The organism is Sporosarcina soli (assembly GCF_042655805.1).
GTDB lineage: Bacteria > Bacillota > Bacilli > Bacillales_A > Planococcaceae > Sporosarcina > Sporosarcina soli.
The window spans coordinates 57,672-115,342 of record NZ_JBHSNO010000007.1; the positions used below are offsets into that span (position 1 = coordinate 57,672).

Sequence of the window (57,671 nt, forward strand, 5' to 3'; positions counted from 1 at the left end):
AATGAAGACCACCTAGAACGTTGATAAGATAACGATTTAGGTGGTTTAGTCTTTTGTATTATGTAAATTATCAAATCAAGTTGAACAAAAGAGTAAAATTCACAGTTTTTTAAAAATATAACTGGAAATGTCGGATTTTGTCGGATTTAGTAAGTCTCCCTTAAAATGAAAAGATAACATTGTTTACTAGTCATGAAAGCGTTTACTAAGATATATCGAATTTTTACCGTGTCGATACTAGGCTTTATTGTTGGAGTATGAGAATAGTTTCCTTGTGCACCGTTATTATTTTAAGGTGAGCCAAGATCTTGATGAAAAAAGGTTGAACGGTTCGTCTGAGGGGAACTTCATTAATGAAGTGGTAAAGGTTTTTTAGAAAGGTGAAGATATATGATTGAACTCAACCAGATTACAACTTTGTTCCTTGCAGTAGCTCTCTATCTGCTGGGAATGGCATTAGTAAACCGGATCGGATTCCTTAACCGGTTCCTGATACCGGCGCCTGTCGTCGGCGGTTTGATATTTGCCATTTTAGCGCTCGTGTTGAAAACGACGGGGATTGTCGAGATTACATTGGATACATCTTTGCAGTCGCTGTTCATGATCGCCTTCTTTACGACGGTTGGCCTAGGGGCAAGCTTCAAGCTCATCAAACTGGGTGGGAAGCTCTTAGTCATCTACTTGCTTTTGTGTGGCGTCACGGTGTTCTTACAGAACGTCATTGGCGTTTCGTTTGCTCAATTGTTTGGAATTGACCCACTGTTGGGTGTCATGGCCGGAGCAGTTTCGATGAACGGAGGACATGGCGGTGCTGCAGCATATGGACAGACGATTGAAGGCTTGGGCGTTTCCTCAGCTTTGACGATAGGCATGGCTGCTGCCACACTTGGTCTAATTTGCGGTAGCCTTACGGGCGGCCCAGTTGCGCGGTATCTGATTAAGAAACACGACTTAAAGCCGGCATCGGGTGAAATAGAGGAGTATGTAGAGAAAGATGAGAAGCCGATTCAAGAGCGTTCGTTCATGATCCAGGTCGCCCTCATCACGTTCTCCATGGCAGTGGGAACGTATCTTGGTGATTTGTTTACGAATGTGACCGGCTTCGTCCTGCCGTCCTATATCGGGGCGATGTTCGTGGCGGTCATTGTCCGGAATCTTGCCGACCGATTTATAAAGGGCACGGTGAACATGAAGGAAATTAACTTAATCGGTGACGTTTCCCTTGCGATCTTTCTCTCGATGGCACTGATGAGCATCAAGCTGTGGGAAGTCGCAGATCTCGCCCTACCGCTCATCGGCATTATACTCATTCAAGTGATTGTCATCGTCTTGTATGCCATCTTTGTGATGTTCAGAATGCTTGGCAAGGACTACGATGCGGCTGTCATGATCTCCGGATTCTTAGGTCATGGGCTGGGTGCAACACCGAACGCAATGGCGAACATGTCAGCAACGGTGAGCAAGTATGGTCCTTCCCGCACGGCGTTCTTGGTCGTGCCAATTGTCGGTGCATTTCTGATTGACGTTGTATTTAGCGCGCCAATCATTATCGCGACCATCAACTTGTTTAAGTGAGTTACTGGAATGACTGTTTCCAGAAGAACAATCTACGATATAATACAAAAAAGCTTCTAGCCCTTGTCTATCGGCTGGAAGCTTTTTGTATAGGAAAGGATGAGGGTGTGGGGGTGGAATTGACTCGGGCTGCTCTTTAATAGCCGTTTTACACGACCAATTCCATAGATTTTTATGGTTACTTTTTGTTGTAAATACAACAAAAAGGTTTATAATAATCAATAAGTATTTGTGAATATAGAAAATGGGTGGAGATGCGCTTATGAAGGAAATACTACGTGAAATTGGAATGATAGCGAGGGCATTGGATTCGATCAGTAATATAGAATTTCAAGAATATGATCTGACAAAAGGGCAGTATTTATACCTTGTGCGAATATGTGAAAACCCAGGCATCATTCAAGGAAAGTTAGCTGAGATGATCAAAGTAGATCGGACAACAACAGCTCATGCGATTAAAAAACTTGAAAGGAATGGGTTGATTGAAAAGAGAGAGGATGAACACAATAAAAAAATTAAGAAACTCTTTGCAACAGAGAAAGGGGAAAATATTTATCCCTATATCAAGAGAGAAAATGATTATTCCAATAGCGTGGCATTAGAAGGGTTTTCTGAAAGTGAAATCGAAACCGTTTTTCATCTGCTGCAAAGAGTCAGAAAGAATGTTGAAAAAGACTGGGAACACGTGAAAAAGGGGAACAAGCGAGATTATTGAACGGTTGAAGGAGCGGTGTATAACATGACGATAACGATAAAAAAGTGTACTCTCGAAGATTTGCCAGACCTACAGAAAATTAGTTATGAAACTTTCGATGAGACATTTAAGCATCAAAATTCACCCGAAAATATGAAGGCTTATTTGGAAAGGGCATTTGACTTCAAACAATTAGAAAAGGAATTATTAACGACTGCTTCGCAATTCTTTTTTGTTTATGTTAATAATGAATTGGCCGGTTACTTAAAGGTTAATATGGAGGATGCGCAGTCCGAAGAAATGGGCGATGAGTCATTTGAAATCGAAAGAATTTATATAAAGAGCGCGTTTCAAAAACATGGGCTTGGCAAATATCTACTCCATAAAGTACTGGAAATTGCGGTGGAAAGTAATAAGAAAAAGATATGGTTAGGCGTGTGGGAAAAAAATGAAAATGCCATTGCGTTTTATGAGAAAATGGGGTTTGTTCAAACGGGAGCGCACTCTTTTTATATGGGGGATGAAGAACAAATAGATTTTATAATGACTAAAGAACTCATATAATTTGTTTGAATGGTGAAGCCTGTAATGCAACGCCAGTTTGATGAGGAGGAAAAGCAGTATGAAAATCATTGTGACGAGTCTATTCGTAGACGATCAGGACAAGGCATTGGAATTTTATTCGAAAACGTTACGCTTCGTTAAAAAGCATGACATTCCTATGGGAGAATTTAGATGGATCACGCTTGTATCTCCAGATGATCCGGATGGGACTGAGCTATTGCTTGAACCGAATCAACACCCAGCCGCCAAGGAGTATCAACAGAAGATATTTTCCGAAGGCATCCCCGCAACGATGTTTGGCGTGGCGGATATTCAAGCAGAGTATAAACGATTACGGGAACTCGGTGTGAAGTTTACAATGGAGCCAACAACAATGGGCGAAATGACACTGGCAATCTTCGACGATACATGTGGCAACCTGATTCAAATCGCGCAACAGTAACCGATCAATAAAGCCATCACGCGTGGACGTGATGGCTTATGTTTTGGTTGAGGGATTGGAATGCCTTCGTATTCGGAAAAGATTTGAACCGACTTCATTAAAGGCAATCGCCGCAAGTATAATGGCGGTGCCGAACCACTGCAGAGGCGTTACCGTTTCCGACAAAATGATGCTAGCCGAAACGATAGCGATCGGTAATTCAATGGATGTTAATATGTTGGCGATTCCACCCGAAATTAAAGGTGCACCTGCTGCGAAAAATAAGGGAGGAAGCACTGCCCCAAATAGCGATACCCCCATCGCAGTCGTTAACAACGTATTCTCTAAAGGAAGTACAGACGGGATATCGCGTATGAATAGGATCAGCACTAAAATGGTCGACCCCGTTGCCATGAACGAACTTCGAATCCATGGATTCACGTTGACAGCGACTTTTCCACTAAAAAAAATAAATCCTGCATACGTGAATGCGGATAAAATCCCAAAAATGATTCCTTTCAGAGGCAGACCTTGGATTTCTCCATTTAAAATATTTGAAGAAAAAAAGACCCCCACTAATATGAGTAGGATGGACAATACGGTGATCGGCGCAGGTTTAATTTTATTAAAAATCCATTCCAACAGAATGCCGATCCACACAAATTGGAACAATAAAATAATGGCCAATGAAGCAGGTAAATATTGTAGCGAACCATAATAAAAAATACTGGTTAAACCGACAAAACAACCGGTCATCATAATTTGAAGTACATTTTTCTTCGTTAGCCCATCGAAACGGGAGCGCTTAATGAGCGCTAAAGACCATAATAAAACAAACGAGATGATCATTTGAACGATATTGATTTGTCCAAGTGAATAGCCGTAGCTAAAGCCTAATTTTGCAAATATCGGTGTAAAGCCAAAAAAAGAAGCGCCTATTAATACAAGTAAAATACCTTTATTTAATTTCATTAAAAAGACCTCCGTGCTACCAATTCCTGACGAGATAATTATAGGATGAGTTCGTAACGTTGGATAAATAATTTCACATATCGTCAGATTGGTTATTATTTGGACGCCTGCCTTCATCTTTTTAAAAGTTGAGCCGTGCTGATTGCATCGATTTCAATATGTATGTAAATTTTTTTCATTAGGGATTTGGACAGGACTATCAAACTTCATTATAAGGAACTTTTTCATGCGTGAATAGTCTTGAAATTTTAATTTAAATAAAAAACACCAGCCCCTCAAACGGCTGGTGTTTTTAGCTTACTTCATTCTGAAGTTCCTTGTATAAAGCATAGGCCTTTTTTTCAGCTAAGTGCTCATCCTTGTCATAAATGGTGATCAGTTTTTTGCCGATAATAAAGTTCCATTGTCTTGTCATTTGGTTACCTCCTTTGAAAATTACTTTCTATGTATACCACTTCTCAGTTGTTTCTAAACATTTGACGGCAAATGGACGGCAGTCTGCGCATACTTTCAGGATATTTTACAATACTAAGCTCGCCGTAACTTATCTTATTTACAGAAAGGGAAGAGGCATACATGGCGAAGCGTTCAGAAACGAGTTGGAAAAAGGATAGTCCGAACACTTTTTTAAGTAACTCTGTCGAAAAGGCAAACCGTTCAGTAAAGCAAGCAATGTCACATCCGGAAGAGATGGCGGTCGAGCATGCGTTCAACTCCATCGCACGTGCGGAAAAGGCATTTTTGAATGCAGAACAACACGGTGAGCAAGTGGAGAATATTCAACTAAACAAGGAACAGTTAGACTCAATGCGGCAACAATTGAACGAAGTCAATCGAATTGTGGAGGAGCAATAAGCGAGAACAGTCCCCAGCAGTACCGCCACTCAATCAAAAAAAACAGGAGAACGCCTTATAGACTCGGCGTTCTCCTGTTTTCGTTTTCACGCATTCAAAGCCAATTGAATCATAAGTTCAATGCCGGCTGGGATGGCTTTTTCATCCAGATCAAACTTTGGATGATGGTGAGGGTATGCGCTTATTTCACTTTGCATACCGACGTTGATGAATGCCCCTGTTTTTTCTTTTAAATAATAGGCATAGTCTTCTGCACCCATGACTGGATTTAACGGCATGAATACATCTTCACCGAAAGTTTGCTGGATGATCCCTTTGGCAAATTCGCATGCTTCAGGGTGATTGTAGAGCGGCGGTGTGCCTTCGATAAAGTGATAATGACCTTTTGCCCCAAAGCTTGCACAAATGGATTCGGTGAGTTGTGCTGTTTTTTCGTTCATGAGTTCGGCTCCTTCGAACGTCAATGCACGAATGGTTCCTTGCATCGTCACTGAATGAGGAATGACGTTATAGGAATTGCCGGCTTGCATGCCTCCAAAAGAAATGACGCCTGCATGTAAAGGATTTAAATTACGGCTGACAATGGATTGGAATGCCTGGATTAGATGAGTTGCGATATAGATCGGGTCAACGGAATCATGTGGATAGCCTGCGTGCCCGCCTTTGCCTTCAATCGTGATGTCAAAGTCATCACTGGAGGCCATGGCGTAGCCTGTTGCAAACCCGATTTTGCCAAGCGGGACATCCGACATATAATGGATGCCATAGATGGCGTCGACCCCGTCTAAAATCCCTTCTTTGACCAACTGTTTAGCCCCGCTAGGTGATGCTTCTTCAGAACTTTGGAAGATAAAAACGATATTGTTTTTGACGGCTTGTGGATGCATGCTCATCCATTTGGCCACCGCCAGTAAAGTCGCAGTGTGCCCGTCATGGCCGCAACCGTGCATGACGCCTGGAACGGTTGACAGATAAGGCTTGTCTCCTTCTTCATGGAGGGGAAGGGCATCCATATCTGCTCTAAGTGCGATGGTTTTATTTCCTTCAGTGCCTTTAAAATTAGCAATAACATTTGGCGCGGAATATTTTTGATCTACAGGGATACCGAATTCGGCTAGTTTTTCTTTTACGTAAGCAGCCGTTTCATATTCTTGTCCTGACAGTTCAGGATGCATATGGAAATGCCTGCGCTGCTCAATTGTCCAGGCGATTAAATCTGTATCTACAAGTTTTGTTTGAAACATCGTAAAGCCTCCGAAAAACATTTTTTAAAAAGGACCATATTGAATGGCTTGGGCAACAATTAGGAAAACAATACTGATCGCGATTTGAATGAATATAAAAGGGAGCACCCATTTAATCCATTTTGTAAAAGGAATACCTGCAACTGCAAGTCCGGCAAGCAATACACCGGACGTCGGGAAAAGGGAATTGGATATGCCGTCCCCGAGTTGGAATGCGAGTACTGCAGTCTGTCTTGTCACGCCAACGAGATCGGCCAAAGGTGCCATGATCGGCATCGTGAGCGCAGCTTGCCCACTTCCTGATGGGACAAGAAAATTCAGGAAAAGCTGTAAGAAAAACATGCCAATTGCGTTCAGTATTGGTGAAAGCTGACTGAGAAAAGAGGAAGAGAAATATAAAATAGAATCAACCAGTTTTCCATCCTGAAACACAATTAGAATGGCCTGCGCAAAACCAATGATGAGCGCACCGCTGATGACTTCTTTTGTTCCATCGATGAAGCGATCTGCAATTTCATTCGGTTTTAGTTTACCCACAATCCCGATCAGAATGCCAAAGAGTAGGAACAAGGCCGCAATTTCGGTGATATACCATCCAAATTTAACGACACCAATAATCAAAAAGACAAAGTTGAATAAAAAAGTAATCAGCACCCACTTATGGCGAGTGGATAGCTTTGTATGGGTTTGGAATTCAACTTGTGTTCCTTCTTGATAATTTCCTAAAAACTTAAGCTCAGGGTTAGCTTTCACTTTTTTAGCATAGCGGTAAACGTACAGAACGCCGGCAATGTAAAGCGTAACGAATAGAATCAATCTGAGCCCCATGCCTGAAAATGTAGGCAATTCGGCTATACTTTGTGCAACCCCTACATTAAATGGATTCAGCACGGCACTCATAAATCCTATCGTTGCACCAAGTGACACAATGGCATACCCAACAATGGCATCTAATCCTAATGCAATCGCCAATGGGGTAATGATGGCAATATAAACAATGGTTTCTTCGGCCAATCCCATCAATGTACCAGCTACCGCAAAAAATAGCATAATCGCAGGGATGAGCAATAATTCTTTATTGGCAAGCTTACTTGTTATACTTCCAATCAATGCATCCAAGGCACCTGTTGCTTTTAATATCCCAAAAGCACCGCCAACGATTAGAACAAAGAAAATAATCCCGGCACCATTGATCATGCCTCCGTGAATGCTTGTAAAAACATGAAAGAAGCCGACTGGAGACTGCTCGATTAGCTCGAATGAATCAGGGACAACAATTGTCCGACCATCTTTTTCGATTCGTTCATATTCACCAGCTGGCATGATGTATGTCAAAATCACGGAAATGACAATGACAAAGAAAAGTAAGACAAAAGCGTTAATATCGAAAGCTTTCTTTTCTTTAGGTAACTCTTGATGTTCTGGCTTGTCTTGTTGCATATTATAAACTCCCTTATTACGATACAAAGTGTTAAAGGTAGCGTATTTTTATTCAATTGATTGTAAGGTATATACTCAGTTTAAGCAAGAGATTTTAGAGTTGGCAGAAGTATGATAATGATCGGAACTGCGTATAAAATCAAAAATAAAAAGGCTATCCCATAAGTTTTATGATGCTTTATGGAATAGCCATTTATTCAGAAGACATCGTGGCGATTAGGGAAGATTTTAGATTAAGAATGCCGCTTCTCTTCTTTTACCGACAAAATCGTCACTCCCGCTCCGAACTCCCCTCGAATGACTTTTCGGGCGCCGACTGAGTTTCTTGCGGTGACTTGCTTTGTCCCTCCCAGTTCCATTTCCACAAGGAAGCATTTTGATCCGCACATCATAGGAATTCCTCGTTTCTGCAGTTATCGCTTAATTTCCTTTATTGAAAAGCCAAATTCGCTGTGACGAGAAATGTTTAAGAAATGCCAACTGCCTCCGCCAAGTATTCAATAAGATGAAGGGCTTTAACGGACGGAGATAGATTTTCCCGTTCAACTCCTAGTTTCATTTGGATAAGGCATCCTGGATTGGTGGTGATAATCACAGTGGCTTTTGTTGCTTTTGTATGTTTCATCTTTTCATCAAGTATGGTCATCGATTCGTCGTAGTTCACGAGGTTGTAGATCCCGGCAGAGCCACAGCACATGTTGGCATCTGTCATCTCCACAAATTCTATGCCCGGTATACTCGTGATAAGCTCCAACGGTTCGTTGGTCACCTTTTGTACATTGGTCATATGGCATGATCTTTGGTAAGTGACCCTTTCATGATTCCGAGGTGCCAAATTCCGATGGATGCCACATGCAACAAGGATTTGGCTAATATCTTTTGATTTGGAGGAAAAGGTGGCAGCTCTTTCTGCCCATTCCGGTTCTTCTTTAAGAAGATGGTCGTATTCATAAAGCATCGCTCCGCATCCGCCTGAGTTGTTCACGATATAATCCGCTTGGATGTCTTCAAAAGCAGCGATATTTTTTTTGGCCAGTCCTTTTGCATCGTCCATTTCTCCTGAATGTGCATGCAAAGCGCCGCAGCAAGTTTGCTTTTCTGCAATGTATACATCACAGCCCGCTTCGGTTAATAGTTGAATGGATAACTCATTGATTTTACGGAACATGGCATCCATAATACAGCCTGTAAAAAATGCGACTGTGTATTTGTGTTCTCCTTTGGCTTTTACAAATGATTGAAACTGAGAGCGCTTTTTAGGTGAAACCGCTTTAGGCATGATGGCTTCAAATTCCCCTAAATGGAATGGGAATTTCTTTAATGCATTTGATTTTCTGACGACCTTTTGTACGGCTGTTTTTTCATAAAGCCAATAGGAGTTTCCAATAAACTGCATCATGCTTTTACTTGGAAATATTTTTGTGAACATCGTATTCCGAATGAGTTTTACAGGACGGGAGAATTTTTTCCTTTTTACTAATGCGGCTCTTGCCGATTCAAGAATGGAGCCATATTCCACTCCTGTCGGGCAAGCGGTTTCACATGCCCGGCATCCTAAACAAAGATTAAAAGGTTCTTCTAAGATGGATACATCTGTTATTTTACCTTCTCCGAGCATTTTTACCAGATTGATCCTACCGCGTGGGGAGTGTGTTTCTTTGCCCATGCTTAAATAAGTTGGGCAGACAGGGAGACAGTAGCCACATTGAACACAATTGTTTGTTTTGTCATATTGGAACTCTTTTCTTAATTGTTCAAGTGTACTGCTCATATTATTTCAACTCCAATTTTTGTCCAGGCTCAGGGAATATCTTGCCTGGATTCATAATGTTGTTTGGGTCCCATGCTTGTTTGATCCTTTTCATCATATCTAATCCAACTTTTCCAAGCTCCATTTCCATAAAAGGAGCTTTCATCGTACCGATCCCGTGCTCCCCTGACAAAGTCCCCCCAAGCTCAACGGCGGCAGCGAAAATTTCAGCTACAGCCTTTTCTACTCGAGCCATCTCTTCTGCATCATTTTTGTCGCAAATAATATTGGGGTGAAGATTGCCATCGCCTGCGTGACCAAAGACGACTAAATCCACATTGTATGTCTGTTTAATCTGTTGAAGCCTTTCACACATTTCGGGAATTTTACTTCTCGGTACTGTGGCGTCCTCGGAAATTTTCGTAGGTTTAATCCTTACAATAGCCGGTGATACCAACTTTCGAGCTTTCCAAATTTCTTCTTTTTCAGCATCATTCTGTGGGATTTGCACCTTAGTGGCACCGACAGAATAGCATAATTGTTCAACGCTCTGTATTTCTTCTTTCAGCGCCAATGGATGTCCGTCTAATTCTAGTAAAATGATTGCTTCAGCATCTGTTGGGAGGCCCATTGGCTGATAGTTTTCAACAGCGACGATAGAGGCCTGGTCCATCAACTCCATCTTGGAAGGTAAAATACCTGCAGAAAGGATTTTAGAAATCGCTTTTCCAGCGTCTACGAGTGTCGAAAAGACAACCATCAGCGTGGCAGTTCCTAACGGTTTTGGAAGAAGACGAAGAGTTGCTTTCGTAATAATGCCTAATGTGCCCTCTGAACCGACTAACAGTTTGGTTAAATCATAACCTGTTACATTTTTCACTGTTTTTCCGCCTGTTTGAATGATGTCTCCTTCTGGTGTTATTACCTCAAGGCCGATGACATAATCTTTTGTGACGCCGTATTTTAATCCCCGTGGTCCACCTGAATTCTCCGCCAAATTTCCGCCAATCGTCGAAACGTGTGAGCTGCTTGGATCCGGGGGGTACATCAATCCTTTTTCCTCGGCGGCCTTATGGATAGCGGCAGTCAGTACGCCGGGAGAAACAACCGCCACAAGGTCTTCTTCATAGACTTCCAGTACATCGTCCATGACGGAAAGGTCAATGACAATACCTCCTTGTACAGGCAGTGGACCTCCACTTAAAGAAGTGGCTTGTCCTCGTGGATAAATCGGGATGCCTTCTTGATTGGCAAGCTTCACAAGCGCGGCCAGTTCCTGAACATTTTTGGTTTGAATGACGGCGTCGGGAAGATAGGTGCCAAACGACGCATCGAATGCGTAACTGTAACGGTCGCTTTCATCGAGTAACACTCTGCCTGTTTGGATGATTTTTTTGATTTCAGAAATATGATCGGGTATAAGTACTTTCATGAATTTCCTCCTAATCTGGCTCGACCACAAAGTCTTTGATAAATAGGCCCAACTTTTTCTCAGCGTTTCTTAAATGAATTAAACATTGAACTTTCGCCAGCTCTGGTTCTTCAAGTTCGATCGCTTCGACGATCCTTTGATGCTCTTTAAAGACACTTTTTCGCTTATAATCCAGCTCGACGTTAGGCTGGAGTGTGATGGCTAAGGCTTTTTCATAGAGCATGGAAAGGTTTTCAATTGTTTGGATCATAATCGGATTATGCGTCGCATGAACAATACTCCTATGAAATTCTATATCTGCTTCGATGCCGCTTTTTCCTTCGGTTACGGATTCTTTTTGAAGGCGCTGTAAAAGTTCTTTCATATTGTCCAATTGTTCTGGTGTTCTTCGAGTTGCGGCGAGAAAGGCAGCCTCTGGTTCCAATGCTTTTCTCATTTCAAATAAGTATTTGATCGTCTCGATATCATCACTATTGATTTCAATCATCTGAAAAAGGGCTTTGCTTGTTGTTTCCTCCACGTAACTTCCTCCGCCTTGTTTGGAGGAGATGACCCCTGTTGCCCGGAGAACGCTTAACGCTTCTCGAACCGGTACACGACTGACCCCAAATTGTGTAGCTAATTCCTTTTCTGTCGGAAGTTTTGTCCCTGGAGGGTAGGTCCCATTTTCGATTAGTTGTAATAATTCTCTTGAAATCACTTGAGAAATTTTCTCTTTCCTTGACATACCACACGACCTTTCTAGCAAGAAAAAATACGTTGATCTATATTCATTATATAAAGTTGTAATACAAATTTCTATAGAAAAATTAAAAAATTTAAAAATATACTATTTACAATGATGAAAACTACACTTATAATAAAAATCGCGAATAAAAAATACCAATTTCATGAAAAGTTGTATTACAAGTTTGTTTTGTAAAAGGATGTTTACCATTTGTGATGTTAGCGCGCATAGTCACTTTGTAGACGTCTCTTTTCTATAAAACAAATTTGAAAGCCCTTACTTATTTAATTTACCGGAAAATTAAATTCTCAAGTAAGAAATCTATTGAGTGAATGAGCTATTTACTTAGGTGTCATTTGCAAACCGGGAGGGGACAGCATGAACAATCAAAATAGCGCTTCTTTAGAGAAGCGCACGATAAAAAAAGTAACAAGACGTATCGTACCTTTTATTTTTATTCTTTATATTATCGCGTACTTAGATCGTGCAAATATTGGTTATGCAGCTTTAGATATGAACAAAGCGCTTGGGATATCAAGTGAAGTATTTGGATTCGTTACAGGGATTTTCTTTATAGGCTATTTCTTATTTGAAGTCCCTAGTAATATCTTGTTACAACGTTTTGGGTCAAGAGTGTGGATATCACGGATTCTGATTACTTGGGGAATCGTATCCGTTGCAACGGCTTTTGCCCAAGATGCTACGCATCTATATATTATCCGTTTCTTACTTGGTATCGCTGAGGCCGGTTTTTTCCCGGGGATTATTCTTTACTTAAACTCATGGTTTAGAAAAAAAGAACTTGCAACAACGATTGCTATGTTTATGACAGCTATTCCCGTTTCTTATATCATAGGCGGACCATTATCGACATGGATTATGGACAATATTAGTTGGTTTGGTGTTTCTGGCTGGCGCTGGATGTTCGTTCTTGAAGGCTTTCCAGCGGTTCTTCTAGGGATTATTACATTTTTCTATTTGACCAATAAACCTGAAGAAGCTAAATGGCTTTCTAAGGAAGAAAAGGCATGGCTTGCCGAAGAAATTCGGAAGGATAGAGAAGAAATTACTAAAAAGAAAGGAATTGAAGAAAAGAGCCATAAAAAAGCACTTACTGATAAGAAAGTTTGGCATTTGGCTTTCATTTATTTTGTTTACATTTCAGGAAGTCTTGGTATCGGCTATTGGATGCCTCAGATTATTAAAGAATTATCAGGCTCATTAAGCAATACGCAAATCGGTCTCATCTCAACGATTCCTTTTATTGTGGCGGCACTCGTCATGAATTACTGGGCAGTTCGTTCTGATCGAACCGGAGAAAGAAAGATGCATACAGCGATTCCACTAGCGATAGGGGCAATTGCTTTGATTGGAGCCGGGGTAACAGGTAATCCGTTTATTTCGATGGCCTTTCTCACTCTTTCCCTTTCAGGATTGTATTGTTTTAAAGGACCATTCTTCGCATTACCACCTATGTTATTAGCGCCTTCTACAACGGTTGTGGGAATTGCTCTCATTAACTCAATTGGAAATCTAGGTGGTTTTCTTGGTCCTTATGCAATTGGGCTTTTGAAGGAATACACGGGATCTACGGGAGCCGGATTAATTTTCCTCAGTGTAATGCTCCTGATTGGCTTTGTATTGGTCCTGTTTATTAAAAGTGACAGTATCCAAGAAAAAAGAACTCGTTCAAAAGTAGTTCGAACAACGATTCCATCTTAAAAACTTTTTTGAATTGAAAAACAACCGACATGTAGACTTGAAAATCGTAATCCTTGATATAATAAGAGAGTGTCCAAGCTGAACGTCGCTTTGGACACTCTCTTTTACGTATAGCATACGCATTTTTGAATAGATATAGATGATACTATTTGTCAGGGAGTTGGAAGTGGAAATGAACAAAAAAGCCATTGCGGCAATTCGTAAGCAATTTAAAGTAGAGACGGATTTGATGAAGATTGCTGATATTTACAAAGTGTATATTCGACAGGAGAGCAGTGAGATTTATCATGAGGAAGGTCAGCCGTTTGCCATGTTGGAACGGGAGCAACAGGAGCTGTTCCTTAACAACTTCAAAAAAGTGTTAGGCGGAAAACTGGATATAAAGTTGTTTGAAGTGAAGTTCCAGCGCCAAACGGAGGAACAAGCGGATCATACCCAGCGGCTCTTATACGAAGGTTTGCAGACGGATGAAGTGGAAGATTGGAAAGCGAATATGCAGCGCATTGCGCAGAAGATGGTGCAGGATGTGCAATATGAAAAGGACATTGTTGTGACGTTTATCCGTGGGAATTATTTTAAACCGACGAAAAGGCATAGCGAGGAAGAGGAAGTCGCCGATCGGGATGAAGTGTACAAGAACCCGTTCATACTCTGCAGTGTGAACCAGACCGATCTGCCGAAGCGGTCCCTTGTCTTTGATTTCAACGAGAAGCAATATAAGGCGCATGATTTGATTGATCCGATTATCAATTTAACATCTCCGATTGGCGGATTTTTGTTCCCTTGCTTCACGGATAACGCAGCGGACGTCAATCATATTTTGTATGCGGCAGGCAAAGCGAATAAGCCGAATTACCATTTTATCGAGAATGTATTGGATGGTGAAGAGATCATGACTGCTGAAGATGACAAAGCCGTCTTTGAGGAGATTGTCAAAGAAGTCGTTGGGGAAGAAGTAAATACAAGAACTCTTGCCAATGTCTATGATGAGATCAACAGCATGTTAGTGGTGGATGAAGAGCAAGAGGAAGAAGAGGAAAGCCTTCCCACTTTGGATACGAAAGAAGTGGAGCGGGTTCTGAAGGCAAGTGGCGTGAAAGACGTGGACACGGCAAAAGTGGAAAGAGCGTTTCAGAAAGTGATCGAGGACAAAACCTATGAAATGAAGGCAAGCCATGTCGTTCCAAGCTACACATCCAAGTCCATCAAAATCGAAACGAAAGTGGCAAATATTACTATTAGCCCACAAGACCTAAGATACGTGCGACAAGTCACGGTCAATGGCAAACGCTGCCTATTGATCGAAGTGGAAGAAGATACGATGATTGAAGGATTTACGCTGCTTCCGGAAGAATTAATAGAGTAGCAGGAACGATCAACAAGCCTATGATGGGAGGCCATATGAATGTTAAGTGAACAGAAGAGATACTCTAGGCTTGCAAATCTAACAAAAATCATCAATACGAAGTTAGACCTGCGTGAAGTGTTACAGCATGTGACAACAGCCATATCCGAAGAAATCGTACAATGCGATGCTGTTGGAATTTATTTACCTGAGAAAGACGGGGCATTTAGAGGGTTTGTCGGGAAGCCAGAAGTGATCAATGGCGAGACGCTCGACATGCAAGTCATCGATTTGGATAGGGACCTGCTGGCCAAAGAAGTGGTTGAAACGAAAAAAACGATTTATATTCCTGACACTTCCAAGGATCATCGCCCCGATCCGAGATCCGTCGAAGCGTTCAAAATCAACTCCTTATTAGCGTTGCCGATTTCGTATGAGCAAGAGTTATTTGGGCTCGTTTTTTTATTTGACCATGGCGCGGCGATGAACTTAACGCCATTGGAAATTCAAAGTGTTGAAGCGTATGTGAATATGGCGGCAGTCGCTATGCGAAATGCCAATAATTTAGAGCAACTGGAATTTATGGTAGAAAAACGGACGAAGGAATTGGCGACAGCCAATGAAAAGGTCATTAGCGTCATTGAAAGTATTACGGATGGCTTCTTTGCACTGAACAAAGAATGGGAATTTACTTACGTCAATCAACATCAGTACCTACCTGAAAATCGCACGGCGAAAGATGTATTGGGCAAGAATATATGGGAGGTATTGCCGAGGAATGTAGGGACCGTGATGTATAAAGAATTTCATCGCGCGATGTCAGAGCGGGTTGCGATCCATTTTGACATGCAATCGGTTTACGATGATTATTGGTATGAAGTAATCGTTTACCCATATGACGATGGAATTTGCTGCCTTTTAAAAAACGTCACCGAAAAAAAGAAATTCGAGGAAGAATTGAAAAGGCTGTCCAATTTGGAGTTAATTGGGCAAATGGCAGCAGGCATTAGCCATGAGATTCGAAATCCTATGACGACAGTACGAGGTTTTTTGCAGTTATTAAGACAAGAAGGTCAATATGAAAAGCATAACAATCTTTTTGAGCTGCTCATTGAAGAACTGGATCGTGCCAATTCGATCATTACGGAATTTCTTTCCATAGGAAATACTAAAACATCCGATTTACAAATGTACGATTTAAATTCAATTATTCATGATATCGCTCCTTTAATCGAGATCGATACAGGTAATCAAAACAAAACGGTTTACTTCGATCTGCATGATATCCCGGCGTTGCTGTTAAATCGCAATGAAATCAGGCAACTGATCATCAATCTATACCGCAACGGACTAGACGCGATGTGTAAAGGACAAGTGCTGACGATCCGCACGTATATAGAGGATGAAAATTTTGTCGTTCTTGCCGTGCAAGATCAAGGAGAAGGAATCCGTCCTGAAATCATAGACAAAATAGGGACCCCATTTTACACGACGAAAGATCATGGTACAGGTTTGGGACTAGGCATCTGTTATGCCATTGCCGCCCGTCACCAAGCGAAAATCGAGATGCAAACAGGACCTGCAGGCACTACTTTTTTTGTGAAATTTAGTTACTAAATCACTATGGTGCCAGGCCGAGACGGCATAACAAGCAGATGTAGGATTATCGATCATATCTTGCATCTGCTTGAAGCCCTTTTTCCTCAATGATAAATAGATTTCACGCAAGCCGGAAAAGATGTTTTTAGACCGTTGACTGCTTTGCAATCGGTTGCCTTTTCAGTGCTTTTTGTAAACGTGGAATCAAGTTTAGCGACAAGATCGTTACGGCGATGTCCAAAGGCAAATACGCGCCCATCCATGACCAAGCCATGAGATAGCTGAATCCTTCCGGTGCCTCCACCCAATAGTTAAAAGCCAAGTACATATAATTCGTTCCAATCACATAGTTCACGATGATGGCCAATGTACCAGCTCCGACATAAGTGAACCAATTCAATCTTCCCCTTTCGAAAAACTTCCCGACGATATAGGCAACAAAGATAAAGGAAATGACATAGCCGAATGTCGGACTGAAAATACTCCCAGGACCTCCTTTAAATTGAGCAAAAATCGGTGCTCCAGCCAAGCCGATGAATAAATAGGCAACCATCGAAAAAGCTCCCAATCGACTTCCAATCAAACCGCCCGCCACAATAGCAAACAATAACTGCAATGTGATCGGTACCCCGCCAATTGTCAATAACGGAGATACATTAGCACCCACCCCCATCAAAGCAGCAAATAATGCACAAATGACAAGATCCTTTGCATTCATCTTCATATGATCCCCTCCCAAATGGTCATTGTACAGGTATAAAATATATGTTAACATAAATTAAAAATAAGTTAACACATATTATTAAGGAGGTTTTGCAATGGGGATTTTATTTGTAACAGGGACCGATACGGATGTCGGAAAAACAATCGTAACAACATTATTGGCCAGCTTTTTGGCCAAGCATGAGCATTCCTGTTTTCCTTTCAAACCAATCCAATCGGGAGCGGTAAAGAAGGAAGGTGGATGGGTAGCACCTGATCCGGAGATTTACCGATTGGTTAACAATCATGACCGGTTCAAAGATGCGAATCTTTATTTACTGAAAAAGGCATGTTCTCCTCATCTGGCGGCCGAACTGGAAGGGGTACAAATCGATTTTTCATGGATAGATAGGAAATTGAAAGAGTTGGAAGAAGCTTATGGCACGGTCATTATGGAAGGAGCAGGTGGTTTGTTTGTTCCACTGACGACAGAAGGTTATTGTGTGATCGATTGGATGGAGACGCTACGTGTTCCTGCCATCGTGGTGGCAAAGGCTGGTGTAGGGACGATCAATCATACCGTTTTGACGATTGAGGCGCTGAGCAAAAGACAGATTCCGATTGCGGGAGTTATTTTAAATTCGATACATAACGAAGAGGAAGCAATCGTAGCAGACAATCGGGAAATGATCCGCAAGCTTACGAATGTGCCGATTATCGGCTCCGTGCCATATTGCGAAGATATACGGGAGACGTTAGCCAATGTGGAAAAGAGAGAACGATGCTATGGAGATTGGGATTTTGAAACGATCAGGAGGGCGATGGAAATTGAATCCGCAACAATTGCTTGAGAAGAGTAAGAAGTATATGTGGCTACCATTTACACAAATGTCCGATTATGAGCGGGACCCGCTGATCATTGAAAGTGGTGAAGGGGTCGTTGTGAAGGATATATACGGGAAAGAATATTTGGACGGCAACTCATCTCTTTGGTTAAATGTGCATGGTCATCGCAAGGCGGAAATTGATGAGGCGATACGGAAGCAACTGGAATCGATTGCCCATTCGACTTTACTTGGTGCAGCCAATGTGCCGTCCGTCTTGCTTGCGGAGCGTTTAATCAATATCGCGCCTGAAGGGTTGACTCGGGTATTTTACTCGGACAGTGGTGCGACAGCGGTGGAAATCGCGGTGAAGATGGCTTATCAATACTGGCAAAATAAAGGTCGATCAGAAAAAACGAAATTTGTGACGTTGAGCAATGGGTATCATGGTGATACAGTCGGGACGATGAGTGTCGGATCCATCGACTTGTATCATAAAGTGTATACATCATTGTTGTTTGACGCGCTCGTTGTGCCATTCCCTGCCGTCTATCGCCATCCATCGGGTGATGCGCAGACGGTTTGTAATGAGAGTTTGCAATCGCTCCGGGAATTATTTGAGAAGCGGCATAGTGAGATTGCAGGGCTGACCTTAGAACCGCTCATCCAAGGCGCTGGCGGTATGAATACGATGCCGCGAGGGTATTTGAAAGGGGTCGAATCTCTCTGCCGCGAGTTCGATATTTTACTAATCGCGGATGAGGTGGCAACAGGCTTCGGGCGTACAGGGAAAATGTTTGCTGTCGAGCATGAGGGCGTCCGTCCAGATTTGATGACGGTAGCGAAAGGCTTGACCGGCGGGTATTTGCCTGTGGCAGCCACGCTAGCGACTGAACAAGTATACGACGCATTTTATGGAGAATATGAAGAAATGAAAACGTTTTTCCATGGGCATTCTTACACGGGTAACCAGCTCGGTTGTGCAGCCGCGCTTGCGAATTTGGATATCTTTGAGCGGGAGAGATTGGTGGAGCAAGCGAGTGACAAGGCGAAGTTGCTTTCCGAATTATTGCATGATCTAGGAGAGTTGGATCATGTTGGTGATATCCGGCAATGCGGGCTCATCTGCGGGATCGAATTGGTGCAGGACCAAAAAACGAAAGTGCCATTCCCGTTCAAATGGCGAGTCGGCTACCGCTCGACATTGAAAATGCGGGAACTTGGTATGTTGACGCGACCGCTTGGTGACGTCATCGTATTCATGCCCCCGTTAGCTGCGACGGAGGAGCAATTGGGAGAAATGGTTCGCATCTTGAAAGAGGGCATCGTCTGGGCCACCACTTTTCAATACGGCGCAACGACCAATTGAATCGATCATTCCTATTTGGAAGCAATCACGCCTCGGCGTAATTGCTTCCAGATTAATTTGCAAGTGGTGAGAATGCACAGTCTCTCGGCATTACATCTACCTTTTAACTAGAAGGGCTTGCCTCAGTAATCACTGAGGCAAGTCTTTTTTGCTTTTCCTCTAATCTCAAAATGAATGCAAGCAACTTGATATTTAGCTTTTTAGCGATAAAAATGTTATTTTTGGAATACATTATTGGAAAGTGTAAAATAAAGTACTTGTCTCTAATGCTTGGGTACCAAATTTTAGATCTCTATAAGAGAATGTAAAGTAGGTGTAGGATGAATGAGGTTTTACTAAAGAATGCCGATGCCTATTATCGGCTGGCTGAGAAGAAGGCAGCCGATTATTTTAAATCGCTTTCTGAACAGCTTAGGAACAAGACCTACGTTACTACCGTTACGAAAGATATACAAACCTGGAAACAGAATCATATTCGCCATCCGTTCTTATCCATTTTTTCGCTTGAGAAGGGAAAGCCTGATTCCCGGGGGTATTACAATTATATCCAATGGCTGGATTACACAGGTAAATTAGATAATTACTTGGATCGCAGCATCTCCTATATTTTTATGCGGGATCTAGGAAAAGAACTGAATTCACCGAAGACACACAACAGGATCCAGGATGTAGTTGACAAGTTAAAAACACAACTGCTCGATTCCGCTGAAGGAAAATCGGAGATGTTCAGCATGGGCGGGTTGTATCGCATGGCTCAGAAGGACGGCGTTGAAACGACCATGATCTGGTTGGTCGACAAACTGAAGACGGTTTCCTCCAATATTCCAGTTGGGATGGATGCTGAGGAAGCCAAGCGAAAGTTGATTAAAATCATTGCCGGGGTCATTATGCATCAGATTGAAGAGCTGGATGATGAAACATCGCCTGAGGAGCGGACTCGGAAGTTGGATGCAGCGATAAGGCTTGGCTATTCCTACGGTTTGACCTATCCCTTTATCGATGATCTGCTGGATTCGAAAGTATTATCCGCAGAAGAGAAAAAACAATACACCGATTTGATACGTACAACCCTTGTGACAGGATCTGTGCCGGAATTAGCAGCATGGGCTGGACGTAACAAAGAGCTGATTCAATTTATTCATTCGGAACTTCGTGACGCCTTTTCTACTATTAAAAACCATCTGCAACAAGAAACAAACGAAAAATTCTTCGAGCAAACCTATGTGTTTTTTCAATCTCAGGAAGTGGACCGTATAAAGGATCTATCGAACGCAAATTACACTAATGAAGAGCTGTATATCCCCATCATTTTGAAATCCGCTTCTTCACGATTGATTGTCCGCACAGTCCTCAGCGCTCCAGAGGATGAGGAATTTGATAACCGAGCATTTTTTTATGGGATTTACAACCAGCTGGCCGATGATTTTGCGGATATGTTTGAAGATCTGAAGGCTGGTACGGTGACACCCTATACGTATTATATGAAATACCATGATAAGCGCCGCGATCTTATCAATCCTTTTGAGTTATATTGGACGGTCATTTCCAATTTGGTGCATAACGTCTACCACTCGGATGCTAAAACATGCGAGGTGATTTTAGATCGTGCGATAAACGGTCTGAAACGATTTAAAAAACGGGTAGGAAAAGAAAGATATAACGAAGTAATGGAGCTATTTGCTTCCGGAAATTCGCAGTTCGATCGACTCATCCAACAGATGGTCCGAAAATCGGATGATGTAGACTTCTTCGATAAACTGCTTCGCGATCATATCGTCTCTAATTTGAAAGATAAACAGAAAGAACGAGAAGAATTTTTAGATACAATCGAAACTGTACGCAAACAGATCAATGATGTCTTACACATCCCTAAAATCAATGCTATATCTTCCATAAATGATGCTGCAAATTATAGCCTGGAAGGCGATGGAAAGCGACTCCGACCGATCATGACTTGGATGATGAGCGTCAACGAATATGGATTAGATCAGTCAGCAATCGTGCCGCTTCTGAAATCATTGGAATATATGCATACGGCGTCTCTAATCTTCGACGATCTACCATCCCAAGACAATGCACCCATTCGTAGGGGGCGTACAACTTTACATCAGCTATATAATACAGCCACAGCAGAATTAACGGGTCTCTATCTGACACAGAAGGCGGTTGAGGAACAAGCATCTCTTGAACAGTTTGATGCGAAAACTGTGCTTCAATTAGTTCGCTACTCGGCCGGCAAGACAGCGGAAATGTGTCAGGGTCAGCTGATGGACTTGGACTCCAAAGGAAAACAACTGACAGTGGAACAATTGAATACGATGTGCTTTTACAAAACGGGAATTGCATTCGAAGCTGCCCTTGTCATGCCTGCCATTCTAGCGGGTAGACAGGAATCAGAAATGAAAGCCCTGAAAAAATTTGCCTATCATACCGGCATTGCTTTTCAGATTAAAGATGATTTGCTCGATGTTGAAGGAGATCGAACATTACTCGGAAAGCCGATTGGAAAAGATCTTGAAAATAACAATTCAACTTTTGTGTCCATCCTTGGCATTGACGGTGCCAAGAAAGCGATGTGGGAACATTACTGTATTGCAATGGAGGTACTGCAAGAGTTGCAGCCTAATACGAACTTCTTGAAACATCTGCTGGATTATATTGTGAATCGAGATCATTAAGAGTTTGTTTTGGAGCATCATAGCACGGAAACTGAAAAAAGGTATCTGGTCCTAAAATAGGATCAGATACCTTTTCGCATAATAAAGCTCAAATGCCTACCGCTCTGCTTGTCTTCCCGATAGGAGAAGCCGTCTGCACTTTTAAAGGTACAGGTCGTGTCAATCGTAATTTGTTCGGATGGGATGCCCGCCAATTCGCATTGTTTTTTGACGGTCAGCTGGTTATCGATATGGTATTTCTCGGTTTTGGGTTTGTAACACATGAAATCATCCGCATAGCCGAGCGCTTTGAATTTCAAGTAGACGTCTTCATCGACTTCGAATTTTTCCTGACTTAGTGCGGCACCGAGCTGCACATGAAAATCGCCGGGATCACATTGTTCCACGTGGAGCAAATGCTCAAAAAGTTTTCGTGTAATTTCTTTGACGGTCCCTTGCCAGCCAGAATGGATGACGCCGACGAGACCGTTTACTTCGTTGTAAAAAATGACGGGGACGCAATCAGCGGTGAAGCTGCAGAGGACCAAATCTGGCTCATATGTGTACAGGGCATCCGTATCCGCAATGGCCGTCTCCAGTCGTGAAGCGCCCCGCCCTTTATCCGCAAGCGTCACTTTGTGGAAATGGTCGCTATGGGTTTGTTGAGCACAAATGAAGCGATCGAGTCCACACTGTAAAGAAGCCGCTAGTTTTTTCCGGTTTTCCACTATATCGTCAGGAGTGCTACAAACGTGAAGCGCCATATTATTGCTTTCTAGTTCGGCTTCGTCTTTCATCGTCATTCCTGCAATGAACTTTGGATTGTTTACATATATCTTTGTATTCATAACATCACCTCATTTTACTATATAACAGTGTGCGATCGATGTATAGGCAGGTGTATTTAGAAAAATAATAACAATTAGGTAGAGATACCAGGCTAATCCATAAACAAAGCTTTCGCATACCATATGGTTATGGAGGTGATATACATGAGTAACAATCCCCAATGTAAAAGAATAAAGATTGCTAAACTGAAAAGTTGTGAAAGTCAAATTAGATACGGGCCTTACATTATGGTTTCCCCTAAACCTACTCCTAATCCCCTTCCTCCCGCTCCCACGCCTGATATGACGATTGTGCCAATTGTAAATCGCTATTTTTATATTCCACAAACTTCAATTGATCTGGAGAGTGGGGCAAAAATCCCATCTACTCTCTTTTATGATGACAATGAAAACGAAGTAGATGAATTTACGATTTTTAGTCCAAATGGTTACGTCAATCTATACATTAATGGGGTTATCCAAGAAGGAGGATTTTACCAAGTGAATTCAAATGCCTTAACGATTAATCCAGCGAATGGCGTCATTCGCGCGGGGACACCTATAATTGTTGAATCATTGGGCTTCACGATGACAACAAACTTTTGAAATCAAAGGGTGGACGGCCCTGTCATTTGACGATCATTTGGCATCTACTGTGATGATAACTGAAAGGAGGTGAGGCAAATGGCACTTTCGCTTATTAATATTAATGTAAATGTTTCGGGTACCTCCGCGAGATTTTTTAATGTCTTGGGAGCCCCATTGGTGATCACGGATGGGACAACAGTTGCTGCAACAGCGTTTTTGGATGACACTGGAGTAGCAGCGACAGCTTTTCCGGTCATCGCGAACGGTTACTATAATCTTTATATTAACGGCGTATTACAAGAAGGTGATGCGTATACAGTTTCAGAAACTGAATTGACCTTTAACGGTGTTGACGGCACGCTCTCGGCTGGTACTCCGCTCATTTTAGAAGCCGTAGAATTAGTGACAGTCGTTTAGTAAATCCGTTGACCGCCTTGTTGAATTGAAAAATCCCCAGTACATTCCATAAGTGTAATGAAGCTTTTTCTATCGCTTCCCCCCGATTGATACTACTTCAATACTTACCAGGATTAATGTGGATGTCAAAACCCTTCAAGCATGCATGAAGGGTTTTTGTCATAGGGATAGTGTTTATCATTCGGGCAGGACATGCTAGTATAGAGACGGATATGGAGCCTTAATTTTACTATGAAATGATCATTACGAGTGGAGGAAAAAAAGCATGTCGAATTTGCCAAATTGCCCGAAATGTAATTCGGAATATACGTATGAGGATGGGAATCTGCTTGTTTGCCCTGAGTGTGCGTATGAGTGGACATTGGAGTCTGAAACGGAAGCTGTAGAAGAGGTTAAAGTGGTGAAAGATGCGAACGGCAATGTATTGAACGATGGGGATACAGTCACAGTCATTAAAGACTTGAAAGTGAAAGGAAGTTCTTCAGTCGTTAAAGTGGGGACCAAGGTGAAAGGGATTCGTCTAGTGGACGGGGATCACGATATTGATTGTAAAATTGACGGTTTTGGGGCAATGAAACTGAAATCGGAGTTTGTTAAAAAGGCATGATTATTTGAGGGTCTAAAGACCTGATTCGATGATAAGTTACTGATTAGCGCCGATAATTCGTTCGCAAGCGCTGATAACTTGTCGTTAAACACCGATATCCGTGTGATTGGCGCCGATATTTATTGTGAGTACGTTGATTACTGGGACTTGAATACAAAAAAGCAATGCCAGCGTAAGCGGGCATTGCTTTTTGACGATTATTTTGAGTAGTTATCGAAATAACCTTGGATGTAGACGATCGGTGTACCTTTGTCTCCGCTTCCTGATGTTAAATCAGAAAGAGAACCGATCAGGTCTGTCAGTTTCCGAGGAGTCGTTCCTTGGGCCTCCATTGAACCGACAAGGTCATCCTCTTTTTCGTTGATGAATTGGGAGATGGCTTGTTGCAGTTCTTCGCCTCGTAGATCAGCAAAGTTATTGTCGGCTAGGTACTTTAACTTCACTTCGTTCGGTGTACCGTCGAGGCCAGCTGTATAAGCTGGGGATACGACAGGGTCTGCAAGTTCCCAAATCTTCCCGACAGGGTCTTTGAATGCGCCGTCGCCATAGACCATGACTTCCACGTTTTTGCCGGTCTTTTCTTTCAACAATTGTTGGATATTATCGACGATTGGCTGGCAGTTGCGTGGGAAAAGCTTGACGCCGTCTTCTGTCGACTTGTTGGAGCCGAGAAGGCCATATTCCTCGTTATAGCCGCTTCCGTCGATCGATTCGGATAACACATCATCCAATGTATAGACTTTTTCAGCACCGTTCTCTTCCAAAATGCGTTTTGTTCGGAAACGTGTGTGAATGTCGCAAGTTAACACATTTTTGGTATATTTTAAAATGGTTTTCGGTTTTTGGGAGAAGACAAATTCACATTCCACACCGAACTCTTCCACTAACGATTTGTAATAATCAATGTAGTCTACGCCTGTAAATGTATGTTTTTGGTAACCGAAGTGTTGGCGGAATTCTTCTTCCGTCAATACGTCCGTCCAAGGATTGATGCCTTTTTCGTCCAGTAAATCCAAGCTGATCAAGTGGTTGCCGACTTCATCGGATGGATAGCTCAACATGATGACAATTTTCTTCGCGCCTTTTGCGATGCCACGAAGACAGTTGGCAAAGCGGTTCCGGCTCAAAATCGGGAAGATGACACCGATTGTATCGTCACCGAATTTGGAATTGATATCTTTTGCAATATGGTCGATGGTTGCATAATTGCCTTGAGCACGGGCGACGATCGACTCGGTTAACGTGACAATATCTCGATCATTTATCGTAAAGCCTTCTACCTCTGAAGCTTTTAGTACACTATCCAAAACGATTTGTTCAATATTATCGCCTTCGTTGATGATAGGACAGCGAAGTCCTCTTACGACGGTACCCACAACTCTTTCCAATCTAATCGCTCCTTATTGTCTCGGGTACCAGGTTCTTACCTAGTATCCGGAAGTATCTTCTTGTACTATACAACGTTGTCATGGTATAAGTAAAATTAATAGTTCGAATGCCGGGTATAAGGGGTGGTTATATGGTAAGTAAATTGGATTTATATCATGTCTTTTGTACGGTTGCAAAAAATGAAAGCTTTTCTAAGGCGGCAAAGGAGCTGTTTTTAACACAGCCAGCAGTGAGTCAATCCATCATGCAATTGGAAAAGGAATTGGATACACGCCTGTTTATCCGGACACCGAAAGGCGTATCGCTGACTGATGAAGGAAGCCTGTTGTATGAGTATGTGAATTCCGCCATGAATTTAATAGGTGTCGGGGAAGAAAAAATTTCGGAATTTAAAAATTTAACGGTGGGCGAATTGAAAATCGGTGTAGGGGATACGATATCCCGCTATTTTTTACTACCCTATCTGGAGGCTTTTCACACGCGTTATCCGAATATCAAATTTACGATTGCCAATGGGACGACATCAGAACTGTGCACCATTTTGAAATCGGGTGGGGTCGATATTGCCATTTGTAATTTGCCCATCGATGATCCGACATTAGAATTGAGACCTTGTTTTGAAATCCAGGACATTTTCGTTTATGGCGAGCGTTTTAAAAAGATATTGGCCAAACCGATCAGCTTTCAAGAGTTAGTGAAGCTGCCGCTGATCTTTTTGGAATCCAATTCGAATTCTAGGAGATATGTCGAGGACTATCTTCAATCGAAAGGGATTCAGATTGCACCTGAATTTGAATTGGGTTCACATGAGTTACTGTTGGATTTTGCTAAAATCAACTTAGGCGTCGCCTGTGTTACAAAGGAATTTTCCCAGCACTTTTTAACGAATGGATTGTTGCGGGAAGTGGTGACCCTTGAAAAAATCCCATCGAGAAGCATAGGTGTCTGTTATTTAAAAACCGTCCCTCTTTCACCGGCATCCACAAAATTCGTGGAACTGATTGAAGGGGGATTATAGATGCGAGACGACTCCATCATTTGATACGATAAAGTGCAGGGGGGAGTGGACGGTATGTCTATCCGTATTAAGCGTGCTTACGAAGATGCTTCAAGCGATGACGGATTTCGGGTTCTTGTCGACCGACTCTGGCCAAGGGGTGTGTCAAAAGAAACATTAAAAATTGATCGTTGGATGAAAGAGATTGCACCATCAAATGATTTGCGTAAGTGGTTCAATCATGATCCAGATAAATTTGAAGAGTTTACAAAGAAATATAAACAGGAATTACAGGTGGATCCAGAGAAAATCGAACAGTTCGAACGTTTACAAGCAATGATTCGAACGGGCGGAAAGGTTGTGACACTCGTCTATGGAGCTAAGGACGAACAGCATAACCAAGCCGTTGTGCTACAGGAATGGTTAACAGAGCGACTGTGAGGTGAATCCGATGGAAAAACATATGAATGGAAATTTTTATAGAGTAGACGGTGTCACTCTCATCTTAACGGCTTTGTTGACTGCCATTGCCAGTGAGATCAAAGTCGTGCCGTTTAACGGGGATGCGTTTCGTTTCGGGCTCGGAAGTATCACATTCTTTCTGCTCATTTTAGTACGTCCTCCGGCATCTTTGATCTTAACGGGATTTGTTACAGGCATAACGGTCGTTAGTATTCGGTTAATTGAAGATCTATTGCTCTTTGAGGGGCAATTTTTTGAGTCATTTAATAATCATTTTCCTGCATTTTTATTCTATTTTTTCTTTGCGTTAGGATTGAAATGTATACAGGTGGAAAAGGTTAAGACGTATCCGCTTCTTTTGGGTGCATGGGCCGCGTTGTTTGAGTTTATCGGCAATGGTTCAGAGTACTTGTTACGCTCTTTGATTTCCCATTCAGAAAATGCGGGACTTCGGGACTGGGCATTGGTGAGCGGGGTAGCCATATTACGTTCCTACTTTGTTGTTGGATTATACAGTACGATAACAGTTTCGGAACAAAAAAAACAAATGCAGGAATTGCTTGGAATCGGCTCTGAATTGTATGCGGAGACGCTGTATTTGCAAAAGTCGATGAATCATATTGAACAAATCACCGCATCAAGTCACGATCTTTACCGAAAGTTGAAAAAGGAAAATTTGCGAGAACTGAGTACACAAGCATTGCTCATTGCACAGGAGATTCATGAAGTGAAAAAGGATTCCCAGCGAATTTACTCGGGGTTATCTAAACTGACAAATCCGAAAAGAAACGATATATTTTATTTGTCGGATGTGTTGGAATTGGTGATCTCCGCCAATAAGAAATACAGTGAACTGTTAGAGAAAAATATACACTTTCAACTTTCCTTGTCCCAGCAATTTGAAACGGACCAACAAATTCCCTTGCTTGCCTTGTTGAACAATATTACTGCAAATGCGGTTGAAGCCATTCCGAAGAAGGGAAGCATTTCGTTCAACGTATTTGAAAAATCGAACATGCTCTATTTTGAGGTTGAAGATACAGGAGAAGGGATTCCGGAAGAAGACCGGGCCCTCATTTTTGAACCGGGCTATACGACTAAATTTAATCATGCGGGAGTGGCGGCAACGGGCATCGGCCTTTCGCATGTTCAAGAAATCGTTTCCCAGTTAGAAGGTCAAGTAGACATTAAAGTCTTGCCTACGGGGACGTTGTTCATTATCCAAATCCCGACGAACAATATTCGGAAGTGAGTTGAAGGAATCTGCGTTATTTTATAGTAGACGATGATGCTGCGAGTCGTAAAATGTTGGAGAAAATTATAACGGAAGGGAATCTCGGAATCGTGATCGGGGAGGCAGAAAGCGGTGTGCAATCGCTTCAGCGTATCGCTTCAACGAATCCTGATGTTGTGTTGATCGATTTATTGATGCCTGAGCTGGATGGGATTGAGACGATTGAACAATTAAGGCTTCAAGGGTTTGAAGGGCAGTTCATCATGATTTCCCAAGTCGTCAATAAAGAGATGGTGGGCGAAGCGTATGAAAAAGGCATCGAGTTTTTCATCCATAAGCCGATCAATCGAATTGAGGTACGTAGCATTTTGAAAAAAGTGGCGGAGCAATATCGTTTGAAAGACTCCATCATGGCGATCCGGCAATCTTTGGCCCACTTTGAATCTGTGGAAACGACGCAACGGAAGCGCAGTGTGAAGGAGATTGTCTTGCCGATCTTGAATGCGATGGGCATTGCCGGTGAGGCGGGGAGTGACGACGTTCTAACGATGATGGAGCTTTTGGTCCATCGCACAAACAACGTCGAACAATTACCTTCATTGAAGGAACTATATGAAGCGGTCGCGCGTCAAACGAAAGAAGCGGAGACGGAAGTTCTGAAGGAAAGTAAGGCGATTGAACAGCGGATTCGCCGTTTGATCTTGACGGCGATTAATAACTTGGCTGCGTTAGGGGTCATTGACTACACGAACCCGGAGTTTGAATATTATGCCCCTCGTTATTTTGATTTTCAAGAAATCCGGAGCCGTATGAAACAGATGGAAGAAAATTCCGAGCTGCCGATCAGAGTGAAAGTGAATAGTAAAAAGTTTTTGCAGGTGCTTTATCTTGAAACGAAGGAAAACTATAATAAGGCGTAAGTTAGTACTATTTCAAATCTTCCACGAAAAAAATTATTTTATTTTCAGTATGTCGGTTTCTGTCGGATTCGATAGGTTCTCCTTAGACTATTGATTACAAGCAAATTCGTATTTTGAGCAAACGCTTTCAATAGTCATAAAGAAGGGAGCTTATCGATGAAAAAGAAATTTAGAATTCCTTTGGCGTATCAGATTCTCGTCGGATTAATTTTAGGGATCATTGTCGGAGCAATATTTTACGGAAATCCTCATATAGAAACGTATTTACAACCGCTCGGCACGATCTTCTTGAACATGATTAAAATGATCGTTGTACCGATTATTGTATCCTCACTAATTGTGGGTGTAGCAGGTACGGGAGATCTAAAGCAATTAGGTAAACTTGGCGGTAAGACGATGATTTACTTCCAAATCGTTTCCCTCGTTGCCATCATTGTCGGGTTATCCGCGGCGAACATTTTCAAGCCAGGTGAAGGTGTTGATATGTCGCAACTTACGAAAACAGATATCAATTCGTATGTTGGGACGGCTGAAAGTAAGTCAAACGAAACGTTCATGGATGTTCTTGTTGGTATTGTACCGAGCAACGTCATCCAATCGATGGCGAATGCAGATATGCTTGCCGTCATCTTCTTCTCGGTTGTATTCGGGTTAGGTGTTGCAGCGGTCGGTGAAAGAGGAAAACCGGTCCTTGCGTTTTTCCAAGGCACGGCGGATGCGATGTTCTGGGTAACGAACTTCATCATGAAGTTTGCACCGATCGGCGTTTTCGGTCTCATCGGTGTAACCGTTTCAAAATTTGGTCTATCTTCTTTAATACCACTTGGTAAATTGATGATTCTTGTGTATGCGACAATGATTTTCTTCGTTGTTGTTGTACTTGGTGGAATCGCAAAGATGGTTGGTTCAAGTATTTTTGCTATCATTAAGGAATTGAAGGAAGAATTGATTTTGGCTTATTCGACATCGAGCTCGGAATCGGTTCTACCGAAGTTGATGGAAAAGATGGAGAAATTCGGTTCTCCGAAAGATATTGTGGCTTTCGTTGTTCCAACGGGCTATTCCTTTAACTTGGACGGTTCCACATTGTATCAGGCACTTGCGGCGATTTTCATCGCGCAAATGTACGGAATTGACTTGAGCATCATGGAGCAAGTGACACTTGTATTGGTACTGATGATTACATCTAACGGTATTGCAGGTGTACCGGGCGTTTCCTTCGTCGTTCTATTGGCGACATTGGGTACTGTCGGTATTCCACTTGAAGGACTTGCATTCATCGCTGGTGTCGACCGACTTCTTGATATGGGTCGTACAGTTGTCAACGTACTTGGTAACGCATTGGCGACAGTTGTCATGTCAAAATGGGAAGGCCGTTTCCGTACAGAAACAGGAAAGAAACCTTTGGAATCAGTTGAAAAAATGGCGTAAATCCGTCATTCGAATAGTAAAACAGGCAGTTTGGCAAACCGTAATGGGTGCTGGAACTGCCTGTTTTTTTTATCTTCATTCAGCAAATGTTTTTGTACTGAAAGCGAAGCGTCAGCTACAGAAGACTCCCACCTCCATAGGTGGCGAGATGAATGCGTTTTGACTTCCTGTTCAGCGGGTGTTCAAACGCCCGCTGAACGAATAATGGAGGGCAGTCTAAGTGCGCGACGTCCTGAAAGGAAAGTGCCTTAATTTCTGCAAAGATCGCAGAAATTAAGGCAAATCGAACCCTTCGTTGTTCGATTCGCAATTCAAAATCTGGACGCAATCACGCCGAGGCGTGATTGATTTTGGCACAAGAAAAGCTATACTAGGGGCGGGGAGGGATCTTGGTGGAAGAAAGAGACTATGATCGACATTTGCGTATCCAAACGACTGGGATGAGGGAATGGCAACATCAGTCATCCCATTATAATCGATACGAAGCGACGCCTTATGAAGCGTTGAATGTCTTTTTTACGGAATACGAATTAAAAAGAACGGATGGTGTAGTCGATTTCGGCTGTGGGAAAGGGCGCTTGGCGTTTTACTTGCACGATCGTTTCCAAGTATCCGTCACCGGTATTGAAATGAGTGGACAATTGTATCAGGAAGCGCTTGAAAACCAAGTCAGTTATTTGCGCAAAGCCAAAAGAAAGAACGGGACTATCCGTTTTGAACATTGTTTAGCGGAGCAATATAAGGTGGAAGCAGGAGATAATCGATTTTATTTCTTTAATCCGTTTTCCCTGCAGATTTTCACAAAGGTCATCCAGTCCATTTTGCAATCCGTTGAACAGCATCCGCGCTCGGTTGATCTTATTTTGTATTATCCAACGAGCGAGTATATCGAGTTCTTAGACATGCATACCCCTTTTGAACTGATAAAAGGGGTGACAGTACCTGGCTCTTATGAAGAGAATAACAATGAGATTTTTTTAGTGTTCCGTTTATCCCGCATTAACGGGCAGTGAGACTCTCGCCTCAAGACTTAAGTAAAACGATCAGGATAGGTGGGAAATTAAGGCACTTACAGGACGCCGCGAACTTAAGTTACCTTCCTTCAGCAGGTAGTTTGAACATCCGTTAAAGGAAGATAAAAGCCCGATTGGTTCGGGCCAACACGATGTTGGTCACACAAGCGTTGTCACAGGACGTGACGCTTTTAGCTTGTGTTCCCCTCAATCAGTGGGGGATGGGAAAAACCCCCACTGATTGAAGTTTCACTTTATAAGCAAAAAGGCGTCCTTTGGATCGAGGACGCCTCAGAGTGTAGACAAAGTTATTTTTGTTACTTTGTCTACACTCTTTTTTTGGAGTATCTGCTGTAAATTAGGAATCCCCCAGCCTGATTAAATACGACTGAACTGATTGTTGGCTTGTTGAAGCAGCTCTTCCGTTTGTTCTTGATTCAGTGGCTTGGAATACAAATAGCCTTGTGCTTCATCGCAGTGGAGGCTTTGCAGGAAGCGGGCCTGTTCTTCTGTTTCGACGCCTTCTGCAATGACATTCAAGTCCAGGTTTTTGGCAAGGGTAATAATGGTTTTGACGATCGCTCCATTTCTTTTGTCCAATCCTTGGATAAATGCTCCGTCGATTTTGACATGTGTGAGCGGCAATTTGCTTAAATAGCTCAGTGAAGAGTAGCCGGTTCCGAAATCATCGATACTGACATTGATGCCGATCTCGCGCAATTGTTGAAGAATCGTCTGGCAATGTTGGGTATCAAATGTCATGCTTTCGGTAATTTCCAAGTTTAGATGATGTGCAGGTAAACCGGATTGCACCAATGTTTCTGTCACCATCGATACAAACGCGGTCTGTTTGAATTGATAAGGTGAGACATTGACACTGATCTGGATAGGCGGAAGGCCGTCATCAAGCCATTTTTTTGCTTGGGTGCAAGCCGTTTCGAGTACCCATTGACCAAGTGGGATGATGAGCCCAGACTCTTCCGCTAGCGGAATGAATTGCGCAGGGGGAATCATCCCTTTTGTCGGATGGACCCAACGGATCAGCGCTTCCAGTCCAGTAATATGTCCTGTCGCCATATCAATTTGCGGTTGGTAATGGAGCACAAATTGATTGGACAGAAGGGCTTTTCGGAGCTCTGTCTCCAACGTCTTTTTTTCGACTAAGCTATGGTTGATCTCTTGTGTGAAAAATTGAAATGTCCGATTTCCATTTTCTTTCGCCAAATACATGGCCGTATCTGCTTTCGTCATTAACGTGTCGTAATCCTGACCATCGTCGGGGAAGATGCTGATCCCGATACTTGGTGTAACGAAAACATCCAGATTTTTAAAATGGAAAGAGCGGGATATCTCTTCAATAATATGTGTCGCGATTGCTTCAATTTCGGCAAGCGGTTTCGAGGCTAATAGAATGACAAACTCATCGCCGCCAAGTCGGGCAACGATATCTTCTTCCCGAAGACAGATTTTCAATCTTTGGCCTACCACTTTCAATAATTCATCACCAACTGCATGTCCCATCGTATCATTGACGTTTTTAAACCGATCCAGATCGATGAATAGCAAGGCGAAAGATTCGTCATTGTTTTGTGCTTGTTCAATGGCTTCATTGGTTTTCATTTGAAAAAGACGTCGATTCGGTAATCCAGTCAAATAGTCGTAGTAAGCCATATGTTTCACAAGCTCTTCCGCTTCTTTTCGCTGTGTAATGTCGGTTGCTGTCCCTACAACTTCTACAACAGTCTCATCGTCAAAAATCGGGGATAAGTATAGAAGGTAGGTGTTGGCTGAATGTTTGAGCTCAAATTGCACTTCTTCCCCAAGCATACTTCGTCTGCAGTACCTTTCTAACTTTTTAAACTCATCCTTTTCAAAAGCATGCTGGAGTTGTTTAAGAGTTCCTAAATCTTCAGTGATTCCGATCTTTTCAGCCGTTTTTCCCTCAATTAATGTAAACATGAGGTTTCCATCGATATCTTCCGTATAGGTGAATATAATATTTTGTAAGTTCTTCACCGTCTGACGGAAATCATTTTTAAGGGCGATTTCAAGGGATTTTTCGGCTTCTTTCCGGGCGGTGCTATCGGTTCGGATAGAGATGTATTGATAAGGTTTCCCTTTTTTATTGAGGAAGGGGACGATCGTTGTGTTTACCCAATATTCCGAGCCGTCTTTTGCCCGATTTTTAATATCCCCTTGCCAAATACCACCATTTCCAATCGTTTTCCACATGTCTTTGAAAAATGATCTTGGATGAAACCCGGAATTGACGATTTGGTGTGACTGGCCAATCAGCTCATCAGCCGAATATTGGGACAGCTCACAAAACTTTTCGTTTACATATGTAATGATTCCTCTCTGGTCCGTGATGGCGACAACAGAGGATTGATCAAGTGCATTTTCTATATTCCGCAGCGTTTCCAGTGTCTTTTCATATTTTTTGGTCGTTTGAACTTTTGAAGTAATATCGATATCAAGCGAGACAAACTGTGTGATTGTCCCGTCTTCGTCATAGGTAGGGAGAATGGTTGCTTGGATCCAGTACGGAGAGCCGTCTTTTGCAAAGCTTTTAATTTGCTGTTGCCACACTCTGTTTTCGGCAAGTTCTTGTTGCATTTCTTTCACAAAGCTTTCGGCGGTGTATTCCGGGTTCAACATTCCGTAATGCTGCCCGATTAACTCTTCTTCACTATATTGGGACAGCTCGCAAAAGGGTTGATTGACATATGTGATGATGCCATTACAATCGGTGATGGACAGACAGAAATGCTCCTCCAGCAAAACGGCAATTGGTGAAATATTTTTAAGGTCGGTCAACACAATTGAACAAGTCCTTTCTTACAAATAAGCTTTATATTATAGAACAATCGAATTGACTAATGGGTCAAAGGTATTAATGGTTAGATTTAGATAAGCGTGTAATTAAACAATAATATATAGGTAAAAATGATTATTTGAGTTAATTTGTTTATGCCATTCATACTAATTATACTTGATATTTTCACTTGTGGAAAGTTTCAAGGCCAAAAAGAAGTTTATTTATATGATTAGCCTTTTTAAGGGGAGAATGGGAAAAAGCTATGTTCAACTTGGAACATAGCTTAATTCACTAGTAGGATTGCAAGGTGGTTTTCTTGTTCTCTAAAAAATATTCATAAGCAATGCATGGCTTGTTCAGCCTCATGCCAAGGGACGGTATAGCCTTTCCCTTTGGCACAGAAGATGGATGTCGATGTGTATTCAGGGTCCGCGTCTTTGTCGTAACCGATTGCCTCGATGATTTGCTCCTTGTTATGGCAACGATCGTATCCGCCGAAGAGGAGACTGAGGGCTCCTTTTCCATGGGTGAAGGAGGCAAATGTCGTACTGTAGTTCATAAAGGTGGAAACGGGCACCTTGCCACTTACAATGACAGTATCTCCAACCGTTTCAGGAGGTCCGAAGCTACCGGCTGCCTGCTGGATATCGGACAGGACACGGCCAATCTGTTCGGTCGCGACTTTGATTTTAAAATCGTAATACGGTTCAAGCAGGATATTCTCCGCTTGTTCCAACCCTTGTCGTAAGGCACGATATGTCGCTTCGCGGAAGTCACCGCCCGCTGTATGTTCGTTATGTCCCCGTCCTGTCAGCAAGGTGATTTTCACATCGGTAAGTGCCGAGCCGGTCAATAAACCATGGTGATCACGTTCAAATAGATGTGTGCGAACTAAATTTTGATGGCCAATAGAGAGATCATTCGCATGGCAAGCATTTTCAAATGTGATGCCACTATCCCGTTCGCCCGGCTCCATTTTCAAATGGACTTCCGCGTAATGTTTGAGCGGTTCAAAATGACCGTAGCCGATCACGGGAGTTCCGATTGTCTCCTTATAGAGAATTTTAGGATCCTCAAAGGCCACGTCCATTTGAAAACGTTCTTTCACGACCTCTTGCAACACTTCGAGTTGGATGACGCCCATGACATGGACATGAATTTCCTGAAAGTGTTCATCCCAATAAACGCGTAAAGAGGGGTCTTCCGCATCCAAATGCCTGAAGCAACTTAACACATCTTTGACATGGAGCGAAGGATCAAAGACGACTTTCGATTTCAATGTGGGAATCAGGTTAAAGGTAGCTTGTTCTTGAAGGGCCCCGATGCCATCTCCTATGGACGCTTCGGATAGGCCGGTTACCGCAAACAGTTCCCCCGCATGAACCTGTTCCGTAGCTTTGTACTTATCGCCACTGTAGATTCGAATCTGTGTAATTTTCTCGGCCAATTTTCCGTAAAACACTTCATCCCGTACACGTAGCGTGCCACTGAGAGCTTTTAAAAATGTAATTCGATTGCCCTTATCGTCATGCCGGATTTTGTATACCCGTGCAGCAAACTCGCCCGTGTCGTCATAAGTGGTCTCCGTCAATTGATCTAGCATTTCAAAAAAGTCCATGATACCAATGTCTTTCAGCGCGGAACCACTGGCACAGGCAAAAACTTTGTTGTCGTGAATCATCGTTTTCAAGGTGCGTAGCCAAAGCTCTTGCTCAAAGCCGGATTCCATATAGGCTTCAAGAAGTTCTTCATCCCGTTCTGCAATAAATTCAATGACTTCTTCAGTAAAAGAGGACGTATAGTCAACAATGTCAGCCGATAAATGGTCACGCATTTCGGAGAGGATGCTATCGATATCCGTGCCTTCCCGATCGGTTTTATTGATAAAGAAAAAGGTCGGGACTTGGTGTTTGCGCAGCAATTGCCAGACGGTTTCTGTATGCCCTTCCACTCCGTCAACGGCACTGATGATCAGGACAGCATAGTCCATCACTTGGATGGCCCTTTCCATCTCCGGGGAAAAGTCGACGTGACCCGGTGTATCGATAAGGATATAGGTAGAACCGTTATAGGAAATCATCGCTTGCTCTGCAAAGACAGTGATGCCCCTCTGTTTTTCGATGGCATGATGATCGAGAAACGTGTCTTTGTGATCGACGCGTCCTCGTAGCCGGATGCTGTTTGTATGATAAAGCAGTTGCTCTGAAAAAGTCGTTTTCCCTGCGTCCACATGCGCAAGAATACCAATAGTCTTATACATGATGTCACCTCAATTCCAATCTTGTTGTACCGATTAGTATATCAAATCTGAAAGGAATGGTTGATGGTGAATCGGTGTTATACTGGAAAGACAGATAGGGTATGAAGGGAGGCGATGGAGTATGCAATACTCGAAACCGAAGATGGAACAACTTGTGAAAAACGACGCGGAACTGATGAAAAAGCTGAAACAGATCATGAAAGAACATGACTTGGAAAAAAGTTTTGCATTGAAGGCACTATACCATTCAGACGTCAAAGACGGCGGGAAGTATCAACGCGATTATCAGGAGTTGTGAGGAAACAGAGAAGGTCTACAAGTGATGTGTCCATCACTTGTAGATTTTTTGTGTTCAATTTCCAGAGCCGCCGATCGTCTCAAAAAGCACTTGCTCATAGGCTTGCTGTAAGTTGTTTTTATAATGCTCTTTTTGTTCATCAGTCATTGTAGTGGAATTGCGAATCTGCTCTACATATAAGGCATGCGTAGAAGCAAGTGATTGAGCTTCAGTAGTAACGAGCTTCATCATCATAACGTGCTTAAACGCATCTAAATAGTATTCCTTTGTCCCATGTTCCATGTGAAACATTCCTTTCTGTTCGTAAAAATCAATTACGCCTCGGCGTAATTGCGTCCAGATTTTGAATCGAGCTTGAGGCCCATACGATGTGGGTCATGCAAGCGTTGCGAATCGAACAGCGAAGGATTCGATTTGCCGTATTTCTGTGATCTTTGCAGAAATTAAGGCACTTTCCTTTTAGGACGTCGCGCATTTAGCTTGCCTTCATTAACTCCTTTCAAAATCCGTGACATCCGCCGGAGGCTTGGGCCAACAGGATGTTGGTCACTCAGGCGTTGCCAATCAAACAGCGGAGGGTTTGATTTGCCGTATTTCTGCGTTTTTTGCAGAAATTAAGGCACGTTCATTCAGGACGTGGCGATCTTAGCCTGAGTTCTTCTAATCAGCAGGGAGTTTGGCCTCCCTCTGATTGAAATGCCTTCTGACATTCATCCCGCCACTTATGGAAGTGGGGGACTTCTGTAGCTGACGCTTCGCTTTCAGTACAAAAAAATTTGCTGAATCAAGTTAAAAAAGCATCCTCCTTAATAATGCAAGGAAGATGCTAAAATGCATGGATGAATATGGTCGATCGCCGTGACGAAAAGAACAGTAATAGAAGCGAAACACTAAAAATGCCATCATGAAAGAAGAGGGCATAATTCCTCCAGTGTTTTCTTCTGATTACGTTTTTTCGTACAGCGGCTGTTGCAAGGAATTGCTCGATCATAGCCGCACTTAACACCTCCTATCCGCGTAGGGTATTGGTGTGTACTGAAACAGGCAGGTCTCCTGGCTTATGTTCATCGCGTTCTTTTCCCTTCCCATTCGAATGGAACAGTGGACTTGAAAAGATTGCTCCCATTTACAGTTGCGGGACAGCGTCGGATTCTCACCGAACTTCCCTTTTAAGCTTTTTACCAAACGAAAAAAGCACCTATCTCTACACGTTATTCAGTTGTCTTCTTACTATAGCATAGGAGAAGTGCACAAAAACAAGGTGGCTCTGAAAATTGAAACGAAAGTAGAAGAATAACCGGATCGGGCGGAACATTTTTCGATGCAAATAGAGGGGAACGGCTTTGTTTGCTAGAAAAGAAATGGAGAAAGGTATGTGTATGAAATAAGCAATTTGGTAGAAAAGTAAATGGAATCTTAACATGACTAAAGCTCGTCTTCCTATATACTGTATAAATAGAATGGAGGGTGAAGGGATGAAGAAGTACAGCAGGGCGGAAAATAGCTGGATGTTCTATGACTGGGCGAATTCGGCTTATTCCATTATCATTACGACTGCCGTTTTCCCGCTGTACTACAAAGCGGTTGCGACAGAAGCAGGTGTCAGTCTGTCGAACTCAACAGCGTATTTAGGGTATACGGTCGCCATTGCGACATTCATCTTGGCGATGATCGGACCTATTTTAGGGACGATTGCGGATTATGAAGGATTGAAAAAGAAGTTTTTCTTATTCTTTTTCTTATTGGGTTCACTTGCGACACTGTCCTTAGCGTTCGTTCCAGGTGATAATTGGTTGGCTTTATTAATTACTTATACGATTACGGCTGTTGGTTTCCATGGGGCGAATATATTTTACGATGCATTTCTTGTTGATGTAACGCCTGAGGAGCGGATGAATCATATTTCTGCCCGCGGTTTTGGGCTCGGGTATATCGGGAGTACGATACCATTCATTATCAGTATCGCCATCATTTTATTGGCTGGAAAAGGGCTGATCCCGCTTGCGACATCGACGGCTAGTAAACTTGCGTTTGTAATTACAGCGGTTTGGTGGTTTTCGTTCACGGTTCCGATGCTGAAAAATGTGCATCAGCTTCATGGTGTCAAGCGTGAACCGAAACTGTTGGCAGGCAGCTTTAGACGGCTTGGTGGAACCTTTCGGGAAATTCGCAAATACCGGACTGTGTTTATATTTCTAATTGCTTACTTCTTCTATATTGATGGCGTTGGGACGATCATTTCGATGTCAACAGCGTATGGGACGGATTTAGGGATTAGTCCAACCAATCTTCTCATCATCTTGTTCGTCACCCAAGTCGTGGCGGCGCCGTTTGCGATCCTCTATGGGAAACTGGCGCAGAAGTTCACAGGAAAAAAGATGTTATACGTCGGTATTTTTGTCTATATGATCGTCTGTATTTATGCATTTTTCATGGAAACGACGACGGACTTTTGGGTGTTGGCGATGCTGGTAGCAACGTCGCAAGGCGGTATTCAGGCGCTTAGCCGTTCTTATTTTGCGAGACTTGTACCGAAGGAAAAAGCGAATGAGTTTTTCGGTTTTTATAATATTTTCGGGAAGTTTGCATCGGTCATGGGTCCTTTGCTATTAGGGGTGACTGCCCATTTAACGGGAAACTCCGCATACGGCGTATTCAGTCTCATTATCCTGTTTATCATCGGTATTGCTTTTCTTGCCAAAGTGCCGGAACCAGATGCGAAAATAAGTTGAAGATCCAGCTAATACGGGATCTTCTTTTGCTCGTTTTGGGCTCCCGTTTCATTGTAGTATAATGATGGTAATAAACGTTTGGTAAAGGAGAATTCGGATGGCGATGTTAAGTCTCGATGCCCTGTTGGATGTTATGGGCGAATTGTTTTCAGATGAAATCTCAATTGCTGTATCGAATAAAGAAACGTATCTCTATTATCGCCCGAGTAAGCGCGTGGACTTGAAGATCAGACCGGGTGATGCGGTGAAAGAAGGAACGATTGCGCATAAGGCGATTAAGGATCGGCAGAAAGTATCGGAATTTATCAACCGGGATGTTTTCGGTATCCCTTATCATGGAATGGCTGTCCCGTTTTACAGTGACGGACAGGTGGACGGGTGTGTGACGGCCATCTATCCCGCCTATACGGATGGCAAATCGGTTGTGACTGTGAGGACGCAAGATGGTTGGAAACCGATTCCTTTTTCTGATGTACATTATATTGAAGTGAAAGAACGTAAAACGTATGTCGTGACAGATAATGTCTCGGGTACGCACAAAAACACTTTGCAAGAGTTCGAATATTTGTTGCCTCGTGATGCATTTATTCGTTGTCATCGATCTTTTATCGTCAATGTCCATCATATTCAAGAAATCTATCCGGACACGCATTCTACTTTTGTATTGGAGATGAATGACGGTTCCCGAATACCCGTGAGCCAATCGTATTCAAGTTATTTCCGTAAATTATTGGGATTCTGAAAATTGCTGTTTTATTCGCTAAAATCCCTGCTTTATCGAGTTTTTTCTTGACCAATCCTTAAATCCCCTTCTATGTAAGCGCTTCAGTTATAGTTATCTTAAGGTTATGAAAAAGGGGCGTGAAATAGATGACAAATCAACTGGATCGTATTAAAAACCATCAATTGCGTGATGTCGTTGTTTCCCCTGAAGAGGCTGCATCATGGATTGAAGATGGTATGACATTGGGATTGAGCGGGTTTACACGGGCAGGTGATGCGAAAGCGGTGCCATTGGCCTTGGTGAAAAGAGCGGAAACAGAACGTTTCAAAGTGAACGTTTTTACAGGAGCATCCCTCGGGTCGGATATTGATCGCCTGTTTGCGGAAGCGGATATCGTACATAAGCGGCTGCCTTTCCAAGCAGATCGTACGATGCGTTCGAAAATCAATAACGGGGATCATTTATTTGTCGATCATCATTTATCACATACAGCGGAGCTGATTCGTGCAGAAGTCATCGAGCCGATCGACTTTGCCATTTTGGAAGCGGTCTCCATTACGGAAGACGGAATGGTCATTCCCACGACATCTGTTGGAAATTCCTTGACGTTTGCCCAACATGCGAAGTCCATCATCATCGAGATCAATACGGCGCAACCGTCGCAACTAGAAGGGCTTCACGACTTGTATGATCCGGGCAAACAAGGGGAGCGCGGACCGATTCTGCTTACGAAAGTGGATGATCGTATCGGTACAATTGGTATTCCAGTCGATGTAGAAAAGGTGAAAGGGATCGTCTTTACACATCAATTGGATTCCCCCTCTACCATTGAAGAACCCGATCATGAAACAGAGACTATGGCACAGCATCTATTAGCGTTTTTACGTACGGAAATTCAGGCGGGACGTTTGACAGAACGCCTTGCACCTTTGCAATCCGGTATCGGTTCCGTTGCAAATGCAGTGCTTCACGGCATGGTAAACTCGGAGTTTGAAGACTTGGAAGTATATTCGGAAGTATTGCAGGATGCGGTCTTCGATTTGATCGACGCAGGGAAGGTCCGTTACGCATCTTGTGCATCCATTACCTTATCGGAAGAGAAAATGGATCGCGTGTTCAATCAATTTGAACAATACCGGGATAAACTCATTATGCGTCCACAGGAAATCTCGAATCATCCGGAAATCATCCGCCGTCTCGGTTTGATCTCCATCAATACAGCCCTTGAGCTGGACATTTACGGCAATGTCAATTCAACGCATGTGACCGGGACAAAAATGATGAATGGCATTGGCGGCTCAGGAGATTTTGCCCGCAACGCACGTTTAGCCATTTTCGTTACGAAGTCGATCGCAAAAGGCGGCGATATTTCGAGTATCGTTCCATTCGTCTCCCACGTGGATCATACGGAACATGACGTCGATGTCATCGTCACGGAGCAAGGGTATGCGGATTTACGCGGATTGGCGCCACGGGAGCGCGTCGGCCTCATTATCGAAAACTGCGCACATCCAATGTATCGTGAACAACTGCGTGACTATTATAGAGAAGCACTTGAAAGAGGTGGGCAGACACCTCATGTGCTGGAAAAAGCTTTTTCATGGCACACCAATTTAATGCAACATGGCACCATGCGCGACCGGGTTGCAAAGTTCGTGTAAAAGAATGAGAAGAGCTGAAACGGCATAGATTGTCGTATCAGCTCTTTTTCATTTTTAAAATAGACTTGGTGCATGGACAAGGTAGTAGTAGATGACGTAAAGCCAACCTAAACAACCATGGATGATTGCCCATCCAATGGATTGGTAGGCGGTATAGGAAATCACCATCGCAAGACAAGTTCCGAAACCAATCCCCCGTTGTACAAAGCTCACCGTTCTTTGATTGTGATACTCCCTTGCGCGTATTGCAAATCCTCCTTTTCCATCAGATCATTGGCATTCCTACAACTTACGCAGAATGACGAAATTCATGCGAAGCACTTTATCATCTTTGTTTTGAAATTCGTATACAAACCACTTTTTTTCGGGCAAGCTATTTTGGAAAAACATTCACATCAATTTTGAAATGAACATCGTGGCAATGCCGAAATAGATCAATAGTGACAAAATATCGTTGATGGTTGTAATAAGTGGACCGGATGCAACGGCAGGATCCACATTGAATTTATGCAAAATGAGCGGGATGACCGTTCCGGCCAATGTTCCGATAATCAAGGTGGCAAAGAGCGAGGCGCCCACGACGAGACCAAGCACAAAGCTGCCTTGCCAAATAAAGGCGATGATAAAAATAAGAACGGCACAGATGAGCCCGATCATTATACCGACCAGCAACTCACGAAATAATAGTTTCAACATCTTTTTCACATCCATGTCTTCAGAGACAAGACCGCGAACGACAACAGCGAGTGATTGAGTGCCGGTGTTGCCAGTCATGCCAGCGATCATCGGCATGAAAAAGGCGAGCGCAACGACAGTTTCAAGCGTGGCTTCGAATCGGGAAATGATGCTCCCGGAAATCAAACCGATGAACAGCAACAGAATCAGCCAAGGCAGACGACGGTAAGTGGCGACGGTCGGCTTCGTTTTAAAATCGATCTCTTTTCCGGAAGCGAGCAACATTTCAATATCTTCGTTCGCTTCCCGGACAACGATATCGAGCACATCATCCACCGTGACGATGCCAAGGAGAACGCCATCCGCATCCACAACCGGAATGGACACATAATCGTAGCGGCCGATTACTTTTGCGACTTCTTCCTGTTTGGTCAACACATTCACTTGGATCAAATTGCGCGACATGATGTCTTCAATTTCCGCAAATGGATCTGCCAGGAGCAGGTCGCGATAGGAAACGACGCCTACAAGTTTTTTATCATCGTCAATGACATATAAATAATTTAAGTACGTTGCGAGTGTCGCAAAGCTTTTTAGTTTTTTTATCGCACGTTCCACCGTATAGGAAGTGTGGACCCAAATATAACGGTTTGTCATTGCCCTGCCTGCTGTTTTCGGTGGATAGTCCATAATATGCCGGATGACGGTCATTTCGTCTTGTTCCATCTCCGAAATCAGGGCATCAATTTCAGTTTTGGACAACCCCGATAATAGAAAGGCGAGATCATTGTTTTTCATCATTTCCAAAATATCGGTCGACCGGTTCGGATCGATTGTGCGCAGGATATGCAGTTGTGCATCGCGCGACAGATGACGTAATAGACCTGTCAACTCCTCCATCGATAACCAATCTAGAAAGAGGGGATGATGTTTAACGGGCAAACATTTATATTGGACGGCTATGTCGTATGGCTTCAATTCTTTTATGATTTCATGAAAGGTATCTTGCTTTCCTTCTTTCAAAACTTGAATGATGGCACGTGCAATATCGTTTTCAGCAACTTTAGGAACCATGGAATACACCTCACTTTCTCTATGTATTCCCCTTATTTATTTACCGGAAAACATACAAGGATAATCGCTATACTGAAAAAACAAGGAGACGATCGTGAAATGAAACAAAGGCGTGCTTGGCAAATAGGGATTCTTATTGGAATGATTGTGGTCGTTGGAGGGATGATGATCGCCTTCAATCAGGAGGAAGAGGAAGCAAGCGTCAAGGAGACGATTACCGTCTCTGCCGAACTTGAACAATCATTGCCTGATCCTCTCTCTGACACTCAAGAATTTCCGGAAGTAGACAAGTTGCTGAAGGATCCAAGATTACAGGGCGCGACTACTGCGATAAGTGTGCGCCATGCAGTAAGCGGGGAAGTCATTTATGCGCATCAAGGCAATACACGCGTCCATCCGGCATCCGTCATGAAACTATTCACAGGAGCGGCGGTGCTCGAAACGCTTGGCGAGGACCATCGATTTAAAACAGAGTTGTATATGGATGGGAAGATTCAAAATGGCGTGCTCGATGGCGATCTTTATTTGAAGGGGCTGGGGGATCCGACGCTCATGATGAAAGACTTGAAAGCCTTCGCTTCCGAGCTGAAGGCGAAGGGCGTTCGTACAATCAATGGTCAAATTTTTGGGGATGATAGTTGGTATGATCAAGTCCGGCTTTCTCAAGACTTGAATTGGTCCGATGAACCCTTTTACACGGGTGCGCAAGTATCTGCGCTGACCCTTTCACCAAATGAGGACTATGACGCGGGAACAGTGATCGTCGAGGTACAGCCGGGCAAAAAAGCGGGCCAAGCCGGCAAGATTCGTATGGTTCCTGCCAATAGCTATTTGACAATCGTCAACAATACGAAGACCGTAGCGAAAAAAGGAAAGAAGAACATCCAAGTGGAACGTCAGCATGGGACGAACACCGTGATTGTATCGGGAACCATCCCAATCGGTGCATCTAAGGCTCGTTCCTGGTCATCGGTTTGGGAACCGACGGACTATGCCGTCAACGTATTCAAACATGTCTTGGAAGACCAAGGCATCGCTGTTTCCCCTGCCTCGAAAGTCGGGAGCAGCACAGTTCCGAAAGGCGCCGTATTAGTGGCAGACAAATCATCGATCCCATTGAAAGAATTACTCATCCCCTTCATGAAACTGAGTAACAATGGGCATGCGGAAGTGTTGGTCAAAGAGATGGGACGTCTGCCGGGCGGCGCAGGCAGTTGGGAAAAGGGACTGGCCATCATGGACAATCAACTCGCGTCCATGGGACTGGATACGAAAAACATGCAGCTCCGCGACGGATCAGGCATGTCTCATAAAAACCTCGTCACAGCCAACGAAGTGACCCACTTGCTATACGTGGCACGGTCCAAACCATGGTACCCGACCTTTCTACAAGCATTGCCACTCGCAGGCCATGACGAGCGACTAATTGGCGGTACATTACGCAACCGCATGAAAGGAACAGCCGCGGCAGGCAATGTCCGGGCGAAAACAGGGGCGCTGAATGGGGTGACTGCGCTGTCGGGCTATGTTGAAACAAAAGAGGGCGAAACACTAATCTTTTCGATTATGATCAATAATTATTTGAGTGAATCGATTCATGAAGTCGTGGATGGCATCGTAGTGGCGCTTGCGGATATTCAGTTGGAATGAATGGTGGCTCCATCCTTGAGCTGGATATTTATATTAAAAACGTATAGAGGAGATTGTGGAGGAGCCTATTTAGGCTAATGTTGCAGTGGCTATTCAGAATTAACAGTGCTTGTTAGTTTTAAAGGAGTGTTTTGATTTGAGAAGTTTTAGGTATTCATTTGGAATAGTGGGAAATTCTATTATTAACAAAACTTTCACCTGATTTTTAGCTTTAGAAAGGAGAGAGGTGAATGGAGTCAATATGGCTAGAGTATGCTTGGACACTGTTGATTTTAATCGGATTGGAAGGGCTGTTATCGGCTGACAATGCCCTTGTACTAGCAGTTATAGCCAAGCATTTACCCGAAGATCAGAAAAAAAGAGCTATAAATTACGGAATCATTATGGCCTTCGCTTTCCGGTTTGCTGCCCTTTTTGCCATTTCATTTATTGCAAATGTCTGGCAGATACAGGCAATAGGTGCAGCTTATCTTCTTTACCTAGGGCTAAAGCATATCATTCGGGCACGATTCGGAAAAGACAATAAGAATATTCATAAGGACGATGAAAAGGAATCGGCAGGTAAAGGCTACTGGAGCACAGTAGGGAAGATAGCATTAGCTGACCTTGCTTTTGCAATTGATTCGATACTAGCTGCGGTTGCTCTTGCCCTAGGTCTTCCAGATTCACCGCTAGGCAATTTCGGCGGTATGGATGGTGGACAGTTCATTGTTGTTGTTCTGGGAGGTATTGCCGGCCTTGTCTTAATTAAATTTGCAGCAACCTGGTTTGTGCAACTTCTTGAAAAACGTCCAGCATTGGAAACAACAGCCTATGCAATTGTTGCCTGGGTCGGTGTCAAACTTGCTGTAATTACCCTTGCCCATGAGGATATTGGTGTCTTAGACCATAACTTTCCACACAGTACAGCTTGGACTTTGATTTTCTATGGAGTATTGGTCGGTATTGCCCTGATTGGTTGGTTTGCACCGAGGAATAAGTCAATTTAGAAAAGTACTTCAGGGTAATAAAGTGAGACAAGAAAAGGGAGTATAATTAATTGCACTTAGCATATTCAAATTCCACTAAACATTTGTGCTATCTCTACCTTACGGAATAAAACTTAGATTTTTAAACAACTTTGTTGTTATTGTACAAATTCACTAAACTTTTCAAATCACTTTATCACCAAGCCCTAGTTCATTCTATTCAACTTTAGTTAATGCTTCGATTTGTGTATTAAAGAAAAAACAGTACCATGTCCAATGAAGTGGACATGGTACTATTTTTGTTGTCCTATCGTTTTGGTTCATAATGCAACATCTGGAACAGATCCGCAAGTTCTTCTTCTGTCAGATCGCGCCATTGACCGATTGGCAAATTGCCAAGATGGATATTGAGGATGCGAGTCCGTTGCAGTTTACGGACGTTATAACCGAGGGCGGAGCACATGCGGCGGATTTGACGGTTCAGTCCTTGGGTCAAGGTGATGTTGAAGGTGCGTGGACCGAGCTTTTTCACTTTACAAGGTTTGGTGACCGTCCCTAAAATTTTGACGCCGGATTCCATTTTGTCGATGAAGGTTTGCGTGATCGGATGATCGACGGTGACGATATATTCTTTTTCGTGGCCGTGTTCTTCGCGCAGGATTTCATTGACGATATCGCCGTCGTTCGTTAAGAGGAGCAGACCATTTGAGTCTTTATCGAGACGGCCGATATGGAAAATACGCAAGGGATGGTTGACGAAATCGACGACATTCCCTTCGATGTGACGTTCTGTTGTGCTGGTGATGCCAACGGGTTTGTTGAGGGCGATGTAGACAAGTTGCTCTTCCGTTTTCACTGGTTTTCCGTCGACTTGTACATCGTCACCTTCTTCGACTTTGCTGCCGAGTTCGGCGGGTTGCCCATTGATCGTGACGCGCCCATCTTCAATCCATTTATCCGCGCCACGTCGCGATACGATACCCGCTTCGCTTAAATATTTATTGATTCTCATGAGATGTCACCCTATCCGCGAAATTGCTTTCCTCCATTGTAGCGCGTTGACGTGATTGACGCCAGTTGATAGCAGGAAAGTACTGATTCGCCAATAACTCGTGGGTAAACGCCAATATTCTACGTGCAAGCGCCAATAACTTGTGAACTAACGCCAATATCTAGATCGCGGACGCCAATAATTGTCTTCTCGCTCAAAAGCTTCGCGGAACGCTTAAAGTGCGGTTCACGCGCTCAAAAACTTTGCCTAACGCTCAAAGTGCGGTCCGCACGCTCATTCAATCCCCCCAACGCTCATAAGCAAGGTAATCCCCTTCCTCAAATTGTCATTCCTTCACCCAATCTAAAGACTTATTTAATTCGGAAAAGGTTGACGATTGGTTTTATTTGTACTATGCTAGTAACAACTTTTATGTTCGAAGACGGGCAGGAGGTACCGGGAGCGGTGCCGCCCACGGAACAGATGAGCTTAGATGAGTTGAGAATAGCTGAGAAATTGTTGAATAAGAAGAGTAGCAATGGTGTGCGATTTTAAGAGAGTCAGTGGTTGGTGGAAACTGATACGCGACCTTTGTGAATGGGCTTATGAGAGCTGTTTTGACCTGTTTTTTTGATAGTTCAAGGCAGACGTAGATCCCACGTTACGGGAAGTGCTGATGATTCGGCACGCTAAGTGGAAGCAGCAATGCTTCAATCAGAGGTGGCAACGCGGTCAATTCCGTCCTCTGCAATCGGACTTCTATGTCCTTTTGCAGAGGGCTTTTTTGTTTTCCGAATTAAACGGAATTGAGATTCATACGAGATAAGGAGAGTTGAGATGAGTATAGAGCAGAAGAGTTTACGGACGACAGTGAAGAAATTGAATGGTGATTCGCTTACCCCGATTTTGATTTTTAGAAAGATGCAAGGCAAACGGAAGTTTTTGCTGGAAAGCTCCTCCAAACATGAGGGGTCGGGACGTTATTCGTTCATCGGGATGAATCCGTTGAAGTCGTATAGCGGCAAGGACGGCAAGATTGAGGAGTACATCTATGAGACGGGAAAGACGTATCAGCATGAGGGAGATCTGTTTGTTCTGTTGAAACGGCTTATGCCACGGATTTCGGATGACCTCGATTTTCCATTCACGGGCGGGGCAGTCGGATATGTGGGGTACGGAGCAGGAAGAGACGGTGCCAAGCATTCAGAAGACAATCTTGGATTCCCTGAAGTCCATTTTAATATTTATGAAACGATCGTCGTGTTTGATCATGTGTTAAATGAAGTGACGATCTTGCATACGGAAATTAGTGAAGTGCAAAAAACACCAGATTTGAACGTATTCGTTGATCAATTGTTAACAGGGCGGGAGAAAGAAGAAGACGGCATTGAACTGGGCGAGTATTCTTGTCCTGTGACACAACAGCAGTTCGAAGAGCTTGTGCGTGAGGCGAAGCGCCATATTGAAGCGGGGGAAATCGAACAAATCGTATTGTCGAGAAGATTAGTTGCAGATTTCAAAGGCGATCCGTTTTCCTTGTATCGCAAGTTGAGAAAGCAGAATCCATCTCCTTATATGTATTACATGGAATTCGATGATCATGTCGTGGTGGGAACGTCGCCGGAAAGCCTTGTCCGCGTATCGGACGGTACGGTGATGACCAATCCGATTGCAGGGACGCGAAGACGCGGGAAAAATGCTACGGAGGATGTAGCTCTTGAACAAGAACTGCTGGCTGATCCGAAAGAGCTTGCTGAACATGACATGCTCGTGGAGTTGGGACGCAACGATATGAACGCCATTTGCGAGGCAGATTCCGTTCAGGTGACGAGTTACAAGCAAGTGGTCCGCTATGAACATGTCATGCATCTCGTTTCAGAAGTGGAAGGGAAATTATTGCCGGTTCTTCATCCATTGGATGCCTTGACGGCTGTTCTTCCAGCTGGAACGGTGAGCGGGACGCCGAAACAGCGGGCGATGGAATTGATCGATGAGTTGGAGCAGATGGATCGTGGCATTTACGGCGGTGCTATTGGTTATATCGGTTTTAATGGCAATATGGATTTTGCGTTGACGATCCGCACGATGATCGTGAAAGACGGGAAAGCCTATGTGCAGGCAGGTGCAGGAATCGTGGCGGCATCCGATCCAACTGCGGAATATATGGAAACGGCCAACAAAGCACGTTCTTTGTTGGAAGTCGTGCAACGAGAAGACGAGTGAGCAAGTAGATTAGAAGAGCAGAGGAGAGATCGAGATGAGAAAATACATCGAAAAAGTGGAAATGAACAATCACCTATTATACGAAGAAATGTTGGAAGCGTCCAAGCACATCTTCGATGAACGGACGGATTCGCAGGAGATCATCGATTTTCTTGTAGCGCTTTCCCGTAAAGGGGAGACGGCGCAGGAAGTGGCTGCACTGGCTAGTGTCATGAAATCGTACGCGGTGCAGTTGGATGTTCCGGAAGGTGTCTATATGGATAACTGCGGAACAGGGGGAGATGGTTCCAACAGTTTTAATATTAGTACGGCATCTGCATTTGTTCTTGCTGGTACAGGAGTGGCGGTTGCTAAACATGGTAATCGGAAAATTTCCAGTGCGGCAGGCAGTTCTGATGTGTTAGAAGCACTTGGCATTCATGCCGATTTCAGTGAGGAAGAAACAATGGCTATGCTTGAACAGGAAGGCATTACGTTTTTATTTGCCCAAAAGGTCCATCCGAAAATGAAACGGATCGGTGTGATTCGTCAGCAAATCGGTAAACCGACCATCTTCAATCTCGTCGGTCCATTGACCAATCCATTGCCGCTGAAAACGCAATTTACAGGCATAAACCGTCCGGACTTTGTCATGGATTATGCATCGGTCCTGCGTATGCTTGGTAGGGAGCGCGCTATTGTTGTATCCGGTGCGGGCGGAATGGATGAGGCGTCACTAGCGGGGCAAAACACATTTGTTTTATTGGATAAAGGGGACCTTATCCCGTTTTCATTGACAGCGGACGAAGTCGGGCTTGATTTCGCTCCTGCATCTGCCATCCGCGGTGGGGATGCGAAGGAAAATGCCGCGATTATCCGTTCCATTTTCCAAGGGAAGCGTGGCCCGCATTTTGACACGGTCGCTTTCAATGCAGGGATCGGCTTGTTCGCCAATGGTCATGTGACAACGATTCAAGAAGGGATCAAACGGGCGACCGATTGCATTTTATCCGGAAAAGCGCTTCAAAAATTGGAGGCGGTCGTGGCATTTAGTGAAAAAATCAATCAGAAGGCGGTGGCGAGATGACGATTTTAGATAAGATTATCGAAGAGAAGCGAGTAGAAGTGGAGCGTCTATTAACCCAAAATGTCGAACTGCGGAGTGAGGCGTTATCCCGTCCATCTTTGTTTAAAACATTATACGAGGCGGAACATTTGCAAGTCATCTCGGAGATTAAGCGTGCATCGCCTTCCAAAGGACTGATTGCGGAAGGGGCCGATCCTGTTGCACAAGCAGAAATTTATGTGAACGCGGGTGCGGCGGCCATCTCTGTACTGACAGATACGCCTTTTTTCAAAGGCTCGTTCGATGACTTGGCGGCAGTTGCGAACCATGTTGACATCCCGTTGCTGTGCAAAGATTTCATCATTCATCAAGTGCAGATCGACCGGGCCAAACATGCCGGTGCCTCCATCATCTTGCTCATCGTCGCTGCACTTTCTGACCGAGAACTTACTGAACTCCATGCCTATGCTACCGCATCCGGATTGGAAGTGCTTGTGGAAGTGCATGACGCGGAGGAGTTGCAACGGGCATTGGCGATCGATGCCAAGCTAATCGGCGTCAATAACCGTGATCTTCGTACGTTTACAGTGGATTTGAAAAGGACGGAAGAAATTGCAGCCCTTTTTCCATTCCATGAAGAGCGGGTGCTCATTAGTGAAAGCGGGATTTGGGAAGCGGAAGATGCACAATTTGTATCGAATGCCGGTGCAAGAGCGGTTCTTGTCGGTGAATCATTGATGCGCAGCGGAAATGTCGATGAGACATTACGTTCCTTGCAAGTAACATTTTCGGAGGTAGTCCGATGACAAAAGTGAAGATTTGCGGGTTGATGGAACCCCAACACGTAAAAGTGGCAGTGGAGGCAGGTGCGGATGCTATCGGATTTGTTTTTGCGCCGAGTAAGCGTCGCGTCTCCATTCAGGAAGCAAAGAAATTGGCAAAAGTTATTCCCCCTCATGTGGCGAAAATTGGTGTCTTCGTCAATGCATCTGTCGAGGAGCTACAGCAGACCTTTCGAGAAGTCCCGCTCGACCTTGTTCAATTGCATGGGGATGAAGATGCCGAACTAATTAAAGAAGCTGGGCTTCCTTCTATTAAAGCCTTATCGGTTCGCAGCGTTGAAGATGTGGAACGTGCCAACCGATATGAAGCGGATTATTTTTTATTCGACACGCCGGGAACGGAATTTAGAGGCGGAAGCGGATTGACGTTTGACTGGGAATTTATGAACGGTGCCGGTGTATCGGCTGATAAAGTCATATTGGCGGGGGGATTGAACCCGGACAATGTCGGCGAGGCCATTCGTCGTGTGAAGCCTTATATGGTAGACGTCTCGAGCGGTGTGGAACTGGATGGACGAAAAGATGAGCAATTGATCCGTGCCTTTGTGCAGGCGGTGAAAGAGGAGGAAAACTGATGGTGCAAAATGTGGAGCAGAAGGCAGGACGCTATGGCAAGTTTGGTGGGCAGTTCGTTCCCGAAACATTGATGACGGCATTGATCGAATTGGAAGCGGCATACGAGGAAGCAATCGCAGATCCGGCTTTCAACGAAGAAGTGGAATACTATTTAAAGGATTTTGTTGGACGGGAAACAGCACTCTTTTTTGCGGAGCGCTTAACGAAAGCGGCGGGTGGCGCGAAGATTTATTTGAAGCGGGAAGATTTGAACCATACCGGTGCCCATAAGATCAATAATGCGATCGGCCAGGCGTTGTTGGCTATGCGGATGGGTAAAAAGAGAATCGTAGCAGAAACCGGGGCAGGTCAGCATGGCGTGGCTACAGCGACGGCTTGTGCGCTGTTCGGCCTTGAATGCATCGTTTTCATGGGCAAGGAAGATGTACGCAGGCAGGAATTGAACGTCTTCCGGATGGAATTACTGGGGGCGAAGGTCGTTTCGGTCGATCAAGGCGCAGGGACATTGAAAGACGCAGTCAACGAAGCGTTGCGCTACTGGGTCGCCAATGTGGAAGACACGCATTATATTTTAGGATCGGCGCTCGGTCCACATCCATTCCCGAGAATCGTCCGTGATTTCCAACGCGTGATCGGCGTGGAAACGAAAAAGCAAATCATGGAGAAAGAAGGAAGATTGCCGGATGCGGTTGTCGCCTGTATCGGCGGCGGGAGCAATTCGATCGGCATGTTCCATCCGTTCATAGAAGATGAGGGCGTCGCTTTGTATGGCGTGGAAGCGGCAGGAAGCGGCATTGAAACAGGAATGCATGCTGCAGCAATCGCAGGAGGAAGAGAAGGGGTTCTGCACGGGGCAAAGATGTATATTTTGCAAGATGAAGATGGCTTCATCCAGGAAGCACACTCCATCTCAGCTGGTCTCGACTATCCAGCGGTCGGCCCTGAACACTGCTATTTGCATGATATCGGTCGTGTCACTTATACATCCGTTACGGATGCAGGCGCGCTGGAAGGTTTGCAACTACTGGCAAAAACGGAAGGGATCATTCCCGCTTTGGAAAGTTCGCATGCTGTACACTATGCTGTTGAACTGGCCGGGCAAATGCAAGAAGACGAAATCGTCGTTATTTGTTTATCAGGACGCGGCGATAAAGACGTGCAGACAGTGCGAGATGCACTTGGAGGTGGAACCAATGACTAAAAAGGTGTTGGAAAATGCAATTCGTGCATGTGTCGAGCGTGGCGATCAAGCATTTGTCCCTTATATGATGGCAGGCGACGGCGGCATCGGCACGTTGAAAGAGCAAATCCTATTTTTGCAACAAGCGGGTGTTACTGCAATTGAGCTCGGTATCCCGTTCTCAGACCCGGTGGCGGATGGACCGGTAATCCAGCAAGCGGGGGCGCGGGCACTTGCGCAAGGCGTGACGTTGCGCAAAGTGTTGAAAGAACTTCGTTTATTCCGCGATGAAGTGAAAGTGCCACTTGTCTTGATGCTGTATTTGAATCCGATATTAAGAATGGGCATCACAGAATTTGTCAAGGAGTGCGAAGCTAGTGAGATTGCCGGATTGATCGTTCCGGATTTGCCGCTTGAAGAAAGTGGATTATTACGTGACGAATTAGGGCATACTGATATTGCACTCATTCAATTGGTATCCTTGACAAGTTCATCGGAACGAATCCAGAAAATTACCGCTGCGGGTGAAGGGTTTATTTACGCAGTGACAGTCAACGGCATTACAGGTGTCCGGTCCGGCTTTGGCGATCAACTGGAAACCCATTTGGAACAGCTGAAGGCAGTCAGTCCGGTTCCTGTGCTCGCTGGCTTTGGAATTTCAACGCCTGAACAAGTCCGTTCCATCGGTGCTTTTGCAGATGGCGTCATTGTCGGCAGTGCAATTGTTGATGCATTTCACCGCAATGATTTAGCCACGGTGGAAGCGTTAGTGAAAGCTTCAAAAAAAGAGATCGTCAGCTAAACAAACACCTCTTTTCATGTAACTGAAAGCATGGAAAGAGGTGTTTATCGAATTTATTCAGCTCACTGCCTATAGGGTTGGGAGCCTTTTCTGAATAAAGATGAAACTTTTTCGAATATAAACCGTATATTCTATAAAGGGGGTTGTGGGAAATGGATGCGAATGTGATTAGGCAAGAAGTCGAGACGACATATGAAAAGGTGAAATCGTTGGCAGGTTGGACGGTGGACAAAAATGTCGTTCTGACGATTACATCGTATTACGTCACATCGGAGAGGGAGTTCGACGCGGAAAGTTTAAGTCGCGCGATGGATGAGCTGAAAAGTCGATCGGGTTGGCTTTCTCCACTACGTGGCAATTTGCTTCCGATGCTGGCCGCTTTTCTCGATCAACCCGGCACGGATATAAACGAAGAGGTGGCACGGCTTTTTGCCAAGCAACAAGTGTTAAAAGGAATGGGTTTCCGCAATACAATCCACTCCTATTTGGCTGCGCTCCTGTTAACAGACGATCCGGATCTGTATGAAAATGAAGCGAGGCAAGCTAAAAAATTGTTTGATGCCATGAAAAGGCAGCATTTCTTCCTTACGTCCGATGATGATTATGCTTATGCTGTATTGCTCGGAAAAAGAGGTGAGGATGCGACTGCGCATGCGAAAGCGATGCGCGTCTATTACGATGCATTGCGTGCGGAAGGATTCCGTGCAGGCAATGAACTGCAATGGCTTGCCCAAGTGATGACGTATATACATATTGAATTTGACGAGAAACTCGTATCACGCGCGGCGGAAGTCCTAACGCAATTTAAGCAAAGTGCGAAAGTCCGTCCTGTCCATTATCCGATGATCGGCTTTTTAACAGTTTTCGGAGTGGACGATCAAGAAGTGAGTAAAATTATTGAGTTGACGCTTACATTGGAAAGCGCCAAACCGTTCAAATCGAACCGGGAAATGGCGCTGTCGATCGGGATTGGTTATATTATGCATATGCTGACGGAAAACGCGGAAGAGGCAACGATCAGTTTGGCCACTTCTGTAGAGTTGATTGTCCAAGCACAACAAGCGATCATGGCTGCCACAATTGCGGCAATGGCAGCTTCCACATCCACCAATTCCTCAAATTCATAGCACGTCGATCTTAAAGATTTCATTCTGAACAAGAGTGGGGTCTTTTTTTTATCTTCATTCAGCAAATGTTTTTGTACTGAAAGCGAAGCGTCAGCTACAGAAGACTCCCACCTCTGTAGTTGACGAGATGAATGTTTATTTTGTTTCCTGTTCAGTGGGTATTCAAACGCCCGCTGAACGAATGATGGAAGGCAGTCTAAGTGCGCGACGTCCTGCCGCAACGACTGCATGACCAACATCCTGTAGGCCTGCGGATGTCACAGATTTTGAAAGGAGTCAAGGAAGGCAACCTAAGTTCGCCGCGTCCTGCGGCAACGGTTGCATGACCAACATCCTGTTGGCCTCAAGCTCGATTCAAAATCTGGACGCAATTACGCCGAGGCGTAATTGATTTTTCTTGAAAATGCATATTGTCCAAGACTGTTCGCATATTAACAGTAAGAACTTGAATATAGTAGACGTAGCACGCAAAGTGAGGCGGAAAGTTCTATTTCTAGCCCTAAGGAGGGGATTTTCCTGGGAAATCCAATAATAGAAATAGAAAATTTGCGAACATCATTTAGGATCCAAGATGAGTACTACGCTGCGGTAGATGGTGTTTCGTTAACGATCCATCGGAATGAAATTTTGGCGATTGTAGGCGAATCGGGTTGCGGAAAAAGCGCCTTGGCATTGTCCATTATGGGGCTTCATCCTACAAATACTACGAAGTTGGAAGGGCAAGTGAATTTTGAAGTTCAAAACTTGTTGGAGTTGGCTCCAGCTAAGCTGAATAAAATCCGTGGGAAAGAGATCGGGATGATCTTTCAAGAACCGATGACAGCGCTCAACCCGTTGGCAACGATCGGCAGACAAATTGAAGAGTCGATGGATACTCATTTGAAGTTATCATCGGCGGCTAAGAAGCGGCGTACATTGGAACTGTTGCGTCGTGTCGGTATCCAAAACGAACAACGTATCTACCGGCAATATCCGCATGAGCTGTCGGGAGGCATGAGGCAGCGCGTTGTCATTGCGATTGCACTAGCATGTGATCCAATTCTTCTCATTGCGGACGAGCCGACAACGGCCTTAGACGTAACGATTCAGGCGCAAATTATGGACTTGATGAAAGAACTGCAAACCGAAAGCCAATCAGGCATCATCCTGATCACCCATGATCTCGGTGTCGTTGCGGAAATGGCGGATCGTGTCGCTGTCATGTATGCAGGTGAAGTGGTGGAACTGGCGGAAGTGAGAGAGCTTTTCACTCACCCGCTACATCCTTATACCCGTTCCTTATTGCAGTCCATGCCGGCTAGCCGGAAAGTGAAGTCGAAACTTCATGTCATTGAAGGGGTTGTTCCTTCCCTTCAGAAGCTTGACCGCATCGGTTGCCGATTTGCCCCGCGCGTTCCATGGGTTCCTGCATCGAATCATGAAGCGCATCCGACATTGCATGAAGTCCGATCGGGCCATTTTGTTCGTTGTACATGCTATAAAAACTTCCATTTCCCTGTGGAAAGCGAAGGAGTCGTGCAAGATGTCTTTACTGAAAATAAATAATTTACAAGTGCATTATCCAATCCGTGGCGGATTTTTTCGTACAGTTGTCGACTATGTAAAAGCAGTTGACGGGGTCAGTTTTGAACTGCAGCAGGGCGAGACATATGGGCTTGTCGGCGAATCCGGTTGTGGAAAGACGACGACGGGACGGGCCATTATCGGCCTGAACCGCGTGACAGGCGGGGAGTTGTTGTTTGAGGGGAAAAATCTTGCAAGACAAAGCCGTTCAGCGAGGAGAAATCATGTAAAGGATATTCAAATGATTTTCCAAGATCCTTATGCTTCGTTGAATGCTCGGAAAAATGTTTTAAGTATTATCGCAGAACCGTTACGCAATTTTGAACGGCTGTCGCCGTATGAAGAGCTGAAAAAAGTACAAGCGCTTGTGGAACGCGTAGGACTTAGCCCGGAGGCGATCTATAAGTACCCGCACCAGTTTTCAGGTGGTCAACGACAACGGATCGGCATTGCGCGGGCATTGTCGTTAAATCCGAAACTGATCATCGCGGATGAACCGGTGTCCGCATTGGATGTGTCTGTACAAGCACAGGTGTTAAATTTTATGCAAGAGATTCAAAAGGAGTTCAATTTGACCTATCTGTTTATCTCGCATGACCTAGGCATCGTCAAACATATCTGTGATCGGATCGGCATTATGTACCGCGGTCGTTTTGTGGAAGAAGGCACGGTAAACGATATATAT

Annotated in this window: 52 protein-coding genes, 1 riboswitch and 1 other annotated feature (1 of these 54 only partly in view); of the genes, 35 read left to right on the plus strand and 17 right to left on the minus strand. The window is 43.9% G+C overall.

Annotated features, from left to right (window positions below):
- Window positions 1-390 precede the first annotated feature (390 nt).
- From gltS to ACFPRA_RS13980, 4 genes are all read left to right on the plus strand, one after another.
- A complete protein-coding gene (gltS, locus tag ACFPRA_RS13965; protein WP_381435789.1) occupies window positions 391-1,575 on the plus strand; it encodes a sodium/glutamate symporter in 1,185 nt (394 codons plus the stop codon).
- A 262-nt stretch (window positions 1,576-1,837) separates the two neighbouring features.
- The gene (locus ACFPRA_RS13970) at window positions 1,838-2,290 is read left to right on the plus strand and encodes a MarR family winged helix-turn-helix transcriptional regulator (protein ID WP_381436431.1); all 453 of its coding nucleotides are present in this window, start codon (window positions 1,838-1,840) and stop codon (window positions 2,288-2,290) included.
- 24 nt (window positions 2,291-2,314) lie between these two features.
- Window positions 2,315-2,833 (plus strand): spermidine/spermine N(1)-acetyltransferase, encoded by a 519-nt coding sequence (paiA, locus tag ACFPRA_RS13975; protein ID WP_381436433.1) that lies wholly within the window; start codon window positions 2,315-2,317, stop codon window positions 2,831-2,833.
- Between the two features lie 58 nt (window positions 2,834-2,891).
- Window positions 2,892-3,275, plus strand: coding sequence for a VOC family protein (locus ACFPRA_RS13980; RefSeq protein ID WP_381435791.1), 384 nt, complete (start codon window positions 2,892-2,894; stop codon window positions 3,273-3,275).
- Between the two features lie 36 nt (window positions 3,276-3,311).
- Here ACFPRA_RS13980 and ACFPRA_RS13985 read toward each other — a convergent pair whose 3' ends face one another.
- Both ACFPRA_RS13985 and ACFPRA_RS13990 read right to left on the minus strand, forming a co-directional pair.
- Window positions 3,312-4,226, minus strand: a complete 915-nt coding sequence (locus tag ACFPRA_RS13985) for an EamA family transporter (RefSeq protein WP_381435794.1) — start codon at window positions 4,224-4,226, stop codon at window positions 3,312-3,314.
- Window positions 4,227-4,518: 292 nt separating this feature from the next.
- A complete protein-coding gene (locus ACFPRA_RS13990) occupies window positions 4,519-4,641 on the minus strand; it encodes a hypothetical protein (RefSeq protein ID WP_255726657.1) in 123 nt (40 codons plus the stop codon).
- A gap of 161 nt (window positions 4,642-4,802) precedes the next feature.
- Between ACFPRA_RS13990 and ACFPRA_RS13995 the strand changes: the two genes are divergently transcribed.
- Window positions 4,803-5,081 carry a hypothetical protein gene (locus tag ACFPRA_RS13995; protein ID WP_381435797.1) on the plus strand — a complete coding sequence of 93 codons (279 nt, stop codon included), beginning with the start codon at window positions 4,803-4,805 and terminating at the stop codon, window positions 5,079-5,081.
- Between the two features lie 86 nt (window positions 5,082-5,167).
- Here the strand turns inward: ACFPRA_RS13995 and ACFPRA_RS14000 are convergent, their stop codons facing one another.
- The 6 genes from ACFPRA_RS14000 to ACFPRA_RS14025 all read right to left on the minus strand — a co-directional run bounded on the left by ACFPRA_RS14000 (window position 5,168) and on the right by ACFPRA_RS14025 (window position 11,674).
- On the minus strand, window positions 5,168-6,325 hold the full coding sequence (locus ACFPRA_RS14000) for a M20 metallopeptidase family protein (RefSeq protein WP_381435799.1): 1,158 nt from the start codon (window positions 6,323-6,325) through the stop codon (window positions 5,168-5,170).
- A gap of 24 nt (window positions 6,326-6,349) precedes the next feature.
- Window positions 6,350-7,765 carry a YfcC family protein gene (locus ACFPRA_RS14005; protein ID WP_381435802.1) on the minus strand — a complete coding sequence of 472 codons (1,416 nt, stop codon included), beginning with the start codon at window positions 7,763-7,765 and terminating at the stop codon, window positions 6,350-6,352.
- 233 nt (window positions 7,766-7,998) lie between these two features.
- Window positions 7,999-8,157: a hypothetical protein gene (locus ACFPRA_RS14010; protein ID WP_381435804.1), complete on the minus strand. Its 159-nt coding sequence runs from the start codon at window positions 8,155-8,157 to the stop codon at window positions 7,999-8,001.
- Window positions 8,158-8,231: 74 nt separating this feature from the next.
- A complete protein-coding gene (locus ACFPRA_RS14015; protein ID WP_381435807.1) occupies window positions 8,232-9,536 on the minus strand; it encodes a (Fe-S)-binding protein in 1,305 nt (434 codons plus the stop codon).
- A gap of 1 nt (window position 9,537) precedes the next feature.
- Window positions 9,538-10,947: an FAD-binding oxidoreductase gene (locus ACFPRA_RS14020; protein WP_381435810.1), complete on the minus strand. Its 1,410-nt coding sequence runs from the start codon at window positions 10,945-10,947 to the stop codon at window positions 9,538-9,540.
- Between the two features lie 10 nt (window positions 10,948-10,957).
- Window positions 10,958-11,674, minus strand: a complete 717-nt coding sequence (locus tag ACFPRA_RS14025; protein WP_381435812.1) for a FadR/GntR family transcriptional regulator — start codon at window positions 11,672-11,674, stop codon at window positions 10,958-10,960.
- Between the two features lie 378 nt (window positions 11,675-12,052).
- Here ACFPRA_RS14025 and ACFPRA_RS14030 point away from each other — a divergent pair, with 378 nt between their 5' ends.
- The 3 genes from ACFPRA_RS14030 (at window position 12,053) to ACFPRA_RS14040 (ending at window position 16,358) form a co-directional block, all read left to right on the plus strand.
- A complete protein-coding gene (locus tag ACFPRA_RS14030) occupies window positions 12,053-13,396 on the plus strand; it encodes an MFS transporter (RefSeq protein WP_381435815.1) in 1,344 nt (447 codons plus the stop codon).
- Between the two features lie 172 nt (window positions 13,397-13,568).
- Entirely contained in the window at window positions 13,569-14,762 is a 1,194-nt protein-coding gene (locus tag ACFPRA_RS14035; RefSeq protein ID WP_381436436.1) for a DUF4317 domain-containing protein, read from the plus strand.
- A gap of 39 nt (window positions 14,763-14,801) precedes the next feature.
- A complete protein-coding gene (locus ACFPRA_RS14040) occupies window positions 14,802-16,358 on the plus strand; it encodes an ATP-binding protein (RefSeq protein ID WP_381435817.1) in 1,557 nt (518 codons plus the stop codon).
- Between the two features lie 127 nt (window positions 16,359-16,485).
- On the opposite strand, the gene ACFPRA_RS14045 is transcribed toward ACFPRA_RS14040, so the two are convergent.
- Window positions 16,486-17,064 (minus strand): biotin transporter BioY, encoded by a 579-nt coding sequence (locus ACFPRA_RS14045; RefSeq protein WP_381435820.1) that lies wholly within the window; start codon window positions 17,062-17,064, stop codon window positions 16,486-16,488.
- Between the two features lie 94 nt (window positions 17,065-17,158).
- Between ACFPRA_RS14045 and bioD the strand changes: the two genes are divergently transcribed.
- The 3 genes from bioD (at window position 17,159) to ACFPRA_RS14060 (ending at window position 21,913) form a co-directional block, all read left to right on the plus strand.
- Entirely contained in the window at window positions 17,159-17,893 is a 735-nt protein-coding gene (gene bioD / locus ACFPRA_RS14050) for a dethiobiotin synthase (RefSeq protein ID WP_381435822.1), read from the plus strand.
- Window positions 17,829-19,235: an adenosylmethionine--8-amino-7-oxononanoate transaminase gene (bioA, locus tag ACFPRA_RS14055; RefSeq protein WP_381436438.1), complete on the plus strand. Its 1,407-nt coding sequence runs from the start codon at window positions 17,829-17,831 to the stop codon at window positions 19,233-19,235. The genes bioD and bioA overlap by 65 nt, the downstream gene beginning before the upstream one ends.
- A 320-nt stretch (window positions 19,236-19,555) precedes the next feature.
- The gene (locus ACFPRA_RS14060; protein WP_381435825.1) at window positions 19,556-21,913 is read left to right on the plus strand and encodes a polyprenyl synthetase family protein; all 2,358 of its coding nucleotides are present in this window, start codon (window positions 19,556-19,558) and stop codon (window positions 21,911-21,913) included.
- Window positions 21,914-21,975: 62 nt separating this feature from the next.
- Here the strand turns inward: ACFPRA_RS14060 and pgeF are convergent, their stop codons facing one another.
- Complete coding sequence (gene pgeF, locus ACFPRA_RS14065; RefSeq protein WP_381435828.1) at window positions 21,976-22,740, minus strand: peptidoglycan editing factor PgeF; 765 nt, start codon at window positions 22,738-22,740, stop codon at window positions 21,976-21,978.
- A gap of 144 nt (window positions 22,741-22,884) precedes the next feature.
- Between pgeF and ACFPRA_RS14070 the strand changes: the two genes are divergently transcribed.
- The 3 genes from ACFPRA_RS14070 (at window position 22,885) to ACFPRA_RS14080 (ending at window position 24,331) form a co-directional block, all read left to right on the plus strand.
- Window positions 22,885-23,325, plus strand: coding sequence for a DUF4183 domain-containing protein (locus ACFPRA_RS14070; RefSeq protein ID WP_381435830.1), 441 nt, complete (start codon window positions 22,885-22,887; stop codon window positions 23,323-23,325).
- 78 nt (window positions 23,326-23,403) lie between these two features.
- Window positions 23,404-23,724 carry a DUF4183 domain-containing protein gene (locus ACFPRA_RS14075; protein ID WP_381435833.1) on the plus strand — a complete coding sequence of 107 codons (321 nt, stop codon included), beginning with the start codon at window positions 23,404-23,406 and terminating at the stop codon, window positions 23,722-23,724.
- A 265-nt stretch (window positions 23,725-23,989) separates the two neighbouring features.
- A complete protein-coding gene (locus tag ACFPRA_RS14080) occupies window positions 23,990-24,331 on the plus strand; it encodes a zinc ribbon domain-containing protein YjdM (RefSeq protein WP_381435835.1) in 342 nt (113 codons plus the stop codon).
- Window positions 24,332-24,528: 197 nt separating this feature from the next.
- On the opposite strand, the gene ACFPRA_RS14085 is transcribed toward ACFPRA_RS14080, so the two are convergent.
- Window positions 24,529-25,719 carry a coenzyme F420-0:L-glutamate ligase gene (locus tag ACFPRA_RS14085; protein WP_381435838.1) on the minus strand — a complete coding sequence of 397 codons (1,191 nt, stop codon included), beginning with the start codon at window positions 25,717-25,719 and terminating at the stop codon, window positions 24,529-24,531.
- Between the two features lie 131 nt (window positions 25,720-25,850).
- On the opposite strand from ACFPRA_RS14085, the gene ACFPRA_RS14090 reads away from it, so the two are divergent.
- From ACFPRA_RS14090 to ACFPRA_RS14115, 6 genes are all read left to right on the plus strand, one after another.
- Entirely contained in the window at window positions 25,851-26,738 is an 888-nt protein-coding gene (locus tag ACFPRA_RS14090; protein ID WP_381435840.1) for a LysR family transcriptional regulator, read from the plus strand.
- 54 nt (window positions 26,739-26,792) lie between these two features.
- Window positions 26,793-27,158: a DUF488 domain-containing protein gene (locus ACFPRA_RS14095; protein WP_381435843.1), complete on the plus strand. Its 366-nt coding sequence runs from the start codon at window positions 26,793-26,795 to the stop codon at window positions 27,156-27,158.
- 10 nt (window positions 27,159-27,168) lie between these two features.
- Window positions 27,169-28,431, plus strand: coding sequence for a sensor histidine kinase (locus ACFPRA_RS14100; protein ID WP_381435845.1), 1,263 nt, complete (start codon window positions 27,169-27,171; stop codon window positions 28,429-28,431).
- A gap of 11 nt (window positions 28,432-28,442) precedes the next feature.
- On the plus strand, window positions 28,443-29,333 hold the full coding sequence (locus tag ACFPRA_RS14105) for a response regulator (RefSeq protein ID WP_381436441.1): 891 nt from the start codon (window positions 28,443-28,445) through the stop codon (window positions 29,331-29,333).
- 156 nt (window positions 29,334-29,489) lie between these two features.
- On the plus strand, window positions 29,490-30,764 hold the full coding sequence (locus ACFPRA_RS14110) for a cation:dicarboxylate symporter family transporter (RefSeq protein WP_381435848.1): 1,275 nt from the start codon (window positions 29,490-29,492) through the stop codon (window positions 30,762-30,764).
- A gap of 392 nt (window positions 30,765-31,156) precedes the next feature.
- On the plus strand, window positions 31,157-31,777 hold the full coding sequence (locus tag ACFPRA_RS14115; protein ID WP_381435850.1) for a class I SAM-dependent methyltransferase: 621 nt from the start codon (window positions 31,157-31,159) through the stop codon (window positions 31,775-31,777).
- A 378-nt stretch (window positions 31,778-32,155) separates the two neighbouring features.
- Here the strand turns inward: ACFPRA_RS14115 and ACFPRA_RS14120 are convergent, their stop codons facing one another.
- A complete protein-coding gene (locus ACFPRA_RS14120; RefSeq protein WP_381435853.1) occupies window positions 32,156-34,597 on the minus strand; it encodes a sensor domain-containing protein in 2,442 nt (813 codons plus the stop codon).
- Between the two features lie 332 nt (window positions 34,598-34,929).
- Window positions 34,930-36,855 carry a GTP-binding protein gene (locus ACFPRA_RS14125; protein ID WP_381435855.1) on the minus strand — a complete coding sequence of 642 codons (1,926 nt, stop codon included), beginning with the start codon at window positions 36,853-36,855 and terminating at the stop codon, window positions 34,930-34,932.
- 121 nt (window positions 36,856-36,976) lie between these two features.
- On the opposite strand from ACFPRA_RS14125, the gene ACFPRA_RS14130 reads away from it, so the two are divergent.
- On the plus strand, window positions 36,977-37,153 hold the full coding sequence (locus ACFPRA_RS14130; RefSeq protein WP_381435858.1) for a hypothetical protein: 177 nt from the start codon (window positions 36,977-36,979) through the stop codon (window positions 37,151-37,153).
- A 54-nt stretch (window positions 37,154-37,207) separates the two neighbouring features.
- Here the strand turns inward: ACFPRA_RS14130 and ACFPRA_RS14135 are convergent, their stop codons facing one another.
- Window positions 37,208-37,435 (minus strand): hypothetical protein, encoded by a 228-nt coding sequence (locus tag ACFPRA_RS14135; protein WP_381435861.1) that lies wholly within the window; start codon window positions 37,433-37,435, stop codon window positions 37,208-37,210.
- Between the two features lie 744 nt (window positions 37,436-38,179).
- Window positions 38,180-38,370, minus strand: a riboswitch (cobalamin riboswitch).
- 258 nt (window positions 38,371-38,628) lie between these two features.
- Here ACFPRA_RS14135 and ACFPRA_RS14140 point away from each other — a divergent pair.
- The 3 genes from ACFPRA_RS14140 (at window position 38,629) to ACFPRA_RS14150 (ending at window position 42,270) form a co-directional block, all read left to right on the plus strand.
- Entirely contained in the window at window positions 38,629-39,885 is a 1,257-nt protein-coding gene (locus ACFPRA_RS14140) for an MFS transporter (protein WP_381435864.1), read from the plus strand.
- Window positions 39,886-39,982: 97 nt separating this feature from the next.
- Window positions 39,983-40,627: a LytTR family DNA-binding domain-containing protein gene (locus ACFPRA_RS14145; protein WP_381435867.1), complete on the plus strand. Its 645-nt coding sequence runs from the start codon at window positions 39,983-39,985 to the stop codon at window positions 40,625-40,627.
- A gap of 128 nt (window positions 40,628-40,755) precedes the next feature.
- Window positions 40,756-42,270: an acetyl-CoA hydrolase/transferase family protein gene (locus ACFPRA_RS14150; RefSeq protein WP_381435869.1), complete on the plus strand. Its 1,515-nt coding sequence runs from the start codon at window positions 40,756-40,758 to the stop codon at window positions 42,268-42,270.
- A gap of 54 nt (window positions 42,271-42,324) precedes the next feature.
- On the opposite strand, the gene ACFPRA_RS14155 is transcribed toward ACFPRA_RS14150, so the two are convergent.
- Complete coding sequence (locus tag ACFPRA_RS14155) at window positions 42,325-42,483, minus strand: hypothetical protein (RefSeq protein WP_381435872.1); 159 nt, start codon at window positions 42,481-42,483, stop codon at window positions 42,325-42,327.
- A 177-nt stretch (window positions 42,484-42,660) separates the two neighbouring features.
- Window positions 42,661-44,019 carry a magnesium transporter gene (gene mgtE, locus ACFPRA_RS14160; RefSeq protein WP_381435875.1) on the minus strand — a complete coding sequence of 453 codons (1,359 nt, stop codon included), beginning with the start codon at window positions 44,017-44,019 and terminating at the stop codon, window positions 42,661-42,663.
- Between the two features lie 99 nt (window positions 44,020-44,118).
- Between mgtE and dacB the strand changes: the two genes are divergently transcribed.
- Complete coding sequence (dacB, locus tag ACFPRA_RS14165; protein ID WP_381435877.1) at window positions 44,119-45,669, plus strand: D-alanyl-D-alanine carboxypeptidase/D-alanyl-D-alanine endopeptidase; 1,551 nt, start codon at window positions 44,119-44,121, stop codon at window positions 45,667-45,669.
- 230 nt (window positions 45,670-45,899) lie between these two features.
- Window positions 45,900-46,658 carry a TerC family protein gene (locus tag ACFPRA_RS14170; RefSeq protein WP_381435880.1) on the plus strand — a complete coding sequence of 253 codons (759 nt, stop codon included), beginning with the start codon at window positions 45,900-45,902 and terminating at the stop codon, window positions 46,656-46,658.
- A gap of 286 nt (window positions 46,659-46,944) precedes the next feature.
- Here ACFPRA_RS14170 and rluF read toward each other — a convergent pair whose 3' ends face one another.
- A complete protein-coding gene (gene rluF, locus ACFPRA_RS14175; protein ID WP_381435882.1) occupies window positions 46,945-47,649 on the minus strand; it encodes a 23S rRNA pseudouridine(2604) synthase RluF in 705 nt (234 codons plus the stop codon).
- A 489-nt stretch (window positions 47,650-48,138) separates the two neighbouring features.
- Window positions 48,139-48,377: a binding site (T-box leader), on the plus strand.
- Between the two features lie 88 nt (window positions 48,378-48,465).
- Here rluF and trpE point away from each other — a divergent pair.
- From trpE to ACFPRA_RS14220, 9 genes are all read left to right on the plus strand, one after another.
- The gene (gene trpE, locus ACFPRA_RS14180; protein WP_381435886.1) at window positions 48,466-49,851 is read left to right on the plus strand and encodes an anthranilate synthase component I; all 1,386 of its coding nucleotides are present in this window, start codon (window positions 48,466-48,468) and stop codon (window positions 49,849-49,851) included.
- A gap of 34 nt (window positions 49,852-49,885) precedes the next feature.
- A complete protein-coding gene (gene trpD / locus ACFPRA_RS14185) occupies window positions 49,886-50,917 on the plus strand; it encodes an anthranilate phosphoribosyltransferase (RefSeq protein WP_381435888.1) in 1,032 nt (343 codons plus the stop codon).
- The gene (gene trpC, locus ACFPRA_RS14190; protein WP_381435890.1) at window positions 50,914-51,702 is read left to right on the plus strand and encodes an indole-3-glycerol phosphate synthase TrpC; all 789 of its coding nucleotides are present in this window, start codon (window positions 50,914-50,916) and stop codon (window positions 51,700-51,702) included. The genes trpD and trpC overlap by 4 nt, the downstream gene beginning before the upstream one ends.
- Window positions 51,699-52,313 carry a phosphoribosylanthranilate isomerase gene (locus tag ACFPRA_RS14195; RefSeq protein ID WP_381435893.1) on the plus strand — a complete coding sequence of 205 codons (615 nt, stop codon included), beginning with the start codon at window positions 51,699-51,701 and terminating at the stop codon, window positions 52,311-52,313. The genes trpC and ACFPRA_RS14195 overlap by 4 nt, the downstream gene beginning before the upstream one ends.
- Window positions 52,313-53,515: a tryptophan synthase subunit beta gene (gene trpB, locus ACFPRA_RS14200; protein ID WP_381435895.1), complete on the plus strand. Its 1,203-nt coding sequence runs from the start codon at window positions 52,313-52,315 to the stop codon at window positions 53,513-53,515. The genes ACFPRA_RS14195 and trpB overlap by 1 nt, the downstream gene beginning before the upstream one ends.
- Window positions 53,508-54,296, plus strand: coding sequence for a tryptophan synthase subunit alpha (gene trpA, locus ACFPRA_RS14205; RefSeq protein ID WP_381435898.1), 789 nt, complete (start codon window positions 53,508-53,510; stop codon window positions 54,294-54,296). The genes trpB and trpA overlap by 8 nt, the downstream gene beginning before the upstream one ends.
- A gap of 152 nt (window positions 54,297-54,448) precedes the next feature.
- Window positions 54,449-55,423 carry a DUF4003 family protein gene (locus tag ACFPRA_RS14210; RefSeq protein ID WP_381435900.1) on the plus strand — a complete coding sequence of 325 codons (975 nt, stop codon included), beginning with the start codon at window positions 54,449-54,451 and terminating at the stop codon, window positions 55,421-55,423.
- 546 nt (window positions 55,424-55,969) lie between these two features.
- Window positions 55,970-56,968: an ABC transporter ATP-binding protein gene (locus ACFPRA_RS14215; RefSeq protein ID WP_381435903.1), complete on the plus strand. Its 999-nt coding sequence runs from the start codon at window positions 55,970-55,972 to the stop codon at window positions 56,966-56,968.
- On the plus strand, window positions 56,946-57,671 hold the 5' portion of the coding sequence (locus ACFPRA_RS14220) for an ABC transporter ATP-binding protein (protein WP_381435905.1). It continues 201 nt past the right edge of the window; 726 of the gene's 927 nt are visible here — the first part of the coding sequence; the start codon lies at window positions 56,946-56,948; its stop codon lies off the right edge, out of view. The genes ACFPRA_RS14215 and ACFPRA_RS14220 overlap by 23 nt, the downstream gene beginning before the upstream one ends.

Bases quoted from the DNA above. Each gene is read 5' to 3' on its own strand.
- ACFPRA_RS14020 (WP_381435810.1), bottom strand. From the start codon at position 10,947: ATGAAAGTACTTATACCCGATCATATTTCTGAAATCAAAAAAATCATC.
- ACFPRA_RS13995 (WP_381435797.1), top strand. From the start codon at position 4,803: ATGGCGAAGCGTTCAGAAACGAGTTGGAAAAAGGATAGTCCGAACACT.
- trpC (WP_381435890.1), top strand. From the start codon at position 50,914: ATGACGATTTTAGATAAGATTATCGAAGAGAAGCGAGTAGAAGTGGAG.
- trpB (WP_381435895.1), top strand. From the start codon at position 52,313: ATGGTGCAAAATGTGGAGCAGAAGGCAGGACGCTATGGCAAGTTTGGT.
- ACFPRA_RS14070 (WP_381435830.1), top strand. From the start codon at position 22,885: ATGAGTAACAATCCCCAATGTAAAAGAATAAAGATTGCTAAACTGAAA.
- ACFPRA_RS14145 (WP_381435867.1), top strand. From the start codon at position 39,983: ATGGCGATGTTAAGTCTCGATGCCCTGTTGGATGTTATGGGCGAATTG.
- ACFPRA_RS14030 (WP_381435815.1), top strand. From the start codon at position 12,053: ATGAACAATCAAAATAGCGCTTCTTTAGAGAAGCGCACGATAAAAAAA.
- ACFPRA_RS14110 (WP_381435848.1), top strand. From the start codon at position 29,490: ATGAAAAAGAAATTTAGAATTCCTTTGGCGTATCAGATTCTCGTCGGA.
- ACFPRA_RS14080 (WP_381435835.1), top strand. From the start codon at position 23,990: ATGTCGAATTTGCCAAATTGCCCGAAATGTAATTCGGAATATACGTAT.
- trpD (WP_381435888.1), top strand. From the start codon at position 49,886: ATGAGAAAATACATCGAAAAAGTGGAAATGAACAATCACCTATTATAC.
- mgtE (WP_381435875.1), bottom strand. From the start codon at position 44,019: ATGGTTCCTAAAGTTGCTGAAAACGATATTGCACGTGCCATCATTCAA.
- ACFPRA_RS14010 (WP_381435804.1), bottom strand. From the start codon at position 8,157: ATGATGTGCGGATCAAAATGCTTCCTTGTGGAAATGGAACTGGGAGGG.
- ACFPRA_RS14150 (WP_381435869.1), top strand. From the start codon at position 40,756: ATGACAAATCAACTGGATCGTATTAAAAACCATCAATTGCGTGATGTC.
- ACFPRA_RS14100 (WP_381435845.1), top strand. From the start codon at position 27,169: ATGGAAAAACATATGAATGGAAATTTTTATAGAGTAGACGGTGTCACT.
- dacB (WP_381435877.1), top strand. From the start codon at position 44,119: ATGAAACAAAGGCGTGCTTGGCAAATAGGGATTCTTATTGGAATGATT.
- ACFPRA_RS14095 (WP_381435843.1), top strand. From the start codon at position 26,793: ATGTCTATCCGTATTAAGCGTGCTTACGAAGATGCTTCAAGCGATGAC.
- ACFPRA_RS14040 (WP_381435817.1), top strand. From the start codon at position 14,802: ATGTTAAGTGAACAGAAGAGATACTCTAGGCTTGCAAATCTAACAAAA.
- bioD (WP_381435822.1), top strand. From the start codon at position 17,159: ATGGGGATTTTATTTGTAACAGGGACCGATACGGATGTCGGAAAAACA.
- ACFPRA_RS14210 (WP_381435900.1), top strand. From the start codon at position 54,449: ATGGATGCGAATGTGATTAGGCAAGAAGTCGAGACGACATATGAAAAG.
- rluF (WP_381435882.1), bottom strand. From the start codon at position 47,649: ATGAGAATCAATAAATATTTAAGCGAAGCGGGTATCGTATCGCGACGT.
- ACFPRA_RS13980 (WP_381435791.1), top strand. From the start codon at position 2,892: ATGAAAATCATTGTGACGAGTCTATTCGTAGACGATCAGGACAAGGCA.
- ACFPRA_RS14135 (WP_381435861.1), bottom strand. From the start codon at position 37,435: ATGGAACATGGGACAAAGGAATACTATTTAGATGCGTTTAAGCACGTT.
- trpA (WP_381435898.1), top strand. From the start codon at position 53,508: ATGACTAAAAAGGTGTTGGAAAATGCAATTCGTGCATGTGTCGAGCGT.
- ACFPRA_RS13985 (WP_381435794.1), bottom strand. From the start codon at position 4,226: ATGAAATTAAATAAAGGTATTTTACTTGTATTAATAGGCGCTTCTTTT.
- gltS (WP_381435789.1), top strand. From the start codon at position 391: ATGATTGAACTCAACCAGATTACAACTTTGTTCCTTGCAGTAGCTCTC.
- ACFPRA_RS14045 (WP_381435820.1), bottom strand. From the start codon at position 17,064: ATGAAGATGAATGCAAAGGATCTTGTCATTTGTGCATTATTTGCTGCT.
- ACFPRA_RS14130 (WP_381435858.1), top strand. From the start codon at position 36,977: ATGCAATACTCGAAACCGAAGATGGAACAACTTGTGAAAAACGACGCG.
- paiA (WP_381436433.1), top strand. From the start codon at position 2,315: ATGACGATAACGATAAAAAAGTGTACTCTCGAAGATTTGCCAGACCTA.
- ACFPRA_RS14000 (WP_381435799.1), bottom strand. From the start codon at position 6,325: ATGTTTCAAACAAAACTTGTAGATACAGATTTAATCGCCTGGACAATT.
- ACFPRA_RS14075 (WP_381435833.1), top strand. From the start codon at position 23,404: ATGGCACTTTCGCTTATTAATATTAATGTAAATGTTTCGGGTACCTCC.
- ACFPRA_RS14170 (WP_381435880.1), top strand. From the start codon at position 45,900: ATGGAGTCAATATGGCTAGAGTATGCTTGGACACTGTTGATTTTAATC.
- ACFPRA_RS14090 (WP_381435840.1), top strand. From the start codon at position 25,851: ATGGTAAGTAAATTGGATTTATATCATGTCTTTTGTACGGTTGCAAAA.
- pgeF (WP_381435828.1), bottom strand. From the start codon at position 22,740: ATGAATACAAAGATATATGTAAACAATCCAAAGTTCATTGCAGGAATG.
- bioA (WP_381436438.1), top strand. From the start codon at position 17,829: ATGGAGATTGGGATTTTGAAACGATCAGGAGGGCGATGGAAATTGAAT.
- ACFPRA_RS14140 (WP_381435864.1), top strand. From the start codon at position 38,629: ATGAAGAAGTACAGCAGGGCGGAAAATAGCTGGATGTTCTATGACTGG.
- ACFPRA_RS14025 (WP_381435812.1), bottom strand. From the start codon at position 11,674: ATGTCAAGGAAAGAGAAAATTTCTCAAGTGATTTCAAGAGAATTATTA.
- ACFPRA_RS14195 (WP_381435893.1), top strand. From the start codon at position 51,699: ATGACAAAAGTGAAGATTTGCGGGTTGATGGAACCCCAACACGTAAAA.
- ACFPRA_RS14035 (WP_381436436.1), top strand. From the start codon at position 13,569: ATGAACAAAAAAGCCATTGCGGCAATTCGTAAGCAATTTAAAGTAGAG.
- ACFPRA_RS13990 (WP_255726657.1), bottom strand. From the start codon at position 4,641: ATGACAAGACAATGGAACTTTATTATCGGCAAAAAACTGATCACCATT.
- ACFPRA_RS14125 (WP_381435855.1), bottom strand. From the start codon at position 36,855: ATGTATAAGACTATTGGTATTCTTGCGCATGTGGACGCAGGGAAAACG.
- ACFPRA_RS14005 (WP_381435802.1), bottom strand. From the start codon at position 7,765: ATGCAACAAGACAAGCCAGAACATCAAGAGTTACCTAAAGAAAAGAAA.
- trpE (WP_381435886.1), top strand. From the start codon at position 48,466: ATGAGTATAGAGCAGAAGAGTTTACGGACGACAGTGAAGAAATTGAAT.
- ACFPRA_RS14060 (WP_381435825.1), top strand. From the start codon at position 19,556: ATGAATGAGGTTTTACTAAAGAATGCCGATGCCTATTATCGGCTGGCT.
- ACFPRA_RS13970 (WP_381436431.1), top strand. From the start codon at position 1,838: ATGAAGGAAATACTACGTGAAATTGGAATGATAGCGAGGGCATTGGAT.
- ACFPRA_RS14015 (WP_381435807.1), bottom strand. From the start codon at position 9,536: ATGAGCAGTACACTTGAACAATTAAGAAAAGAGTTCCAATATGACAAA.